Here is a 57,671-nt window from a genome sequence, read left to right on the forward strand (position 1 = left end):
CGATACGAACGAAAACAAAGAGATGGGATCGTTTCATTAGCTATCTGGGATCTCCTGCCAAAAACCCGATCGAACCAGCTGTTTCCACAACAAATCGTCTTCTTCTGGTAAAAACAGTTCCGCTCGTTGGTGCTGCCGTCCTTACTCTTCTACAGGTGCTCGTATTGATATAAGTTTTAAAATAAGTCTTCTTGCTCACTGTAATGGGAATGATCTATATTGAAGATACTTGAATTGAGAGGCAGGGAGTTCATATTAAAATGGGCTCATGCCTTTTCATTTTGCTTTCATCTGCTGCATCCAGAATGGCAAACAAAATAGATGGGATTAACTGGCATAATATGTAACGTTTTATTATGATAAATGAAAGGAGTGAACGCTGTGCGTGTTTTTGTCGTAGAAGATGACGAACGAATTGTTGATGAAATGCGGAACCGATTGGCTCAGTGGAAGTTCGAGGTTATCGTGCCGATGGATTTTCAGGATGTGATGGGTACGTTTCGCGAATCTGAGCCCGCCATTGTCCTGCTGGATATTCAGCTGCCGGCTTTTGACGGTTTCTACTGGTGCCGTGAGATTCGGAGTATATCAACTGTACCGATTATTTTCTTGTCTTCACGGGATCACCCTCTGGATATGGTAATGGCGATGCAGCTTGGCGGAGATGATTATATTCAAAAACCCTACAATATGGACGTGCTGATCGCTAAGCTTCAGGCCATTGCCCGGAGAACCTATGAATATCATGAACTGCAAAGTGATACGGTCCATTGGAATGGAACGGAGCTTGATAAAAATAAAGGATTGCTGATAAAAGAGGGACAATCCGTGGAACTGACAAAAAACGAACTCTACATACTGGCGGTGTTGCTTGAGCAGCGCGATCAGATCGTAAGCCGCGACACATTGATCAGGAAGCTGTGGGATGATGAGCGGTTTGTTAATGATAATACCCTGACCGTTAATATGGGGCGCCTTCGCCAAAAGGTCACGGATTTAGGACTCGAGGGAGCAATTGTGACAAAAAAAGGGCTTGGGTATATGGCGGTGACGCTTGAATGATGGGTTATATAAAAGAACGAAGAAGCTGGATTGCTGCGTTTTTTGTGTTTATGCTGCTTGCTAATATCTTATTTTGGCTGGATGGCGGGTTGACTTTGGCAGAGGAGCCGGTTGTTTATTTTAATGGTCTTTTCACATTTCTTTTTTTCTTCTTCTTTATTTGGCGATACAAGCGTGAAACGGTGTATTTGCGGGAGATTCAATTAATGGCAGAAGAACCATTTACTGCGTGGGAAGAAGTCCTGCCTGAAGCACATTCACCACATCAGGAGATCATGAATAACACAATCCTGCAGGCGATTGATTCTTCTAGAGAAGCTGCAGCTGATCTGCAGAAACGATATGTATTAAAAACCAGTGATATTGAATCCTGGGTTCATGAAATGAAAACCCCCTTGACTGCAATGAAGTTGCAGCTTGAGCCTTACACAGACGATGTACGCTTTCAAAAACTTGAAAGGGAATGGACCAGATTGTACTTTTTGCTTGAACAGCAATTGTATTTATCCCGTTTGCCTTCTATTGAACATGACACGGTGATGGAGAAAACAACGATAAGAAATCTTATCTATCCTGAAATTAAGTCGTTTTTATCCATATGCCGGGAGCGGGGCATCGGGTTTGAGATTGAGGGGCAGGATCTGGAAGTGACAACTGATGTAAAATGGGGGCGATTTATTTTCAGGCAGCTGTTATCGAATGCGATTAAATATAGTCCCAATGATGTTGAGGTTTATATAAAGGCAGGACATGATGGCCAGGGACTTGCCCTTGAAGTCACGGATACCGGATGCGGGATTGATGCTCATGATCTGCCGAGAGTGTTTGAAAAGGGCTATACCGGCCAGGCCGGCCGTCTTCAGCAGGCAGCTACCGGTCTTGGTTTGTATTTGGCAAAGAGCGCATCCGAGCAGCTTCAGATTACATTAACGCTTGACTCAGATCCTGGAAGCGGTACTACAGCAAGAATTCGATTTTCACAACCGGGTACCTATCAGGCACCTCTGCATTCAATATGACAAAAATGTCACATTCCACTTGTGCATTGTCAGCTTAATCGAACGATTATAACCTCTGCATTCCGTATGATACAGGTAAGGAAAAACAAATGGAGGGAAAAATCATGGCAGAAACAACATCAACAAATCATCCACTGCTTGTAGCAAAGGATGTCAGAAAGGTATTTGGTACACGCAAGCGTACCACTGAAGTATTAAAGGGTCTTGATTTAACAGTTGGTGCAGGGGAGTTTGTCGGAATCATGGGCGCATCAGGTGCCGGAAAAACCACTTTTATGAATGTACTGGCTACTATTGACAGACCAACATCAGGTTCGATTATGATCGATGGCCAGGATATTATCACGATGAAAGATAAGCCTTTGTCCGCATTCCGCCGAGAATCACTCGGGTTTATATTTCAGGATTATAATCTGCTTGACACACTTACCGCAAAGGAAAATATTTTACTGCCGCTGTCACTAGGAAATTCACCCAAAAAAGTGATTGAACAGACGTATAACCAGCTTGTGCAGACACTTGATATTCAAGAAATGGGTGACCAGTATCCACACGAGCTGTCGGGAGGACAAAAACAGCGTGTATCAGCTGCCAGAGCCCTGATTCACCAGCCCAAAATGCTGTTTGCAGACGAACCGACAGGCGCACTTGATTCAAAGTCTGCAGCCATGCTGCTCGGTAAAATGGAAGAGCTGAACCGTACCCAGGGTGTCACGATTATGATGGTCACACATGACCCATTGGCCTCAAGCTATTGCAACCGCGTTGTATTTTTAAAGGATGGCAAGCTGTATACAGAACTTTACCGCGGCAAACGTACACGCCAGGAATTTTTTAATGACATCCTGAATGTACAGGCTGTACTAGGGGGAGAAGCATATGCGGCTCACTGAGCTTGTTCGTCGTAATATGATTAAGAATATGAAGCAGTATTATTTGTACTTTTTCTCCCTCATTTTTAGTGTGATGCTTTATTTCATTTTCTCAACCATACAATATGATGATTCAATCGGACAGGCGATTCAATCTTCCAGTTCCGTCAGCACTGCTTTTTTGGTTGGGGTTATTTTTCTGGCAGTTATTATGCTGGTATTTGTCCTGTATGCCAAGGCGTTATTTTATAAAAGGCGCGGCCGCGAAATAGGACTGTATCAGCTGATCGGGCTGTCCAAGTGGCAGGTGGCTAAAATGCTTATTATTGAGAACTTGTTTTTGCTTGCAGGTGCCACTTTAATTGGAATAGCGCTTGGACTAGTTTTTGCCCGCATCTTCCTGCTGCTGTTTATGAAGGTGCTGCAGCTGAATGCTGAAATTTCCTTGGAGTTCTCAGGAGAAGCAATACTGCAGACCGGTGTGCTGTTTTTATCAATTCTGACTCTCACAACCATTCAGACCATTTTAGTCATCCAAAAGCATTCACTGGTGGAGCTTTTCAGGTCGAAGGAGCAGGGGGAAGGCATTCAGGAGGAACGTCCTAAAAGACAGGCGATTATGGCCGGTTTAGGTGTGCTGTTCATTGGATTTGGGTACTGGTTATCAGGAAATATGATGAATGCTTTTTTATTTTTTAATATGCTTGCTGTGTTATTCTTCACTATTTTTGGGACATTTTTATTGTTTCGTGTCACGATCAGCTGGCTGATGGAACGAATTCGCAAACGGGCTGACGGCCATCTGTCGTTTAAAAATGCGCTTTCCATCGCACCGATGATTCACCGCATGAAAAGCAACGCCAAGCTGTTTACCCTGATTACCACCCTTTCTGCCATTACGCTGACACTGACAACTGGTGCTTATTCCCTTTATTATTCCACAGCAGAAGAATCCCGCGGGATGTATCCTCATGACTTTATGTTTACGCAAAGTGATGCTGAGCAAGCGGAGAGCTTCACTGCACTGCTTGAGGATAAAGAAATCGGCTTTAAGGCTGCGGAAATAGAAACGGTAAATAAAGAGATCACGATGGAAGGCTTTGACCAGGGATTTGGAATTGAAACTGAGGCCCAGCCAACGACTTTTGCACCGTTCAGTCAGCTCCAAAAGGCAGGTATAAACGTCAAAGCGGAAGCTGGGGAAGGAATATACTACGGGACATTGGGTCCTGAGGTAAACGTAGAAAATGCTGTTATTACTGCTGATGATCAGAAAGTTTCACTGATCGACGCGAAAAATATGTATGCATTGAATATTGACACGAATTATTCGGTTACGGCCGTGGATGACCGCACGTTTCGTTCCCTGCAGGAGACGGCTGAAACAGAAACGTATACGACCGTGAACGTGTCAGATGAAGAGGAACGGGAACTGGCAAATGAACTGTATCATTCTGTTTTTTCAAATGTGGATGGAGACGACCTAGCCACTTACGTGGACCGTTTTAAACAATCGCTTGAATCCGCAGGAATGCTTATCTTTATTTCCGGTTTTCTCGGCACCGTCTTTCTAGCTGCAACTGGAAGTATTTTGTACTTTAAGCAAATGACTGAAGTGGAAGAGGAGAAATCCAGCTACCGCACACTTCGCCAGCTGGGTTTTACAGTGGAAAATATGGTAAGCGGAATTGGCCGCAAGCAGCTTTTGTTTTTCCTGCTGCCTCTCGCGATCGGACTGCTGCATTGCTACTTTGCTATTCAGTCAATCGATTTTCTGTTCCGCACCAGCATCGTCGTACCGGTTGTCATTTCAATATCGGTTTACACATTAATCTATGTATTTTTCTATGTGCTCAGCCTGACGAACTCTCGAAAAGAGGTCAGGGCAGTGCTGGGGAAATAAGAGGAGGCTGCACAGCTGTGCAGCCCTTTTTAATGAAATGTATTAAATAATGAAATGTATTAAATTTCGTTATGATCGCTGTATGGTTCTTTTTCAGCAGAAGGAAGATCACCAAAAATCGTCATGATTCCTTCTTCATCCAGCGCCTCTTCATACCGCTCATGCTGTTTGTTTGGATAGACCGTAATCATTTTCCCTTCAATATCGACACCGATAAAGTTCTCATAATCCTCCACATAGCCATGATTTTCATCCCACTCAGAGTAGTTGTTTTCAAATTCAGATGGCGGACTTTCATTATCCGATGGCGAATCGGAGCTGCCAAAACGTGCAACATCCTGCCAGGAGTCCTCGGCGTCATAACTGACATTTTCATTTTTGTTATCCAGATCAAATTGGCCAAAGGGCGGGGTGAGAGCTTGTTCCTCAATCGGCCTGCTTCGTGAGACGGATGTATCCGGCGTATGATCGATGCAGTAGCGGGCTGTTGGTAGCGCCTCCAGGCGTTCGAATGGGATATCTTCATCGCATTTTGCACATATTCCGTACATTCCAACCTTCATTGCTTCCAAGGCAACTTTTATGTCCTGAAGCTCAAAATTTTTGTGCTCATTTAAAGCAAGATCTTTTTCACGTTCATATAACTCCGATCCCATGTCTCCCGGATGATTATCGTAAGAAGATAGTTCACTTACCGCATCTTTGTGGCTTTGTTTCAGGTCGAAATGTTCATGATGTTCCAGTTGGTCTTCCAATTCCTTTTTTCGTGCCATTAACTGTGAACGAAATGATGCCAGTTGCTGGGTATTTAGCATATGAATCATCCTTTGCTGCTTAGTTGTTTCCTTTTTAGACTTTCCTAAAGGTGATTTTTTACAACAGGAATTTGTTTTGCGAGGGGAATTTGGGCTTGCTCAATAAAGCGTGAATTGTAGAACGATTAGCTTGAAATGTAGAATCTTTGCATTTGACTGTAGAACAATCCCTGCGAGATGTAGAATTTGAGCATTGAATGGTAGAAACTTCGATCTGAACTGTAAAAGTTCGCTTTTTACAGAACAAAAAACTGTGCCCCGTTTAAGGGACACAGTTAAATTAGTTTATTTCTGCACCGAGGTCGCTGCTTTTCTTATGCTTGATTACAAAATAAGCAGTTGTTAAAGCCATGAATACAGCTGTATACGTAAGCAGGATGGCAATATTGCTCCACATGAACTGCACATCACCGCTTGAGATAACCGATTTAAAAGCCTGAACCGTGTACGTCATCGGCAATAGGGCGTTGATCGGCTGCAGCAGATTAGGAATCAGTTCGACTGGGAATGTTCCTGCACTGGTTGTTAATTGTAAAATAAGAATAAGAATTGCAACGAAACGTCCTGGGTCACCAAAGACCGTTACTAAAAATTGAATAAGGGTCATAAACGTTATACTTGTGACGATCGATACCAGGATAAAATAAGGGACGCTGGTTACTTCCATTCCAAGGCCAAATAACAAAATAGCATCTGTCAAAAGAGCCTGGATAATGCCGACACTCGCTATAATGCCAAATTTTCCGGTAAACCAGGTGAAACCATTCCGCGGTTTTACAGCTGGTTTATTAATCGTGAATACAATGGTAACGAGTAATCCTCCTACAAATAATCCCAGTGAAATGAAGTAAGGAGCAAATCCTGTTCCATAATTCGCGACATGATTAATGGGTTCTTTTTCGACATTTACCGGATTTGCAAACATGTCATAGGTATCTGAAGTTCCTTTTACTCCGCTTGCCTGATCTCCCGCATCTGCGAGTTTATCATGCAAGGTTTTTGTGCCGTTTAACAGCTCTGTATTGCCGTTTGCAAGCGAAGCTGATCCGTCGGCCAGATCATGAACCCCGTTCGTAAGCTTTTGACCACCACCTGAAAGCTCATTCAGGCCGATGTTTAATTCATTGGATCCGCCGGCAAGTTTTCTGGCGCCAGAATCTGCGTCATTGACCCGCTGGTTAAACGTCTGCATGTTTTCAACATAACTGTTTTGACCGCTGGCAAGTTTGGCAGAACCGTTTTCCAGCTCTTCTGCTCCAACAGCAAGCTGATGAATGCCATTTTGCAAGCTCTTTTGACCTTCGTTCAGCTGGATCACTCCGTCATGAAGCTGATTAAAAGCTGGATCAATCGCTGTTTGAATTTGGGATTGAATTTGTTCTTCAATTCCTGCAGCCTCCTGTGAAAGAGTGGAGCCGAGGGAAGAAGTGCCTTCAGTCAGTCCCGAATCAACTGCTTCTGCAACCTGATTTTCTATTTCTTCCCTTGAAGGTGCATTTTGCTTTTGCTGCTGGATAACAGCATCGATCGTATCCTGATCGACTCCGTTTTCAGAAAGAACATCAGCTAACTGACCAAGCTGTGCCTCCTGACGGGCAGCTGCTTCTTCGGTAACTTTTTCTGCTAAGGGAGCGGTAAGCTGGGGCTGAAGCTCATCCAGGCCGGCACTTACCTCCTCAATTCCTGCTGTCAATTCCGCGCTTGCCTGACTTGCAATTTGCGCCGGTAATTCCTGTTGAAGCTGCTGTATACCGGCTGCAACCTGATCTGTGCTTTCTATTAAGGCCGGCGTTTTTTGATCCAGTTCAGTTAAACCAGCTCTTGTCTTCGATGCGCCATCTGCTACTTGTCCGCTTCCGCTTTGAACATCCATTGATGCATTTAACAGCTGATCACTTGCATCAGACAATTGAGTCATTCCTGTGGATAACTCATTCGCACCGTTCGCCAGCTCCTCTGTGCCGGAGCTTGCACCCTGGAGCCCTGCTTGAAAATCAACTGATTTTGATGCAAGTTCTTCTAAATGGTTCTTTAAGTCAGTGGATCCATCTGTTAATTTAGCTGCGCCGTCTTCCAGGTCACCTGCTCCATTACTTGCTTTTACCAAACCGTTCGCCATTTCATCGACCTTCCCAAACATGGTCTCTGCATAAGTGGAAGTGATCTCTTTAGAAATGGAACTTTTTATTTCATTAACTGCTGTTTCGCCTATCTGGGCAGATAGGAAGTTATAGCCTTCATTCGGAACATATTTCAACTCTAATTTATCAGGTTGTTCATCCATAAGGGTCGATGCATTTTGTGAAAAGTTTTCGGGAATTTCCACAACCATATAATATTTTTGATTTTCCAGATCCCGATAGGCTTCTTTTTGTGAAACAAAGTGAAAATTGAATGAGTCGTTGTCCTTTAAGTTTGATACAAGGTCATCTCCAAGAGTGAGCTGTTCATCTTCATAATTGTACCCGCTATCGCCATTGACAACAGCAACAGGCAGGTCACTTAATTTCTCATATGGGTCCCAAAAGGACCATAAAAACATGCCCGCATATAAGATCGGTACAAATAAAATAGCCAGTAGCGGGATAAATCGTTTTCTATTCGTAAAGATGTGTTTAAGTTCAGCGATAAATAGTGAATTTTTCAATTGCTATTCCTCCAGTTGTTTAAAATGACTATATTGTTCATTTAGTCATTTTTGTGTATAAAAGTGGATTATCCCAAGGATAATCCTTCAAAAAAATATAACTCAAACAAGCGTGAGATTTCCTCTTTATTTAGCGGCTGTCTGGTCTTTTCCCAATCGAAGATTAAAGAAATATACAACTTGAACATGGCAAAGGCCGTAACCTCAGGGTTGCAGGGTTTTATTTCTCCTTTGTCAATTGCCCGCTGTAATACTTCCTTAATATAGTTGATAATTGCCGCTTCAACACGATCCATAAAGTCGACGACTGCGCGTGTGCCAATGTCCCTGCCTTCCTGAAAAAGCTTAATCGTCAGCTGGTGATCCTTTCTGAATTCAAGCAGCTGGTAGAGAGCAAAGCTGACATTTTGGGATAAAGAGCGCTCAGGGTGGACGGACGATTCCGCAGCCTGTTTCATCTCTTTAATTAAATTTGAAACGATTTCATCAAATAATTCTTCCTTGTTTATAAAGAAAGTATAAATTGTGCCTTTTCCGACATTGGCTATTTTAGCTACCTGATCCATCGTCGTGGCCTTATAGCCAAAACGCGAAAACGATTCGGTAGCGGCATCTACAATCAGTTGTTTTCGATCCATGTACATCACTCCATAAAACTAATTGACTAAAATGGTTATTTGGTCATTTTCCTATCACTTATCTTAGCACAGAATTTTTTAATTACAATAAAATCACTCAAATAAATTTTAGCCAGTCTATGGAGAAAGGTTTTGAGGGGCATTTTCACCCTGCATCAATCAACTAAATATAATGAAAATAGTCAGTCGTAAAGCGGGGGTGGGCAATGCACAAAAGAAAAAGTCTTCAAAATGATTTCGAGGTCAACAAGAGTCTGGCTGAAGCTGAGAAAAAAGTGTTAATCGGAATATGGATTCAAACCGCTGCCACTTTTTTGACAGCTATAGGGGTAACCGAGGAGCTCCGTATCCTTCAAGCTGCGGCAAGAGGTGTTACGAATGACTTCAGTGCTGAAAAAAAGGCAGTGGCAGGGGTTTGGCTGCAATTTACTGGAACACTGTTTTCAGCAATTGGTTTTTCCCAGCAGCTTTCTCCGGAACGTTCCCAGCAGATTGCCGGTCGGAAAACAGCGATTATCGGAAATAGCATTAACGCCTATGGGTTGACATTAGAAGTAATTGGAGAAAGTATACTGCTCAGAGAAGAACTTGATGAAGGTATATTGTTTTAATTGATTTAAACATTTTATGTGAATTGAGCCTATTTTAAATCCAAATATGAGGTGAACGGAGCGGAAGGTGGCGACTCCAGCAGGATTTGACGGCAAGCTGAGACCCCGCAAGGCGAAGCCTGAGGAGGGCTAAAGCAGAGTCCCTGCGGAAAGCGTCCACCTGAAGCGCAGTGAACCGGTTAGAAGAGTTGAGAGAGATTTGTCCCAACCTCATTTAATCAAAATCCTTTAAGACAACCATTTACAACTAATGCAATGAATAAAAGAATAAACAAAAAAATCTCTTCTTTATGGGATTTTTTAGGTCTGGAAGGCTTGGTTTTATTTTGCTTTTGAGAAATTTTGTCTCTATATTGTTCCTGAATTCTTTTTTTCTTTTCCTTATCTATATTCAAAAGTTTTCCTCCTGAATAAATAACTTGAAGCTGGAACTAATTATATAAAACTAAGAAAGGTAATTCTACAAATAATTACATAATATTCAAAATACTTATTAATCTTTAGACTAAAGCCTTGCTTTTTTATCCACCTAATTTACGATTCTTATCTATTCTCATCAGCCGATTTTCCTGCTTAGTCAATAACATACACTGAGAATAGGAAATAGATGAAGGGGAGAGATAAGAGATGATAAAAGATAAAGTGATCATGATAACAGGCGCTTCTAAAGGACTTGGAAGGGCATTAGCCATTCAATTTGCAAAGGAAGGTGCCAAACTATCGATTTGTGCACGGAACATAGCTCCATTGAGGAAAGTGGAGGAGGAGATTAAGGCTATCGGGGCAGAAGTGATTGCGATAGAAGCAGATGTGTCAATTGCCAGCGATGTGGACCGGTTTGTTTCAATTACAGAAGAGATGGTTGGAAATGTGGATTGCTTGATCAATAACGCATCAATTTTCGGACCTGGCCCAACCTTGCTGGCAGATTATCCAGATGCTGATTTTGAAAAAGTACTGGCCGTAAATATTATTAATCCATTTCTCGTCACGAAGCGAGTGCTGCCGGGCATGCTTCAAAAAGGAAGCGGTGCAATTATCAATCTAACCTCAGAAGCTGGTAGGACAGGTTATTCAGAATGGGGTGCTTATGGTATTTCCAAATTTGCATTGGAGGGATTAACACAGACTTGGGCGGATGAACTGGATGGAACCGGAGTCAGAATGAATCTGGTAGACCCGGGAGAAATGGACACTGAAATGCATAAGGCCGCGTTGCCAGATTGTGATTATCCGCTTGCCCAACCCGGGGATCATATGGATGTTTTTATGTATCTTGCATCCCCATCCTCAGATGGCATCAACGGCAAGCGCTTTGAAGCGCAGGAGTTTAAGTGGAATAGTGGTGGGCACCATGCATAAAGTATCGGGTGAATTCCAAATCCCACCTCATTTACATGCTTCTGTTCCTCTGGAAATGAAAGGTTTGTCAAGGGATTCAGCAAGGATGATGGTGGTGAATCGAACTACAGGCAAAGCTGTTCATACGCTGTTTACCCGGCTGGGAGATTATCTGTATGCAGGAGACGTAGTGGTGTTAAACAACAGCCGCACGATTCCAGCTGTATTAAAAGGAAAGCAGGGGAAAAAACAGCTTGAAATTCGTCTCTCCAGAAAAGTGAAGGCTAACCAGTGGGATGTTTTAGTAATAGGAGAGTACTGTCATAAAGGTGGTCCTATTTCATTTATCAAAGGTATACAGGGGGAAATAGTCGGTTCAGGCAGTGAAAATCCACTGATGCGCATGCAATTTTCAGTGCACGGGGCAGAATTTTATGATTTTTTGTACAAAGCAGGAGAGCCGGTTCGCTATGAGTATATTGAAACATCCTGGGCGTTGGACATGTATCAAACCGTATACGGATCGGTACCGGGTTCGGTTGAAATGGCATCAGCAGGCCGTGCTTTTTCATGGAAGCTTCTTCAGTCGCTCAAGGAAATGGGTATAAGAATTGCCTTTGTTCAGCTGCATGCAGGCTTAAGCTACTATGGCGATGATCGCTGGCCGGCACCTATAAACCATCCTGAGGAATTCTTTGTGCCAGAAGAAACAGCCGCGATGATTCAGCAGGCAAAAAAGAAAGGAAATCGCGTTGTAGCTGTGGGGACTACAGTTGTAAGGGCGCTTGAATCAGCAGTAACCGCTAAGGGAGAGTTGCAGGCGAAGAGCGGGATTACCGACCTTTATATTACAAAGGAATCTTCATTAAAAGTTGTTGACTGCTTATTAACAGGATTGCATGAACCGGAAGCAAGCCATATGGATTTACTAACGGCATTCATTTCTGAAAATTTGCTGCTGGATTCTTATCAGCAAGCTCTTATGGAAAATTATCATTGGCATGAATTTGGAGATGTGAATCTGATCTTAAATTAAAGAAACGAACGCAGTGCAATGTGCTCCAACCTGTTCCTCTTTCTGCAAAAAGGGTATAGAAAGAACATAACGGATTGGAGCTGAGAAACATGACAAATCAAAAACGGCCAGTTGTAGCAGTTACAGGCGCCAGCGGTTATATAGGCAGTCATTTACTCGACCAGGTAACAAAGCAGGCAGATGTAATTGCCCTTTCAAGAAATGGCGATGATAAACAAAACAGTGAACATGTAACCTGGCGTTCATGTGATTTCTATTCCCTTGGAGACGCAGAAAAAGGTCTTGAGGGAGCAGATTATGCAATTTATCTTGTCCATTCAATGAAGCCCTCCGCCAAGCTGACTCAAGCAAAATTCGAAGATATGGATATTATACTGGCAGATAATTTCGCACAGGCAGCAAAAAAGCAGGGAATTAAACAAATTATTTATTTGAGCGGTATTGTTCCTAAGGATGATGGAAATCTTTCCCGGCATTTAAAGAGCCGTTTAGAGGTTCAAAAAGTGCTTAGTTCTTATGGTGTACCGGTCACGACTATCCGTGCCGGTTTAATCGTAGGTCCAAAAGGATCTTCTTTTCCGATCCTTGCAAAATTAGTGAAAAGGCTGCCGTACATGCTGCTGCCCAAATGGACGCGGACAAAAACGCATCCAATTGCATTGAAAGACGTGATTCAGTCACTTAGCAGCAGCCTGGGCAATAAAAGAGTAGAAGACCGGTCAGTTGATGTGGGGGGACCGGAAGTCATGACCTATAAAGAAATGATGAAGCAAACAGCAGAAGCAATGGGCAAAAAACCCAAAGTTGTGGACATTCCTCTTTTAACCGTTAATCTTTCAAGACTTTGGGTAACGCTTGTCACGGGAGCTCCTAAGGAAATGGTGTACCCGCTGATTGAAAGCCTGGAGCATCCGATGGTTGCAAAGGACACAGTTGAGGGAATCAGTCATGGGAAAACCACTTTTCAAGAAGCAGCAAAATCCGCACTTGATGCCACGGAGAAGGAAGAAAAGAAAAGTCAATCCTCCGGTTCAAGATCGGGATCAAAAGCAGGAAATGACGTGCGTTCCGTGCAGCGCATTCTATTGCCGGAAGGCAGAAATGCCGATTGGGCCGGCACTTCTTATATGAAGTGGCTTTCTAGTCTTGCCTCACCCATGTTGAAGGCTGATGTGGACGAGCAAAAAAATTGCCGTATCCGGCTGTTTTCTAAAACAAAAACAATTCTGGAACTGACCTATTCTAAAGAGCGAAGCAGTGAAACCCGTGCACTTTACTATATAACAGGAGGACTTTTTGCAAGTGTTGATGATAAAAGCAGGGGGAGAATTGAATTTAGGCAAATTCCCAATACGCAGGAGTGCATCGTGGCAATCCATGAATATCGGCCTTCACTTCCATGGGGCATCTACAAATACACGCAGGCGAAGTTTCATTTATGGGTAATGTATTTGTTTAAAAAGCACCTGCTTACTTTGATGAAAAGTGAAAAGAATAGTGAACGTTTTGGACAGGAAAAAAGAATAGCAGAAGCTTAAAAAGGGTGATTCAGCTCGTTTATAAAACCTGAATCTTGTATGAAACAAATCCTCGGTCTGTGCCGTTATGCCCTGGTGTGTGGTGGCAGAACGATATAAGTGTGAAGAGGATCGATATCCAGCAAAAGATGATCGATAAAAGAGAAAATAGGTATGATAAATCGCGTGAGAGGAGAGGAATGATCGATAAAAGTTGAAGAGTGATCGATATCCGGTCTTAAAGTGATCGATAAAAGTCAAAAAGTGATCGATAAACTCAAAAAGAAGAGCGATAAACCCGTGGTCTGTGCGGCTATGAGCCGATAAACCCGCGGCCTGTGGCGCACAGACTTTGCCATCAAATCAAATTTTTGTTATTGGCAGGCACCGATAATTAATAAATCATCTCCGTATTGGTTATATTATCATTTATGGAGGTGAGACAAAATGACAAACCAACAAAACAACAACAATGAAAACCAACAACAACGTGACAACAATAATGGAAATCAACAGCAACAACAACGTAATAACCAAAATAATAAAGAAAATTACCAAACTGAATTTGGTAAAGAAATGAAACAAGAAAAAAGAAACAACAAACAACAAGAAAAGAAATAATGACGTAAGAAAATCCCCGTTCTAATTTAGAACGGGGATTTTTTTGTGGAATCGGCCGAACCTTCGAGTTTTCTGAAGCCTTGTACCAGCCTTATCGATGTATTGTTTTCAGACTTCCATCACTATAGATTGTTGCAATTATGGTCATACTATCGACACCATATACTTGCGGGGTGCTGAAAATGAGCTTTTCATTTGAATTTTTTCTTAAACCGGTCCTTGTCTTTGTCGTTGCGTATTTGTCCATGAGAGCGATGGGGAAAAAGGCAGCTACTGAAATGTCAGGGATTGATTTAATGATGGTGATGGTCTTAGGCACAGTGGTTGCAGAGCCGATTACATCAAGTAAACTTGGAACGGCATTTGGATACGCGGCTATATTTGTCGCGCTGTATGTCATATACAGCTATATGGAGCTGACCAATTTATTTAAAAGGTGGATTACTCCGACTCAGACAATTTTAATCGATGAAGGAAAAATAATGGTAAAAAGTCTTCGGAAAGAACGTGTGGAAGTCGAACAGCTTCTTGCTCAAATGCGTGTTGCGGGGTATACAGATATTAGTGATATTGCCCGTGCTACGCTTGAGCAGACAGGGGAGATCAGTTTCATTCCAACAGAAAAAGCTAGACCGCTGCAAGCCGGTGATATGAATATAAGCTCCACGCCAACCTACATGCCCATCCCCATTATTATTGACGGGACGATTCAAAAAACGAATCTTGCCTATATTAACAGGGATCTTAACTGGCTTAAGGCTCAGTTGGAGACCTATCAGCTCCAAATTGAAGACGTTAACCGAATAATCCTCGCGACTTATAACATCAGAGGTTTATTGGACTTATACTGGAAAGAGCAGGACTGATAAAATGTGTTTAGGTTAGATCCTGCAATTGTCTCAGGACATCGGCAAAGGGCTGATCGTCTGCTTGCTGACGAAACGAAGAAAATGGATCTGACTGGCGTTTCATCCGTTCCAGCACAGCAGGCAGGGGGAAAAGGGCCGGAGTCAATGAGTCGTTAATTTCTTCCCAATTCAGCGGTACTGCAACTAAACCCTGCTCGTTTCCTCTCGGAGAATAAGGTGCAATGATGGTTTTTCCTTCATCATGCTGAATATAATCCAAATAAAGCTTGTTGCCGCGGTTCTTTTTCAAACGTTCAGTGGTGAACCACTGTGGCTCCTGCTCGCACAGGAAAGTGCAGACAAAAGAAGTAAACAGCCGGGTTTCTTCGTAAGTAAACGCATTTTTGGGCAAAGGCAGATAAACCTGCAGTCCTTTTCCTCCGGAGACTTTTACAAACGAATGAAGACCAAATTGATCAAAAATAGCTTTCATGCGAATAGCCGCTTCTATTGCCAGGGAAAATTCATTAACTGAAGGCGGATCCAAATCAAACACAATTTCGGTTGGACGAGCTGTATCAATGGTTTGAAAGGGAATATGAAACTCAAGTGCCAGTTGATTGCCCAGCCACAGCAGCGTTTCCATATCGTTGCATAAAATATAGCGGATATCCTCCACCTGTTTCGTCAAGACAAAACCAGGCGCGTAATCTGGACAGTTTTTTTGATAAAACCTTTCATCATTTGCCCCATGAGGATAACGAATTACGGTAAGCAGTCGATCTTTTAAAAAAGGCAGCAGCCGCGGCGCAATGAGCTGTAAATACAACAAATAGTCATCTTTATCAAGACCGACTGCCGGCCATACTGGTTTATCGGGGTGAGTGATGTCCACTTTTTCCGGCAGAGGATGCAGCTGGCGATTGAGTGATTTCCACGTGCAATCATCCGGACTTTTTTCGAAATTAAACGCATGAAACCGTGGTTCGCGCAGATGCTTGCCGTCAAAATCGATGCAGGCAATATCTACACAAATAGAAGGCGGCAGCTCCCAGACAGTAGAAGATTTTTTTTCACCTCTGGACTGAAAGAGCTCCATTAATGTTTTTTCCTCTTCGGCTGTCAGGCCATGCCGGAAATGAACAACTTCAAGTGCGGAATTCTGCGGATCATATACTGCTCCAAGAAAATAACCGTTGTTTTTATCCCACCTTGTTAAAAATACACTGACATACCGCCAGTTTTTCTGCTTTAACCAATGGCTGCTTCGTTTACCTATCTGCCACTTGCTGTTTTTCTTTTTGGCAATAATCCCTTCACCATTGGCGGAAACTGTTTTATTCCAAGCATCGTCTCTTTTTTTGAAGTGGTCGATTGCCTGTAACTTATTCGTATCCAGGTAGTCCACCTGCAGGGGAAGCGATAAAGCTTTAAAGAGTTTTTTTAATTGTTCTTTTCGCTTGGAAAGCGTTGATTCCATCAGGCTTTCACCATTGACCGTTAACAGGTCAAAGATTACAAAATGGCAGGGGAAATTATTCATATGGTCCTGGATAACCGATTTGCTGCTCATTCGTCCTCTTGTTTGAACAACGGAAAAATTACTTTGGTAGGAATTGATCAAATGCACAATTTCACCATCAAGCAGCAGCGGTAAATGCGGTATGATTTCGTCATACAGGTCTTCGCAAAACTGGACAATTTCAGGAAACATCTTGTTAAGCGGTTTTTCATTGCGGCTGATCAGCTTCGGAGTCCGTTCTTCCCATAGGATTAAGCAGCGGAAACCATCGTACTTTATTTCATATATCCATTCGTTTCCTTGTGGAAGATCTGACGCAGGGGTTAAAAGCATGGGTTTCACACTCATTCCACCTTTCTACTGACTATCCATTAGGTTTTGATGTTCTTTTGCTTCTCATACATAAATAACACCAAACTACTGCATAGTAAGATAAAAACAGGCAGGTGGATAAAATGCATACAGTTTGGAAGGGAAGCATTAGCTTTGGCCTGGTTAACATCCCGGTAAAGCTTCATACAGCAACAGAAAACAAGGATATTAAACTGCGTCAGCTGCATAAGGAATGTCACGCCCCAATCAATTATAAAAAGGTTTGTTCAGGGTGCGAAAAAGAAGTGGAAAATGATGATATTGTAAAAGCATATGAGTATTCAAAAAATAAATTTGTGGTGCTCGATGACGAAGAGCTTGAAAAGCTTAAAAAGGAAAATGAGGATAAGGCAGTTGAAATTATCGACTTTGTAAAACTTGAAGAAATTGATCCGATTTATTTTGAAAAAAGCTATTTTATGGCACCGGACACTGGCGGATCAAAAGCGTATTCTCTGCTGAAAAAGGCGCTTGAGGATTCCGGGAAAATTGGAGTGGCCAAGATTATTATCCGTTCAAAGGAGCAGCTTGCGGTCGTTCGGGTCTATAATGACACCCTGGTGATGGAAACCATTCATTTTCCGGATGAAGTGCGCAGTTCAAAGGATGTTCCAAACGTTCCTGAAGATGCTAATGTAGTCAAAAAAGAACTGGATACAGCTCTTTTGCTGATTGACCAATTAACGACTACGTTTGAACCGGAAAAATATACGGACGATTACCGTACAGCCCTAATGGAACTCATTGAACAGAAAAAAACAGGAAAGAAAACCGTTACAGCGGCCGAACGCAAACAGCCGACTACAGCTTCAAATGTTACAGAGCTTATGGCTGCACTTCAAGCCTCTGTGGATAAAACCAAAAAGAAAAAAACCGCTCCTAAAAAGCGTGCAGCTCCTGCAAAGGCGAAAAAGAACGCTTGAGTTTTGATTTTGATTCCATCTAGTCCTAACTCAAAAACAAAAGCCGCTGCCCATAATTCAGAAGGGCAGCGGCTTGCTTGTGTTAATTTTTAACGCTTGTATCTGTATCGATTGCCATGGCAGGGCCGAAAAATTCATATTGAATTTGTTCAGCGGGGATGCCCGTTTCTAAAAGTGATTGAATAATTGCTTCCATAAAACGAACAGGTCCGCATATAAAACAGAGGCTGTCATGATCAACAATTGAGTCCAGGATTTTTGTGTTTAAGTAACCGGTAAAATCGCTGCCCTCATTCCCATCTTCATAGATCAGGTAGCTTTTTCCGTTTTCAAGCTTTTTCATTATTTCTTTTACATCATTGGAAAAGGCATGAACCTCCTGGTTACGGGCTGCATGAATGAAGGTTACAGGCCGTGATGGGTTCTCTTTCGCGACAGATTCAAGCATGCTAAACATTGGCGTTACCCCCACGCCGCCACTGATAAGAGTAAGGGGCTTGCTGTCATGGACATCGCAATAGAAATCTCCAGCTGGCACACTTACTTCCAATGTATCGCCCTCAGCAAGAGAACGGTGAAGGTGAGTAGACACAGCCCCATTAGGCTCCTGGTCATTTTCCTGTTTTACAGAAATTCGATAATACTCTGGGGTGTAGGCAGATGACAGGCTGTATTGTCTGTTCAATATATATTTTTGACCGGGAACTTGCAGCCGGACCGTAATATATTGGCCTGGCAGGAAAGAAGGAACCTTGGAACCGTCTTTTGGCTGTAAGTAAAAAGAAGTAATAAGCGTGCTTTCTTCCACTTTTTTTACCACAATGAATTCCTTAAAGCCTTCCCAGCCGTCCACTTTTGTTTCAGCTTTCGTATACATATCTTTTTCTATTGAAATAAATACATTGGCGATCACACCGTAAGCTTCTTCCCATGCTTGCATAATTTCATCAGTTGCATCTTCTTTAAGAACATTCTTAATGGCTTTTAATAAATATTCTCCAACAATCGGATAGTGCTCAGGCTTCACTCCAAGGCTGCGATGCTTGTGGGCGATTTTCTCTACGGCAGGAAGAATCCTTTCAAGATGTTCGATATTTTGGGCAGCTGCATACACTGCATTGGCCAAAGCAGTTTGTTGTCTTCCTTGTGTCTGGTTTGTGTGATTAAAAATATTTAATAGTTCAGGGTGTGCTTCAAATAACATTTGATAAAATACAGTGGTTATTTCTGTTCCGGTTGTTTCCAAAACAGGCGCTGTGGATTTAATGATGTCAATCGTTTTTTGTGATAGCATTTCTTCCACTCCTTAGGGTTTTTTAAAGATATATTTTATTTACATCTTTACTATACACCCGTTTTCACTAAAAGCAATATATGAAATACATCTTTAAAGAAATCTTCACAATTGAACAGCACGCTAAAAGAAGAGTATAATTACAGCACGCTGTAAATGGGAATAATGAAGCAACAGCAGGCACTAAATGCTGAAATAATAAAGGTGAGTGAAATGAAACTAACACTATATACAGACTATTCGCTGCGGGTTCTCATCTACTTAGCCTCAAAAAAAGAGCAGGAACGCTCTAATATACAGGAAATAGCCAATGCCTATCAAATCTCAAAAAATCACTTGATGAAGGTTACACATGAGTTAGGGAAAATGGGCATAATTGAAACCGTCCGGGGAAGAAATGGGGGCATCCGATTGGCGAAGCGGCCGGAAGAAATCAATATCGGTGCCATCGTTCGCAAAACAGAAGAGGACTTTCATTTGGTGGAATGCTTTGATCCTGAAAATAACCAATGTGTGATTACGCCTGTTTGCGGCTTAAAACATGTCCTTCACAAAGCACTGGAAGCCTACTTTATTGTATTGGATGACTATACACTGAAGGATCTGGTGAAAAACCCGTTTGATCTGCAGTCATTGTTTGGAATGTCAACAAAGGATGAAAGATAGAGCTATGACAGTAGTCCGCTGCCCTTCTTATTGCATACTAGGACGTCAAATGAGAAGATAATAGTATAATATGGAAGAAAGGTTGAGTGGATGGGTGAAATTTTACTGGTCATCGGTACAGTCGGTTTTGTGATTGCGCTTATCTGGTCGATGGAGGCAAGAATTCGTCAAATGGACACCAGATTAATCGCTATGCAGCAACGTCTTGAACAGTTGGCAGAAGCCGCGGGGATCCCTGAGCCGGAAGAAAATGAGGAATTGCGGGCTTTAATTCAAAACGGTAAAAAGGTTGCTGCTGTCAAACGGGCCAGAGAATTATTTGGATTGTCATTGCTCGAAGCGAAGCAGTATATTGATGCATTGGAAATGAATAGTAAACCATCAGAAAAGGTTTGAACTACATGTTCAGACCTTTTTATATTGGCTTTGTTAAACCAGACTGTTGATTGCAGCACGAAGGCGCTCACCTCTCCCGCTTCCTTCCGCAGGAGCCTCACACCTTCAGCTCCAATCAACAGTGTGGAAATATCAATAATCGAATTTAACAAAGCTTCTATATTAAACAACACCTCTCTGACACAGATCAATCGAGCCGTGACCAAAAATCAATGCCTGATTTTTGGCGATGGTTTAATGAGGGATAGGGTACACTGATGACATAGAATTTCTTCAACAGCATGGGGGTTATCATATGATTACAGCAGAACTGCAAAGAGAGTATTATGAGGCATTAATTAATAAGAAAAGTGAATATGAGGGGATTTTTTATGCCGGGGTTAAAACAACAGGGGTTTTTTGCCGGCCAACCTGCCCTGCCCGTAAACCGAAGTACGAAAACTGCGAGTTTTTTGAAACTGCGCAAGAAGCACTTTTGGCCTCCTTTCGCCCGTGTAAACGGTGCCGGCCGCTTTCGCATCCAAATCATGTCTCAGATGTTGTGCGAACCCTGGTGGAGGCAGTGGAAGAAAACCCCGAAAAACGCTGGAGGGATGCAGATTTCAGGGAACTGTCAATTGACGCATCAACAGCACGCCGTCAGTTTAATAAAAGATTTGGGATGACGTTTGTGGAGTATGCACGAGCCAGAAGAATGGGAATTGCCATGAAACATATTCGTGAAGGCAAACCGGTTATTGATGCTCAGCTGTCCACAGGGTATGAATCCAGCAGCGGTTTCAGGGATGCATTTTCACGCATTATGGGCGCATCGCCAACACTCAGCGGCGAACACAAGGTGTTAAAAGCAGCCTGGATTGACACGAGGCTTGGTCCAATGCTGACAATTGCCGATGATGACGGGCTGTATCTTCTTGAATTTGTTGACCGGCGTGGATTGGAGAGGGAGGTGGAACGTCTGCGATTGAAGATGAAAGCGGCGATTATTCCAGGCATCACCCCGCCAATTGCACTGATTGAAGAAGAGCTGACCCGGTATTTTAACGGGGAGCTCACTCATTTTACAGCACCTGTTCACATGACAGGTTCTCCTTTCCAGCTGCGGGTATGGGGAGAGCTGCTGGACATTCCAGCGGGAGAAACACGTTCCTATGCGGACATCGCTGCAGCTTTGGGAAAGCCCACTGCCTTTCGTGCGGTAGCAAATGCAAATGGCTCCAACCAGCTGGCTATTATCATTCCCTGTCACCGTGTTATTCGGTTAAATGGAGACCTCGGGGGTTATGCAGGCGGCTTAACAAGGAAAAAATGGCTGCTGAATCATGAGAGAAAAATCAATAGCGGCGTTTTAAATGAGTAAGTACTTTAGATGAAATGAAAAAAATATTAACAGATTTTTGACGAATAATCGTTGAATGAAGCTTTCCCTTTATTGTGCTGAAGAATTAGCATAGTAAAGGGGGAGCTTCATTTTTGTCAAAAAAGATAGTGAATGATTATTCAGTGTAACTAATTGTCATGAGCTATGAGGGAAAAGGAGTGTATTTACCTGTATAGACAGCACCTTGAGTAATGCTTTTTTTTGTGCAATGATAAAAATGATTTAAATATTCAAAAATTTTTCCGGGGGTAAAGCGATGAATAAGAAAAAAAGAGAATGGAAGGTTCCTCATACCTTTGTAATTGTTTTTGGGGTTGTTGTATTAGCGGCAATACTTACATATTTAGTGCCGGTCGGGCAGTTTGAAACAGAGGAAGTTACATATAACCAGGGAAGTGAAGAATCAACACGAACAGTTTTAATTCCTGACAGTTTCTCCATTGTCACTGATGATGATGGAAATGAAGTTCGTGAAGGAACAAAGCTGTTTGAATCGGGAGGAGAAGCGGGATTTTTAAACTATGTCTTTGAAGGTCTTGTATCAGGAGATAAATGGGGATCAGCTGTCGGGGTCGTAGCCTTTATCCTGATTATTGGGGGAGCCTTCGGTATTATCCTTAAAACACAAGCCATTGAGCAGGGGATTTTAAGCGTAATCAATAAAACAAAAGGCAGGGAAATTCTGATCATTCCTGTACTGTTCTTTTTGTTTTCTTTAGGCGGAGCGGTATTCGGAATGGGAGAGGAAGCCATTGCTTTTGCTATTATTCTTGTTCCGCTGATGGTGGCACTTGGTTATGACGCCATCACAGGCGTCATGATTACATATGTAGCCACTCAGGTCGGTTTCGCCACCTCCTGGATGAATCCTTTTAGTGTAGCTATTGCACAGGGGGTATCTGATGTACCGGTACTGTCGGGTGCGCCATTCCGTATTATTATGTGGGCAGTTTTTACCCTTGTTGGGATTATCTTTACTTGGCGCTATGCAGCGAGTGTAAAAAAGAACCCTGCCAAGTCATTATCCTATGAAACGGATTCTTATTTTAGAAAAGAATCGGAAATACAGGATCTTCAATCAAAATTCACCCTGGGTCACAGTCTGGTGGTTCTCACTTTAATTGTTGGTCTTGGCTGGATTATCTGGGGAGTAATCGAGAATGCCTATTATATTCCTGAAATTGCTTCTCAATTTTTCACCATTGGACTAGTGTCAGGTCTGATTGCGGTTGTATTCAAATTAAATAATATGACAGTTAATGATATCGCTGACGGCTTTATCGAAGGAGCAAAGGATCTTTTGCCTGCAGCTCTGATTGTCGGGATGGCAAAAGGAATTGTTATTATTTTGGGCGGCGACAGCCCGGATGCACCTTCCGTTCTAAATACGATGCTGTATGGTGCTGGACAAGTCATTGGTGATTACCCTGAGATGCTGTCCGCCTGGTTTATGTACGCATTCCAGTCAGTTTTTAACTTTTTTGTTGTATCAGGTTCAGGACAAGCTGCTTTAACGATGCCGCTGATGGCGCCACTAGCGGATATTGCTGGTGTTACCCGTCAGACAGCCGTGCTTGCGTTTCAACTGGGAGACGGCCTGACGAATATTTTTGTTCCTACCTCTGCTGCTCTGCTTGGAACACTTGGAGCAGCCCGCATTGAATGGGGAACATGGGCCCGTTTTATTACAAAGTTTATGCTGCTGCTTATTGCGCTGGCAACAGCTTTTATGATTATTGCGACACTGATTAATTTTTAGATATGACCTGGGAAGAGGCGTGGCCCTGCTTCCTTTTATTAATCGACAGCAAGGGAGAGGAATTCGGCTATGTTAACACTAATCCAAAATGGAGAGATTTATGCTCCTCATCCATTGGGAAAGAAAGATATTTTAATCGTGGATTCTAAGATTGGTTTTATCGCTGACTCAATTGAGCAGCCCAAAGGATTTGTGGATATCCATGTGATTGATGCGACAGGAAAGCTTGTAGTTCCAGGATTTATCGATTCGCATGTTCATATTATGGGCGGCGGCGGAGAAGGAAGCTATAAAACAAGGACACCGGAACTACAGCTGACAGATGCTACACTTGGAGGCGTTACTACCCTGGTGGGGGTTATTGGAACTGACGGTACGACAAGAACAATGGCCAGTCTGGTGGCAAAAGCCCGGGGACTTGAGGAGGAGGGCATTACCTGTTATGTACAGACCGGTTCTTATCAAGTACCTGTGAAAACCCTGACAGGTGCGATTGAAGATGACATTATTTTAATCGATCGCATTATCGGCGCAGGAGAAATTGCTATCGCCGACCATCGCTCCTCGCAACCGACAGTTGAAGAACTGGCGAAAATAGCCTCTGCTGCCCGGATTGGCGGGATGCTGTCAGGAAAAGCCGGCATTGTCAACGTCCATGTCGGCGACAGCTGGGATCATTTGCAAGTGATTGAAAAAGTAGTTGAAACAACGGATATTCCTATCAAACAATTTTATCCCACCCATATAAACCGCAATCCCCATTTATTTAAAGAAGGGATCCGTTATGCGAAAAACGGTGGATACGTGGATTTTACCACGAGTTCTATTCCGAAGTTTTTTGAGCAGGGAGAGGTTAAATGCAGCACGGCATTAAAAAGAATGCTGAAAGAAGGTGTAGATCCATCATTGATCACTTTTACCTCAGACGGACAGGCGAGCTTACCTGACTTTAATGATGAAGGGGAGTTTTTGGGGCTGCAGCTCGGAAAAGTTACCTCTCTTTATCCTGAGGTAAGGGATGCTATTGTAGAAGAAGGGGTGGACATTGAAGATGCGATCCGTGTCATTACCAAAAACCCGGCAGCTATATTAAAGCTGAATCAAAAAGGTGTAATTGAGGAAGGAAAGGACGCAGATTTGGTTTTGCTTCACAAGGATACGTATGAAATTGATACGGTTATTGCGCTTGGTCAGGTGATGGTGAAAAACGGGGAAGCAGTGGTAAAAGGAACGTTTGAATAATAAAACAAAGGAGCGGCCAGATGGCAGCTCCCGGGGAATTTTAAATGCTTGCTGGTATCCAGGCTGTTCATGAGCTATCTTACCTTTTCAGACAGTCCGTGGATGGATTGAATGACGGCTTCAAGCTTGGCTTCGATCCGATGCAGCAGGTAGAGTGTAACGATGATCGGAAATCCCACTTCGCTAATAAGTTTTATCCATTGCTCCATGCTGTTCTGCTCCTTTCAAAAAAAGCGGCCAGCTATTGGCTGGCCGCTCCATATTGGCATACTATTACTGAGCTAATTCGATCTCTTCAATGCCGCGTTCCACCACACGAGCTCCTTTTATGCTGACCAGACCGCCAGTTGGTGTAACAAAGGCATCTTGTGCAAGGATGTTTTCCATGGCAGCCTTCACCTCTGCCGGGTCCAAAGGCTCCTTAGGGGACTCAATGGAAAGGGTTGAGGTTGCTCCCTCTTCTGTGATGAATTGAAGTTCCAATGTCTTGTTCATTTTCTCACTTCCTTTCTCCTGTTAATGAATTAAAATGGCTGGATGTCTGCTGTTTCCACACGATTTGCCTCCAGGAAGGTGTAGCTTGTTAATGAAGCAAAGGCTTGTGCTGTGTTGTATAGCTGATCAGCGGATGCTGCAAGACGAATACGGCTCAGGGTTTTTCTTTTTACGATTGGAGAGCCTTCATTGTCCAGGCCGTCCTGAAACACAAGGCGCAATTTAACATCGGTTGCGTGTACTTCTGCCATGGTTGTTCACCCCCTTTCACCTCCTATATCGCATCTTGAAAGGTAAAAGGGCACCCAGTCTATGAAAATATCAGTATTCATTGATGCAGCATGCTTCAGGGGGAGTGAGAGGAATTTCTTGTCATTGGTCCGGACCGGCTATTTTCTATATAATGAAACCAAACTCTATTTAATCGATTGACTAACCAAAAGGAGATGTTATTATGCAAACCCCTCACGCACAACGCCAAATCTATCGGGAAAATCTGGACAGCGCTACAACATCGGGAGTCTGCGATGGCTACCTGCAAGCAAATATGATTACTCTGCCTTCCCGATATGCGTTTGATTTCCTGTTATTTTGCCAGCGTAACCCAAAGCCTTGCCCGGTTGTGGATGTGCTTGAAGCGGGTCAGGTGAATCCAAGCATTGCAGATGCTGATATTCGTACCGACCTGCCTAAGTACCGAATCTATAAGGATGGAATATTAGAGCAGGAAGCACTTGATCTAAAAGGATACTGGCAGGATGATTTTGTTACATTTCTGCTCGGCTGCAGCTTTACTTTTGAAAGAGCGCTTGTAGAAGCTGGAGTCAGCTTGCTGCATCAGGAAATGGACAAGGTTGTGCCTATGTATCAGACGAATATTGCCTGTGAGCGTGCAGGCGGCTTTGAAGGTGAGATGGTAGTGAGCATGAGAGCTATTAGAAAAGAAGAGCTTGATGAAACGATAGCGATCACATCGCAATTCCCGCTTGCACACGGGGCGCCCATCCATATTGGGGATCCTGCTGAAATTGGCATTCAGAATATCAATCATCCGGATTATGGCGAATTTACGCCTTTTGACAATGAGGAGCGAATACCCGTTTTCTGGGCATGCGGAGTCACTCCGCAGTTTGTAGGTCTAAAGGTAAAGCCTGAGATTATGATTACTCACGCTCCTGGCCATATGCTTATTACCGATCAAAAAGAATAATGAATGAACCCCGTTATAGGATGGCTATAGCGGGGTTTTTGGTGCACAACATATTTATCAAGCTATTAAACGAACGTTTAATTAAATGATTAAATTGGAACATGCAGTAAAAGGTAGGTAAAGAGGCTTATTAGAATGATTATAATTTAATAGGTCAATAGGATTTATTTTTCCCAATATTTTAATAGAATGATTTGCCTTTGCCGATCTTTTTATGATTTAATGGATAGGGAAATGTAAATATTATGTAATGGAGGGTTTAAATGAAAAGAAGTAAGGTTAGTAGTTTAATCGCTGTCGTCCTTGTTTTTGCGCTGTTTTTCAGCCAGTTACCCGCTCAAGCCGCCAACGCAGCTGTCATGGTGCCTGAAGATGAAAAAACTTTAACAGGGGCAGAGCCTGTTGAAGGACTTTTTGAATCATCTGAACAGGTTCACTGGTATAAAATTGATCCAACTGATAGTGAAGTAGAAGATTTTACGCATATTCGCATCAATCTGCAATCTGAACAGGAGTTGAATATTACGGTTTACTCCAGTTTGGAAAACGCAGTCGATAATCTTGCATTTGAACGGTACATGAACTATTCATATGCGAATGAACCTGCTGTTATTGATTTTCCGGTAGCATGGGTCGGTCCTTATTACATAAAGGTTGAATTCTTGGGTGGAGAGTACGTGGAAGAAGCGCCGGAGCTTGAACTCGATACATCTTATACCATCGGCTATGAAGGCGTTACATTGCCTCCATCAGAGCAGGCTTTGGGAGAAGAGTGTCCGGTTGAACTGAGCACTGAGCAAAGAGAACATGGAAAAAACATTCTAGCAGATCTGCGCACTGTTCGTGAGGATGTTCTGGCAAAATCAGATAATGGTAAAGAATTGTCAGCCATGTACTACAAAGCTGCTCCATTCATCAGCACAAAAATGATTTTCAGCAAATCATTAAGAGATAATGTTTATAATGATCTTGTTCAGTTAAAAAGTCTATTTGCTGATATTGCAGCAAAAGGAAGTTCAAGTTCATATAAAGTGACAAAAGAAGATCAAAAAGCCATCAACAATTTGTATGCAGCAGCTAAAGATTCTGTTCCTGAATTTTTAAAGCAGCAAATTGAAAAGACAGGTAAAAGCATCGACATTTCCAACTTAACAAATCAAACCGTTTCTTCTATTCTTGCAAAAGGCGGATATGGTGCGCCAAAAGCAAGTAACGAAAACCGGGTGATTGTTAAATTAAAAGACGGTGAGAAATTAAGCTCTATCCAATCAAAAACAAAAACATACGGCGTTCAATCAGTTGAACCAATGGAAGAAAGCGAAGCTATTTTCCCTAATATGTTTGTAATGGAAGTTGAGGGTTCTTCTGATTTTTCAGCCACTGCTAAATCGTTAAAGGCTGCAACAAATCAGCTGGCTAAGCTTCCGGAAGTTGAATTTGTTGAACCAGTTCAGCAGTATCAGGCTTTTTCAGATGATTCTCAGTACCCATATCAATGGTCTTTAGAAAATAAAGGCGATAATCATGGTACTGCTGATGCGGATATTCAATATACAGAGCTTAAAGATTTAATAAAAGATAAAAAGTTAGATGATACGGTTATTGCTGTCCTGGACACGGGTGTTGACCATACACTCGCTGATCTGAACGGCAATGTAGATGTTGAGGCAGGATACAATTTTATTGGCAGAAACACAGATGCTATGGATGATCACGGTCATGGGACACATGTTTCCGGTATCATTGCAGCTGCAGCAAATAATAATTATTCCATGACCGGAATCAACGAACACGCAACCATTCTACCGGTTAAAGTACTTGATTCTGCTGGTGGCGGCGATACAGAACAGATTGCTTACGGTATCAAATACGCCGTGGACAATGGTGCCGAGGTGATTAACCTCAGCCTTGGCGGACCATACAGCCGCGTTCTTGAAGTGGCAATGAAATATGCTCACGATCACAATGTTACGGTAGTAGCGGCGTCAGGTAATGATGGTTTTGAAGAAGTATCTTATCCGGGGTCTTCTAAATATGCGATTGCTGTCGGCTCAACGAACCGTCTTGATATCGTGGCTGATTATTCCAACTACGGCAAAGGTCTGGACCTTGTTGCACCAGGTTCCGATATTCCGAGCTTAATGCCGGATGGCAATGTCACATATATGTCCGGGACATCTATGGCGACCCCTCATGTGGCGGCTGTAGCTGGACTTCTTTTATCACATAATAAAAATTTAAAGCCAGCACAAATTGAAAGTATCTTAACGAAAACAGCTTACGATGTTGCGTTTGATGAGCAGGATAACCCTTATGATGATTATAATGAAGACTTTCCTGAGGAAGAATATCCTTATCCAGTTGAAGAGCTAGCACCGGGCTACGATCAAGTCTCCGGCTGGGGCAGACTGGATGCGTTCAGTGCTGTAAGCTACCTTGATCAAAAAGGAGCTTTATTAGAGCGTATAAGTGGTACTGACCGTTATGAAACAGCAGTAAATGTTTCAAAAGAGGGCTGGGATAAGTCCGATACAATTGTTTTGGCAACCGGACGAAATTACCCGGATGCATTGAGTGCAACACCGCTCGCTTCTAAACATAATGCACCGCTCTTACTGACAAGCAGCAGCTCACTGCCAAAAGCAGTTAAAGATGAGATTAAAAGATTAAAAGCTAAAAAGGTAGTTGTGATTGGCGGTAACTCTGTTATTTCAACTAATGTTGAAAAGGAAATTAAAGCATTGGGAATAACTGATATATCAAGAATCAGCGGCAAGGATCGTTATGAAACATCTGTAAATATTGCAAAACAGCTTGGTGCTTCTGATAAAGTTGTCGTAGCTACCGGTGAAAGCTTTGCAGATGCACTTTCTATTGCTCCTGTAGCAGCAAGTCTTGATATGCCAATTCTTTTAACAAAGAAAAGCTCTGCACCGGCTTCAGTTATTCAATATGTTAAATCAGCAAAATTCAAACAATCATTTGTAATTGGCGGATCGTCCGTTATTACAAATCAGACGGCAAAGAATTTCCCGAATAACAAACGACTCAGCGGAGCAACCCGTTACGAAACAAACAGCAGCATTATAAATTATTTTGCTAAGGACCTGAATATGGAAACGCCATTCCTTGCTACTGGATCAAATTATCCAGATGCATTATCAGGGTCAGCTTTAGCAGCGGCTGAAGGGAATCCGATGGTCTTAACACATCCGAAAACGGCTCAAAAAACGACTAAAGATGTGATTGCCAAATACGGAGATAAAGCTCAGTCATATTATATTATTGGTGGTAAAAATGCACTTCCAGACGCTTCTGTAGAAGCATTATTTCAATAATATTTATTGGAAAAGCCCGGTTCTTACTCCGGGCTTTTTGCTGTTTGATAATGGCTCCATGGATATGAGAAAAGCAAACTTGGTTAGAGACACAAAATCCATAGCGGTAAAGGAATATTAAAATAATTTATAGATCAGCAGGAGTTTACAAGCGGGCAGAGAATCTTTAGTGGTGGTTAAAAACTTGAAAAGGGTGATTTATATGGCGCTTCTAGTAGATAATATTTTTGTCAATCTGCCGGTCAAGAACCTGGATAAATCAATTGAATTTTTTAGGGAAGTCGGATTTGATTTTAACCCTCAGTTTACGAATGAAAACGCAACTTGTATGATCGTTGGCAAGAATATTTATGTGATGCTGTTAGTGGAAGATTATTTTAAAACGTTTACGAAAAAGGAATTGGCAAATGCTCAATCGAATACAGAAGCAATCATTGCGATCTCTGCTGAAAGCCGCGAGCAGGTTGATGAGCTTGTTAATAAAGCCTTGAACGCTGGCGGGGCTTATTCTAATGAAAAGCTGGATCACGGTTTTATGTATGGCTGGAGCTTTCAGGATCTGGACGGCCATCTGTGGGAAGTCATGTATATGGATCCAAATGTTATAGAACAGGCATAGAACGTAATTTAATGATTTGGTAAAACAAGCAGCCATCGAAAGCAAAGGGCTGCTTATTTTGTGGGTAATAGTACTCATTTTTTCTGATTACTCACGATGTGGATTGCCTGTATATAACTTCCACTATTAAACTAAAAAGATAGAATTCAAAAATCGGGAGAGTCTGTTGATAAGGAGGAATTTCTTATGAGTTTGTCCGGCGAGTTATCTTCATTAACGGCTGGTTTATCTTCTCAAAGCGCAAATGTCGCTCAGGATATAGAAAGGCTGAAAACAGCGAAACAGCGCATTTTAACGGAGCAGGAAATGGGCCTTCAAGAGAGCCGGTCTATTTTGGAACCGGAACTCGGGGCTTCATGGAGAGGGACCAGAGGTGAGGCGTTTGAGGAAGATCGATCCACTGCAAATGAAAAGTTAAAAACCATTTTTCTCTATGAGTTTGAAGGATATATTAATTTAATTGATTCAAAGATTACAGCGCTTGAAATTAGAAAGGGTTTTTTATCAGGCCTCAGCTCCATTGCTGACGAGGCTGGCGATCTTATCAGCAGAGGGGAAGATGCGCTCGATGCTGCGCAGGATAAGTTAAGCGATCTCAGGAAGGGGATTTCATCATGGTTGTAATCAAACTTCAGCATACCGCTGTGATCCAGGCCCTTAATAATGTGGAGAGCGCTCTGGCTGATGTGACATTGACTGTCCCCCCGGTATCATCCCTGGGTGATAATCAGCTTGCATTCACAAAAGCATGGGAAACAAGGGAGCAAGAGATTCAGGAGCTGGTAAATGTATACCGGCAAATTGTCCAAAAAACAATCGTGGATACAAAAGCAAACGTTGATTTATTAAAAAAGCAGGATGAATCAATTGTCCGTAATTAAAAGTTAAAAGAATAGAAGATTAAAATGAAGAGCATGCCATCTCTCAGGTATGTTCTTTTTGTTTGCCATTTACACGACTACTTCTGCAGATGCTGAATATATTCTATAGGTACACTCAAATGTGAGGTGATAGGAATGACACAGGAAAGCAATCCGTTTAGAAGATCTTTTGTGCCCTTCAGGGGAAGGTTTGATCCATGTCCGCCTTTGGGGAAGAGAACCTTTGTGACACCTCCTAACTTATTTATCGGATTTCAACCACCTGATTTCCCTCAATTTTCACCCATTGAAGCGCTGAAAAAAGGAACGCTCTGGAAACCTTTCTATGATTTTTATGAGAGTCCTTATAAAAAATAAGAGGGAGGTTATGGCGCTGATGAAGTCGCTTCCTAAAGAATACTATCAGCAGCTTGAAGAAATTCAGGCGGTGGATTTTGTTGTTTATGAGTTGGTCTTGTATCTGGATACCCATCCGAACGATTCCCAGGCAATTCAGCAATACAATCAATATGCACAGTACAGTAAACAGTTAAAAACCCAGTTTGAGGCTTTATTTGGACCTTTGCAGTTTGGCACTGCCGTTAAAAACAAGCAGGAGTGGGAATGGAGCACTCAGCCCTGGCCCTGGCAAGTATAAATTAACAGGAGGTGATGCTTGAATGTGGGCTTATGAAAAAAAGCTGATGTATCCGGTTAAAGTAAGTACATGCAACCCGACATTGGCAAAATATCTGATGGAACAATATGGCGGAGCTGACGGTGAGCTGGCTGCTGCACTTCGGTATTTAAATCAACGGTATACAATACCTGATAAAGTGATTGGCCTGCTAACGGACATCGGTACAGAGGAGTTTGCTCATTTAGAGATGATAGCTACCATGATTTATAAACTGACAAAAGATGCGACCCCGCAGCAGCTGCGAGATGCAGGGCTTGCTGAGCATTACGTAAGCCATGACAGTGCGCTGTTTTATAATAATGCTGCAGGTGTTCCGTTTACCGCGACGTATATCCAGGCAAAGGGTGACCCTATTGCTGATTTGTATGAGGACATTGCTGCCGAAGAAAAAGCCCGTGCGACCTATCAATGGATTATCGATCAATCCGATGATCCCGATCTCAATGATGGGCTGCGCTTTCTGCGTGAAAGAGAAATCATCCATTCCCAGCGATTCAGAGAAGCTGTGCAAATGATCACGGATGATCAAAATCAACAGAAGATTTTCTAAAAAAAGCCCTGCGCTCTCTCCGAAAACACGGAGGGCGCAGGGCTTTATGATATTCTTATTTTTTTTCAGCGTGTTCGCGGACAGGGAACCAGCCAGGCGTATTGATGATGGCCTGCCAAAGCTGTTCGGGAACTACAAGCTCTTCGCGGTCATTTACAGACAGGTCTGTACGGATGTTTTTCGCCTCGCCATTTGCTGCTTTTTCAACCCATTGCGGCTCCATAATAAGTTCGCGGCCAAGGGAGATGAGAGGAACGCCGCCTTCCATCGCTTTTTCCACGTCTTCTGGTGTGTGCAATGATCCGACGCCGACTACAGGGATTATATCCCCGACACGATCCTGAATGATTTGAACACGAGATGCTTTATCTTCTTTGTCACGCATCGATCCTGCGTGAAAGTCCATAACCGATACATGAAGATAGTCCAGCTCTTCATTTACCAGTTTATCAACTAACGCAAGTGTATCTTCCATTGTAATGCCAGGATTCTCTACCTCTTCTGGAGAAATCCGATAACCAACGATGAAGGATGGATCCGCTTTTTCATCTGCTGTCTTCAATACTTCCTTTAAAACCGCCATTGGAAAAGCCATTCTTTTTTCCAGTGTGCCGCCCCATTTATCATCCCGGCGATTGGAATGAGGTGAGAAAAATTGCTGCAGTAGATAAGTGTTTGCCCCATGTATTTCTACTCCGTCAAAGCCGGCATCAATTGCACGGCGTGTAGCTTCGCCAAATGCTGCAATAATGTCTTCAACCTCTTGGGAGGTCAGCGCACGCGGTGTCGCAGCTCCATCCCGAACTGGAGCAACAGCACTTGCACTTACTGTTTGATTATCCGGTACGAGTTCAGGAGGTGCCATTCGTCCGCCATGATAGATTTGTAAAATTGCTTTCGCCCCTTTACCCTGGATGGTTTTGGCAAGAGTGGCCAGCCCGTCAATCAGTTCATCACGCTCAACACCGATCTCACCATGAAAACCTTTACCGTCTTCAGTTACATTGGCGCATGCAGTAATAACGGCGCCGGCACCGCCGGAACGCTCCTTGTAGTACATAAGCTCTTCTGGTGACACTTCTCCGTTATCTTTTGAAGCAAAGTTTGTCATTGGAGCCATCATAATACGATTTTTAAGAGTAGCTCCATTTTTAAATGTATAGGGTTCTAAAAATGTTGTCATTTATAAATTCCTCCTTATGATCTTACTTAAAACGGGTACAGGAAACATTATACGATTGATTAGTAAGTTACAAAAGGAAACTGCTCAGGACAGATGTAGGATGGATAAAAAAGAGAGAATGAAAGGGGGGGTGATCCAATTTACTCAGCTATAAAAATAAGTCAATGACAGGAATTATTAGGATATTTTATATGGTACTATTAAGAGAACAATAGAATCGTTTCTCAAGGGTGGTCAGCACATCCCGCTAAAAAAGGGGGGTGATGCTGTTTGACAACTTTCGAAGGTATAATGATGATGATTGCTTTTTCGAGTCTAGTCGTGTCGATTTTGTCATTTAACAAAAAAGAATAATCCACCTTTGAGTTTAGCGGCTCGGGTGGATTATTTTTGTCTGCCAGGCTGTCCCCTTTGAGGGAACGTTCTATTGCCGGCGTTTGGTGTGTCGAGCACCAAACGTCTTTTTATTATCCAAATATATGTCTATATTATACCACAGGTACCGAAATTATTAACACATTAAGGAAAAGAATTCAGGGGATACTAAACCAGCTTAACTACTCATTATGGAATTTGTTGTTAATTAAACTTGTTTTTGCTATACTTTTTCCACATTCTACTACGTGATGACGTTAAAGAAGGAGGTTATTATGAAAATTAAGGCTTCGTTTCTTTTTTTTCTTGCTGGCATACTAATCTGGGTTCCAAAGCTGCTTATGCAATTGGAGAGCCCTATATGGCTGACTTTTGTTTTAGGAGCCGCGGGACTCGCTTTTGCCATAGCCAGCCGTCATTTTTTACTTATGGCTGCTAATTTTTTATTAATGATCAGTGTTTTTATTTTAATGGGCATTGAAAATTATATGTAAGTACTGCACATTTTGTATGCTAAATCCTGACTTGAGGTCAGGATTTTCTTTATTTTAATCACGGCAGTTTTTATTAGTACATCTCACATATTGTTTGCTGCAATTGCTTTGCAGAAAGCGAACTTCTTCAGCGAAAATTAACAGATTGACTGATATGGTAATGTAATATGCTTTCAATAGTACTGATAGCTATCGCGTTCATTTTTACTTGCCAAAAGAAAAAGAGTATGATTTACTAATGATTAAAACGTAATGATTACGATTTGATAAGGAGAGAATGACAATGGCAAAAAAATCAAAAGTAGCAAAAGAGAAGAAACGGCAGGAAATGGTGTTAAGATATGCCGAATTAAGAAGAGAGCTCAAGGAGAAGGGGGATTATGAAGCGTTGAAAAAATTGCCTCGTGATTCTTCTGCGACCCGTTTGAAAAACCGCTGTGAAGTAACTGGACGCCCACGCGGTTATTTGCGTAAATTTAAAATGTCCCGCATTGCGTTCAGAGATTATGCGCATAAAGGACAGATTCCCGGTGTGAAAAAAGCGAGCTGGTAAATTTCTCAATTCAGTAAGCTTATAGTGAAATCTCTTCACTATAAGCTGCCTTTAATAAGTCTGCTGTAAAAGGGGGGATTTTAAATGAATGGCCATTTAATGGAGATTTTAGCGCGCGAGATCATTGCTGCATTGCCTGATGACAAAAGGATGCTGTATCGATATATAGAAAGCATGGAAGATTCTTTAGCTGAGCAATCCCAAACCTCAGAGCAGTTTATGTCTATGCTGGTTAAGCATGCACCTCATCAAAAAGCGGCTGAACACTTTAATCTTCCCTATGAAAAAGTTTTATTTAAGATGAGAAAAATTGAAAAAGAAATTGATGATAAGCTAAATGAACGCTTAAAAAAAGCCCAATGGATTGACCGGACAGAAGAAGTACTGGTGAAAAGAGGCAGTGTCCAGGGACAGTCAGCGCATTTTTTATTTATTATCTAGTGATTAAGGGATTAAGGGGTGTGCGTGATTTCTACAGTTGAAGTAATTATTTTAAGCGGTTTTCTGGGTAGCGGTAAAACGACCCTTCTCCAGAATTTATTAACTGAAGAAAAACGAAGTGGAAGGAAAACAGCTGTCTTGATGAATGAAATAGGAGACATTTCAATCGATTCCGCTCTCCTCGAAAGCAGCACGCCCTTGATGGAATTGTTGGATGGCTGTATCTGCTGCACCTTAAAAGATGAATTGGAAATAACTCTATTGTCTTTATATAAAGAGCATGAACCTGAGGTAATTTATATCGAAGCGACGGGGGTGGCTCATCCGGTAGATGTGCTGGAAGGATGCCTTTCTCCCTTGCTTGCGCCGGATATGAATGTGCGTTCTGTCATCAGTACAATTGATGCCGTCCGTTTTCTGGCAAGGGAAACATTTAGTCCTCATGTTAGAAGACTTTTAGAAGAGCAGGTTAAGCATGCTGATGATCTTATACTAAACAAAACCGATCTGATTTCAGCAGAGCTGATCAAAAAAGTCCAAAAAGAAATCCGCTCTTTCAATTCATTTGCAACGATCCATACAACTAGATTTTCACAAGTACCACTGGCTTTCATCGGGTATTCACAGCGGTATGCTCAAACGAATGAAGATCCTGTGCATGTTAAAGATCACCTGCAAATTCAGTCGTTTACCTATCAATTTAAAGGATCTGTTTCCAGACAGGCGTTTGATGAATGGCTGTTGGCCATGCCAAACGATATTCTGAGAATGAAAGGCTTCATTCGATTTTTTGAAGATAAGGGCACAACTACTTTATTTCAATACAGCTATGGAATCTCTCAGTTTTTTGAAGAAGCGATAAGACTTCCTGCTAATCTTGTTATAATTGGAGAAAATTTGGACAAGGCAAAAATACACAATCAATTGCTTCAGCTTGAACAACAGTAAGAGATCAGTATACAGCGGATGCGTGGTTCTATTTTTACTGATTAAATCGTAATAATTTCGTTTTGTAAGGAGGAGTCAATTTGTATGAATGGATCATTATAGGCGGGGGAATACACGGTTGTACAATTGCAGCTCATTTGCTTAAAACGAAAAAAACATCCATTGATCGCGTCGGCATCATTGATCCGAATTCATCGCCTCTTTATGAATGGAAAAGCCGTACGAATTTTATCGGGATGCCGTATCTCAGATCCCCTGCTGTTCACCATTTGGATCTGAATCCTTTTAGTTTAAAGGCTTTTGGCAAAGGAAAAGGCGATAAGCGGGTTTTCTTTGGACCATATAAAAGACCGTCCCTAAACCTTTTTAATGAACACAGCAATTCAATATTTAGAGAAATTGAGCTTCAAAAGGCATGGATACAGGATATAGTTTCTGGTGTGGAAAAGCACAAAGGGATTTGGGCAGTTAAAACAGAGAATGGCAAGCGATTCGTTTGCCGCAACCTCGTAGTGGCGACTGGTGCCAACCAAAAGTTTTCTTATCCTGAATGGGGCCGTGAACTTGCACAACAATATCCTGAGCGTGCAGGGCATATTTTTGAAAAAGAGAAACCAGTGATGAAGCCGCCATTTCTTGTCGTCGGCGGAGGAATTTCGGCAGCTCATCTTGTGATTAAGTTGTCTAAAGAGTATCCGGGTGAGGTCATCCAGATCGCGAGGCATCAAAACCGTATCCATCATTTTGATAGTGATCCGGGCTGGCTTGGACCTAAGTACATGTCCTCGTTTGAAAAAATTAATGCTTATGAACAGAGGAGAGAGATCATTACAAAGGTCCGAAATAAAGGGTCCGTTCCGCATGAACTCGCAAACCGCATTTCCAGGCTGCAAAAGGAAGGGCAGTGTTCATTTTATCAAGATGAGGTGGAATCATGGGAAGGAAACTCTTCTGCAATTGAATTGACCTTGAAACATACCCGGCAAAAAACGAAAGCCAAAACCGTTTTGTTTGCTACCGGTTTTTCTTCCACAATTATGGAGGTGGAGTGGCTGCAGTCATTAATTTACCATCAAAAACTTAGCTGCGCACAATGCGGGTTTCCAATTGTTAATCAGGATCTTTCCTGGTGTCCCCATCTATTCGTAGCTGGACCGCTGGCAGAGCTTGAAATGGGACCAACAGCGAGGAATATATCCGGAGCACGGAAAGCGGCAGAACGAATAGCAGGGTTTTAAAGGGAGCATCCAAAAAACGGATGCTTTTTTTATATTTGGCCGGCTTTGACCGAATGGGAGTATTTTCGAATTAAAAAAGCCTATGGAGGAACTCAGCTCAGCCTGTATCCCCCTTTAAAAACGTATACTTCTTCCTTACTAAGGAAATGAATAAAGGAATAAAGATACATTAAAGGGCAAGGGGTGTGGGGCTGGATGGGTGTTGTAAAATTACTAAGCAAATTTCTTCAGAAAAAAGCACCATCTGATAAAAGCACTTCTAAACCAAAGCTAAAAAACAAGCGGGTTTCAATTGAATCAATTAAGCAGGAATTGGCAGACGTTGATGATGTAATCTATAAAAATATTCGTACTCCGAAAGGTCCTGTAACAGTTATTTACTATAGCTCATTTGTCGACAATCAGGTGCTGCATCAAACGGTAATCGCACCGATTTTGCGTCAGGATGAAACAGTCATTCATGCTTCAGAAAAGATTGATTTAAATGATCTGCCCCATGTGCTGTCGCTAATTACTACAGGACACACGATCCTGTTTCTTCACACACAGCATGTGTTTTATTCGATAAACACTTTTAGTGCAGAAAGCCGTTCGATTCAGCAGACAGAGACGGAATCAACGGTTATTGGTCCTCAGGACGCCTTTACCGAATCACTGGATACAAATTTATCTTTAATAAAACGCCGAATTAATAATCCTGAGTTGAAAAATAAAACGTATATGGTCGGAACAGAGACCAACACCAAAGTATCCGTTCTCTATCTAAGTAATCTTGTGAATCAGGACAATCTTAAGCGAATAATAAACAAACTTGAGGAGTTGGAGTATGACGGGTTCACAGATATTACTGTGATGAAGCAGTTTATCGAAGATCATCCTATGTCGCCTTTTCCACAATATAATTCCACAGTCAGACCGGATATGACAATGAAATATTTACTCGATGGACGAATAGCCGTCATGATGGATAACAGCCAATCTGTGATCATTTGTCCTACTTCATTTTTAGAGCTTTTTGAGCCAATGGAAGATTATTACAATCGTTGGATGACTGCAACATTGCTGCGCAGTTTACGCTTTTTTGGTTTTTTTGTCACGATTATTTTAACGCCGACCTATATATCAGCTCTTACTTATCACCCTGAAATCCTCCCCTTTGAACTGCTGATTAATCTGCAGGAATCAAGAAACCGTGTGCCTTTCCCGCCGGTTATGGAAGTGCTGTTCATTGAACTCGTTATTGAAATTCTTCGGGAAGCGGGTTCACGGATGCCGACCAAAATTGGTCAGACGCTGGGTATCGTAGGCGGTATCGTAATTGGAACAGCTGCAGTGGAAGCGGGACTTATCAGTAATATGCTGGTTGTGCTCGTGGCGATTTCGGCATTGCTGTCATTTCTTCCATCAAGCTTTTTAATGAGCAATACGAGCCGATTCATCCGCTATGCATTCATTTTAGCTGCAGGATTTTTTGGCCTGTATGGGCAAATGATTGCACTTGCCTGGCTGTTTATCCATCTGCTGAATTTAACTTCTTTGGGAACGCCATATTTAACCCCTGGTATTCCTCGGAATTGGACAGACCTTCTGGATAGTGTGCTTCGGGCACCGAGTGGGTTATTGAAGTATCGAAAAGGAATTGCACGATCAAAAGAAAAACAGGTTGGACCGCTGAACGAGGAGTGACAATAATTGGATAACAATAAACTAAAAAAATTAAACGGTTATCATGTTGTTTTTCTCGTTCAAAATTCCATGATTGGCTTGGGTTTATTATCGCTTCCCCAGCAAATGAGTTCCATGGGCTACAGCCAGTGGTGGCTTCCGATTATGTTCGGGGTTATTGCAAATTTGTCATTGATTCCCATGATATGGATTGTGAAGCGATATCCAAAGGATAATATATTTACGATTAATGAAAAATTGGTTGGGAAATGGCTGGGGAAGCTTTTAAACATTGTTCTTATCTTGTACCTTATTTTATTCATTTCCTCCATTTTAGAAGGGTATTTGGATTTAATACAGATCGTTGCATTGCCTGACAGAACGATCATCACTCCTCTGGTGTTTTTTTTTAGTGTGCTTCTTTATGTTGTTCATGGAGGAATAAAATCAATTGCACGCTTTTGTATTATCAGCTTTTTTTTAACCGGGTGGATGGCGTTGTTTCTATATTGGCCGATTTCACATGGTGATATAAGCCACCTTATTCCAGTCTCAAACTTTACGTGGAAGGAATTTCTTACGGCAAGCCGCAACGGCTACTACTCAATGGTAGGATATGAATTAATTCTTGTCTTTTTTCCCTACATTATTAATCAGCAAAAGGCTTTCAGGCAGGCTTCCATCGGCGTATGGATAACAGTCTTTTTTTATCTGGCTGTCACCATTGTTAGTGTGATGTATTTCTCAGAATGGCAGATGACAGAAGTGCTGTATCCAATTTTAAAATTATTTCAGGAAGTGGAATTATCCTTTGCCGAACGAATCGATGTGATGGGTATATCTTTGTGGGTAATGCTGCTGCTTTCAACGTCTGCGGCCTATTTATGGGCTTCTAAAAAAGGGATGGATTCTTTGAGAGCGAACAATAAAACCTACCATATGTACATCATGGCTATTTTAATCTTTATCTTCATTAATATCCCATTTTCCAAAGAATTTCAGGAAATGCTTTATGACCGGGTGTTTTATGTTAAATTCGCCATCATATTATGGCCGAACATTTTGATCCTTCTCCATCTTATCCGTTCTGGAAGAAAGCGGGCGAAATCATGAGACGCTTCGTCTTTTTAACTGTTTTTCTTTGTCTCGTCTTTGTGTCAGGCTGTTCGGGCGAACTGAAACCAAGCTCAGTAGAGGATGTGGCACTCGTAAATGTATTAGGTATTGATTATATTGATGATAACAGGATGCAACTGACGCTTGCAGTGCCTCAGCCCTCTGTGGTGGGACCTACTCAAACCTACAGCACAGAGTCCAGTTTGATTAAAGAAGGGATCGTTGCAATCTCGTCTCAAGCGGACAAGGAAATTAAACTAAATGGATTACGGATTGTATTAATTGATGAGGAGTTTGCACAAAGCGGAAAGCTGTGGGACGTCGTAGAACACTTATACCGCAATCCGGTAATTGGCGGAAAGGTTCTGATTGTTGTGGTAAAAGAAAGCGCCAAAGACATGCTCGAGCAGGAATACCCGGGTAAGGCAGGGATTGTAACTTATTTAAATGATTTGTTAAAGCCTAAGCCACATAATATGTTCAATCCGTATACAAGTATTCATGATTTTATCTACACACAAACAAACCCTGTAATGGACACCGTTACACCTTATCTGGAACTCAAGGAGGAAAAAGTTGAAATAACGGGTGTTGCGCTTTTTAAAGAAAAACGAGCGATCGGAGTTTTGAATCGTGAGCAGGGACAGCTAATAAAAATACTTCAGGGGGCGAAGAGGCTTCCTGCAACCACTATTACTGTCAATGAGGAGATACAGACGCGTGAACAGGTGGTAGTCGATTTTGTCGACAGTGATGTTCACTTCAAATCAAATAAAGACATTAATAACCCCGTTTTGGATATTACCTTAAAGTTAAAAGGAACCCTTTACGAATATCAGGGTGATAAAGATCTGTCTAATTCAGATGACTTTGCCCAGCTGGAAAAAGAGATAAGGGATTTTATGCACAGCGAAGTCACGGCATTATTAGCTGATTTGAAAGAAAAGAATACAGATCCGGTGGGACTGAGTGAAAATTTCAGAAAGTATCATCATGGGCGCTGGTCAGAGGAACTGACAGACAAAGTCACTCAAAATGCAGAGTACAGGGTTCATGTGAAGATGCAGGTATTGGCTACAGGCACCATTAGATAATGGGAATCTTAAACCGATAATGGTTCATACTAACCGGTAAGGCCGCATTTATCTAGAGGTGAGAGCATGAAATATGCAGTGCTGTTCGTACTGATGATGACCTGGGTTGCACCGTCTCATCAGGAGGAAGAAATTGAAGCTTATGCGTGGACAAAACATAAACTCATTGCTCATGCAGCAGGAGGCATCAAGGGGAAAGATTATACAAATAGCGAGGAAGCCTTTCGAAACAGCTATAATAATGGGTATAAATTGATTGAGCTGGACCTTTCACTGACCAGTGACGGCGAGCTCGTGGCGCGGCATGGGTGGGACGAGACATACGGCCAGGAATTTAAGCCGGGTTCTAAGGCGCTTACCTACAGGAAATTCATTAAGCTGCCTTATTATCTCCAATATACACCGATGGATTTTGAGCGGATTTTAGCTCTAATGAAAAAGCACCCGGAGATTTATGTGCTTCTTGATGGAAAAGTGTCCTCCCATGAAGATACAAGGAGACTTTATAAAAAGGTAGGGGAACAAATTCAAGATGTAGACCCCTCTGTGTTGGACCGGCTCATCCCTCAGATGTACTACCAGAAAGATCTGAAAACAATTAAGAAGTACGGGTTTCAGGATATATTGTACATTGTTGGACGTGAAAAATGGACGACTAAGGATATCATTTCATTCTGTAAAAAGCATGATATACGTGCAATCGGGATAGCAAAAACAAGAGTCAACGATGAATTTGTCGGTGAACTGTTTAAGCAGGGAATCGTTACGTACATTTACACCATTAATGATTTAGATGAGATGTACTCTTATTTTGAAATCGATGTTCATGGTTTTTACACAGATTATGTTATACCTGAAGAAATTGAAGATACCCACAACTAAAAAGACCGCGAATCCATCTTACGATTCGCGGTTTGTTTTTTGCTGTCTTTCCCAAATAGCTAAAGAAGGATATGGGTCAAATGCCCACTCGGTCCGGCCATTGTCCAAATACATGCCATAATGCAAATGAGGAGGGAATTTACCGCTTGTTCCTTTTTTCCCATAACCGGAACTTCCGACATATCCTATAATGGTTCCCGGTTTAACAATATCGCCTTTTTTCAAATCCTTACTAAAGCTTCCTAGATGAGCAAAATAATGATAAACATTATGGATATCCCGCAGCCCAATCCGCCAGCCTCCATATTCATTCCAGCCCATTACTTCAATTACACCATGAGTTGTTGCTAATACGGGAACTCCATAGGAGGCAAAAAGATCGGTTCCTTCATGAATTCTTCTGCCCCCCCAGCCCCGATTATCTCCCCACGTACTGCGGTAACTGTAGTTTTGATTTAATGGGAGGGGAAATGCATGATCATACAAATCCAGCGTCCCGTTAGATTGATAAATCTTAGAAATGGTTAAAATTTGCCGCACAGATTCTTCACGCTTGTAGTAATCCCATAAAGCCAGTTTAAAATCTTCTTCCGATTGTCCATACTCGCTTAAATAGCGCCCCATTGTATATAAAACATCTTCTACATCATTGCGGTCAGCTTTGCCATCATTGTTCCCATCCTGTCCCTTGCCGCCAAACATATCAATTGTGGCGGTTGAGGTATCATTCTTATTTGGGTTTAGCGGTCCTGCCCAGAAGTCTTCGTGGAATTGAAGGGCGATTGAACCTTCCCTTTTCGGTATATCCTCCCGCACCAGTTGAATGTTCCGTTCAAACTGATCCATCGCAGCTAGATAATACCAGGGGATAAAATGTTCGGTGCCATATTGAATGTAATAGCTCATTCTTTCGCTCAATAAATCTTCACGGGAAGGCTTGGCATTCGTTTCAGCTGACACCGTGGAAGAAAAGAAAAGAAAAAAAGTAATGATCACGATAAATTGTCGCACATAACCAACCTCCAAAAGTCTAAGTGCATTTATTTTTCCCTTAAAAGATCATTTCATGAGTCCCATTTTTCGGGTATTAATGGCTTTGCTAAAGCATTCCCCGCAATATCACTTTATTAAGCCTTCCTGAGGGGATATGACACTTGTCATGAATAAGAGTTGACAGTCATGACTTATGGAAAGTTTGGCAATGATTTATGATGAGGTCATAAGATCAACAAAAATAAAAAAGAATGGGGAGGAAGACATGAGTAAACAAAAAACAGCTGAGCTGAGAAAAAGTGTCTCACCTTTTGAAAAATCGGATTTTAAAGCGAGTGTTCGCCAAATAATAAATACAATACCGCCATTTTTCCTGCTATGGTTTCTGGCCTATCAAAGTTTATCCGTTTCAATCTTTTTGTCATTAGCCCTATCGATTGCAGCTGCAGGTTTTGTGGTTAGAATTTTTATCATCTTCCATGATTGCTGTCACGGTTCTTTCTTTAAAAATAAAAAAATTAATAGCATTTTAGGCACAATAACGGGTGTCATCACAATGTTCCCATTCGAAAAATGGAAACGTGAGCATTCAATTCACCATGCTACCAGCAGTAATTTAGATAAGCGCGGAGTTGGTGATGTATGGATTATGACCGTTGAGGAATATGCAAAAGCAACACCTAAAGAACGATTCGCCTACCGCTTATACCGGAACCCGATTGTTATGTTTGGATTGGGACCATTATATTTGTATTTCGTAACCAATCGTATGAACCGCAAGGATGCTCGTAAAAAAGAACGCAATAACACATATTTTACAAATATCGCACTTGTTGCTTTATATGCATTCATGATCTGGGCTGTTGGCTGGCAGGCATTTCTTCTTGTACACGGACCTATTATGTTTGTTGCAGGATCGCTTGGAATCTGGCTGTTCTATGTACAGCATCAATTCGAGGATTCGTATTTTGAAGACGAGTCGGATTGGGATTATGTAAAAGCTGCAGTGGATGGAAGCTCGTTTTACAAGCTGCCAAAGGTACTGCAGTGGGTAACAGGCAATATCGGGTATCACCATGTTCATCATTTAAGCCCGAGAGTGCCAAACTATAACCTGGAAAAAGCCCATGAATCAACACCGCCCCTTCACCAGGCGACTACCATCACAATGGGTTCAAGCTTACAGTCGATCCGTTTTCGCTTATATGACGAAAGCCGAAAGACATTTGTCAGCTTTAAGGAAGTAAAGAATCAAATTAAAAAAGGTGAACTTAATGTTCCATTGAACAGAAAAGTAAGCAGTGTGCACGGAAAATAAACAGATACCTGAGCACTCGTCCAGATCACGGACGGGTGCTTTCCTATTGCAGTTGGGACTACATTCCACTGGAGATCAACAATTTGTTATAATATAGAAATAGGAAAGAAAGGACGGTACGGGATGCGCAATTGGTATAATATTTTTCCGCGAAATACAGGGTTAAACATCTACATATGGATTATCTTTTGTATGCTGCCATTTTATTTTATTTTCAGATCTTCCGGTTTAACTGACATTTTAATCGGAGTGACCATGATTTTCTTGTTTTTTATTTCTTACCGATTAACTTTTTTAACGAAAGGCTGGTTAAATTATCTTTGGGTTGGCATAGCCATTGCGATAAGTATTGCAATGACCGTCCTTTTTGGTTTTGTTTATTTTGCCCTGTTTTTAGCGTTTATGGTGGGGAATGTTCAAAATAAAGCAGGCTTTTTTACCTTATATGGTGTTCTTGTTCTCACAACCATCGCCACAGTCAATATAGCCTTTTTCACACAGGACGAATTGTTTTTTTCTCAATTTCCATTTGTGTTAATTAGCGTGATCGGTGTCATTCTGCTGCCATTTAACTCTTATAATCGAAATAAACGTGAAAAACTTGAAGGACAGCTTGATGATGCGAATAAAAGGATCTCGCAATTGATTGTAATAGAAGAGAGGCAGCGGATTGCACGTGATCTTCATGACACACTCGGACAAAAGCTCTCGCTTATTGGTTTAAAAAGTGATCTTGCCGGTAAGTTAGTATCCGTTAATCCTGAGACTGCGAAACATGAGATCCAGGATATTAATCAAACAGCAAGAACGGCTTTAAAAGAAGTGCGTGAACTCGTCTCTGATATGAGGGGAACGAAACTTGAGGATGAGCTTGTCCGGGTGAAGCAGATCCTTGCTGCTGCTCAAATAAAATTTAGTTTAGAGGGAAGTCCCGCTTTACAGAACACACCCATACTCGTTGAAAATGTGCTGAGCATGTGCTTAAAAGAAGCTGTGACAAACGTAGTAAAACACAGCCAGGCTGAAGCCTGCTCTGTCGTCATCGAACAAACAAGCAAAGAGTTAATTTTAAAGGTGACAGATGACGGTGTCGGGATTAAAAATATTAGTTATCCTTATACAGGCAATGGACTGATTGGAATGGAAGAACGGCTGGAATTTGTTAATGGAAGCATGGAAATAGAATCCTCAATCGGTACGTCGCTTATTATTCGTGTACCGTCTGTCATTAAGCAAACGAAGCAGGAGGGATTGGAATGATCCGAATTGTCTTAGCTGAAGACCAGGGAATGCTGCTGGGTGCGCTTGGTTCACTCCTTGATTTGGAAGAAGATATGCAGGTAGTCGGTAAAGCCCGCAATGGTGAGGAAGCCATTGAGCTTGTGAAGCAGGAAAATCCCGATATCTGCATTATGGATATTGAAATGCCGTTAAAAAGCGGATTAGATGCAGCAGCGGAGCTTAAAGAGCATGCATGTAAAATCATTATTTTAACTACTTTTGCCCGTTCAGGTTATTTTGAAAGGGCAAGAAATGCTGGAGTAAGCGGTTATTTATTAAAGGACAGTCCAAGCGAGGAGCTGGCTAAATCCATTCGGACTATTATGGAAGGGCGGAGGATTTATGCGCCTGAGCTGGTGGACATCGCTTTTACTGATGTTAACCCTTTAACTGAGCGGGAAAAACAGGTAATCGAACTCATAGCAGAAGGAAAAAACACGAAAGAGATTGCAAGCGAGCTTTTTATTACAAACGGCACTGTCCGCAATTATATCTCCGTCATACTCGACAAGCTGGAAGTGAGCAACCGCATTGAAGCAATCTCCCGTTTCAAAGAAAAAGGATGGTTTAAGTAATGACGACATGGCAGCCGGTGAGCATAAAAGCTTGCCGGCTTTTTTTATTGGCACAGTGGCGCGGGGTTGATATTAGTCCAGGTGAAAGGTCCCCCAACCAGCAGATAAGAGTGCTCTCAGCTTCGATTGCCGGTTCTGAGGCTTCGATATAAATCATGAAAGCTTCAATTGAATTCCAGCACCCTTCGATAACACGGTTTAAGGCTTCGAATCACCGAATTCTTATGCAGCTGTGAGCAAATGATATTAGTAAATAAAACATTCCAGCACATCCTAAGCCTGAAAGGTGAAATTAACTCAGTAATTCGTTATAATAATAATACCGATATGTGAATTGATTCACAAAGCATTCACATTCTTACTGATGACTCTCCAAGATAGGAGCTCCTTACAATGAATGAATTAAAACATATTGCAAAAAAATACAAAGGAACAAAACTGGTGCTTATCATTCTGGCTGTGCTGACGGGGATTTCAATCATTGCACAGGCCTATTTAATTGTAACGGTGGTTGACCGGGTTTTCCTTCAGGGGCAGTCATTTTCCCAAATTGCTCCGTATTTGGCATGTCTTGCTCTTGCACTGATTGTGCGTGCGGGGTTAACTTATGCCAGTGGGCGTGCTGGTGTTAGGATGGCCGCGAAGGTAAAAAGTGAGTTTCGCAGCAGGCTGCTGGCGAAGTTTACTAACAACCCTGTACAGTCCTCTCTTCAAGGGCAGTCGGGACAAAAAGTCAGCGTCATGATGGATGCTGTAGATGAGATTGACAGCTATTTCAGCCAGTATATTCCACAGGTCATTCAAACTTCTGTAGTGCCGCTGATGATCATCATTGTCGCGTTTAACCAGCATCTGTACACAGGTCTGTTAATGATGATTACAGCGCCATTTATTCCATTGTTTTTTATCATTATCGGCATCAAGACGCAGAAAAAGTCTGAGGAACAGATGGATAAAATGGCGGCTTTTTCAGGTAAATTTTTAGATACACTTCAGGGATTGACGACACTGAAATTATTTGGGCGCTCTCAAAAACAGAAAGATTCCATACGGGAAAGCAGCCTTGGTTTCAGAGAAGCAACGATGGAAGTGCTGAAGGTTGCCTTTGTGTCATCTTTGATGCTTGAATACATTTCCATGCTGAGCATTGGATTAATCGCACTTGAACTGGGTCTTCGATTAGTAGTATTTGAAAGTGTGACCTTTTTTACAGCCTTTTTCCTTTTGGTGCTGGCTCCGGAATTTTACCTGGCATTAAAGGAACTGGGGAGCGCTTTCCATACAGGCCGGGGGAGTATGGGTGCAGCAAGAAAAATTATGAATGAGCTGGAAAAAAAGGATCACCCTGTTTCATGGGGAGAACATGAACTGAATGCATCAACACCGCCTGCTATTTCTCTTAAAAGTGCAGGATTTCATTATAATGAAGGATTTGAATTGAAAAATGTAACAGTGGATATTAAACCCTATGCGAAGGTAGCGATTGTTGGCCAAAGTGGAGCAGGGAAATCTACGCTTCTTAATTTATTGGCTGGTCTCGTCTCCCCATCAAAGGGTCAGGTGCTTATAGAAGGCAGGCCATTATCGGACTACAGGGAGCGGGCCTGGTATTACGAACTAAGCTATATCTCCCAGCAGCCCTATATTTTTTCCGGCACAATTGAGGATAATATTGTGATTGGCTCATCAAAAGAAGTGAGCAAAGAGGCGATTAAAGAAGCGGCACAGCAGGCAGGGATCATGGAATTAATTGATTCGCTTGATCAAGGTCTCGATACCCAGGTTGGAGAAGCCGGAAGGGGGCTGTCTGGAGGAGAAAAGCAACGTTTAGCCATTGCTCGCGCATTTTTGAAAAATCCTTCAGTCGTTTTGTTTGATGAACCGACTACAGGCCTTGATCTGAAAACGGAACAAATTCTTCAGGCGTCGATCCGGGAGCTGTCCAGGCGATCCACTGTGATTACTGTTGCGCACAGGCTGCATACGATTCAGCATGCAGACATAATTTTATTTTTGAAAAAGGGAGAACTTGCAGCCAAAGGAACCCATGCAGAGCTGATGGATTCCGTCCCTGAATATCGGAATATGGTGGCAGTGCAGCAAGGAGGCGAGGCGGAATGAAGGAATTATCGATCGTAATAAGGGAAGTTGGACGGGAAAAGAAAGATATCCTGTATTCCATCTTGTTTGGGTTTTTAGCGGGAATTACAGCTGTCGGTTTATTTGCTTCGAGCGGTTATCTGATATCAAAGGCAGCCTTGATGCCCCCTTTATACGCATTGACCGTTATGATTGCCCTGTTAAAGCTTTTTGGACTTGCAAGGGCAGTGAGCCGGTATGGGGAACGCTATTTTTCCCACCGGGCAACATTTACGATTTTAAGCAACCTGCGCGTGAATTTTTTTGAAAGGCTGGAGCCGCTCGCACCGGGCATCTTTCAAAAATACCGCAGCGGTGATTTGCTTGCACGAATTGTGGGAGATGTAGAAAGTCTGCAGAACTTTTTCCTGCGCGTCTATTATCCTCCGATCGTATTAATCATTGTATTTTTGAGCACGATCGTGTTTACATCCTTTTTCTCAATTTATATTGCGCTGGTGCTGGTTTTGGGTCTTCTTTTAACTGCGCTGGTTATTCCTGCGGTATTTGCCTACAGTCAGCGCAGGATTGATCATACAGTACGGGAACGCCGCGGTGAGCTGTCAACTGAAGTAACCGAATTATTGTACGGTTTTCGTGAATTGAAGCTGTATCAGCGGCTGGAAGAAAAAGAACGCATGCTGATTTCATCCTCGGAGGATTATATCCAGGAGCAGGAGCGTGACGGTGTCCAATCCATGTTTAACCAGTCCATCAATACCGCTGCTTCTCTTATGATTTCATGGGTAGTGCTGGCTCTCGGTGCTTATTTAGTGATTGGCGGTCAGTTAAACGGATTGTTTTTAGCCATGCTGGTTATGATTTCGTTAACTGTGTTTGAAAATGCTACGCCTATGGCTGCTTTTCCGGGGCATCTGGAAGAAAGCAGAAGGGCCTCGAATCGGCTGTACTCCGTTGTTAAGGAAGAACCGGTTATAACTCAGGAACCAAAAATTGACCTTCCTCAAACCGAAGCACTTTCCGTGGACTTTCGTGAGGCCGCCTACCGGTTTGAGAACGAAGGAAGAAACGTAATAGACGGGGTTACGCTTCATCTTCCGGCCGGATCAAAAACGGCGATCGTCGGGCCAAGCGGCTCAGGGAAATCAACACTTCTCATGCTGATGTTAAAGGTTTTGCATGCTAAATCCGGAAAAGTCCTGTTGGCAAATCATTCAATTCAAAATATTGAAGCTGAAGCCATCTGGCAAAAATCAAATGTTGTTTTGCAGGAAAATCACTTTTTTTACGGCACCATCCGAGACAATCTTGAAATGGCAAGGGATGGACTGAGCGACGAAGACCTTAAAAGCGTACTTGTGAAGGTGCGTATGAGCCACTTTAGTTTAGAGGATGAAGTGTTTGAAAAAGGCGAGAACCTTTCCGGAGGGGAAAAGCAGCGGCTTGCCATTGCAAGGGCCCTGCTGAAAGGCGAACGACTGTGGGTGCTGGATGAACCAACCTCCTCAATCGACGCGTTAACCGAACGCTTCATTTATGACGAATTGTTTAAGCAGGCAGTGGATGATACGGTTATTTTGGTCAGCCATCGCTTGACCGGACTTGAAGCCATGGATCAGATCGTGGTTATGGAAGATGGGAGAATCGTTGAGAATGGCTCCTTTAACGAACTAATGGCGAAAAAAGGGTACTTCTTTGAAATGAAGCAGATCGAAAAAAGCGTCTTTGGATAAGATTTGAAGCAGAGTCGATGGAGGCTCTGCTTTTTTGTGTGGAGCTTTGGGACAACCATTTAAAATAGTATTCATGGATCAATAAGCTATTTGGCAAAATCATTGACTGAAATGATACAATCAAACCAACTATATCTTATCGTGTCAGGAGTTCTACTTATGATTGTAAAAGAAGATTTTTTTCTTCGTAAATATAACGAGCTAAACGTATCGCTTAATAAAGTTCAAAAGCAGGCAGTGCAGCATACAAAAGGAGCGCTTCTTTTACTTGCTTCACCGGGATCGGGGAAAACCACTACGATCATTATGAGGATTGGTTACTTAGTGGAGGTGAAGGGGATACTGCCGGAACGCATCAAAGGGGTAACCTTCAGCAAAGCGTCTGCTGAAGATATGAAGAGTCGTTTTGCACGATTTTTCCCTGATCTGCCGCCAGTCGATTTTTCCACGATTCACAGCCTGGCATTTTCGATCGTTCGGGATTACTGTTATCAGCAGGGGATCACCTATACGCTGATTGAAGGAAGTATTGATCCGTCATCTGACCTCGATCCTGCTTATGCCAATAAAAAAATGCTTCTGCGCACCCTTTTTCAAAAACACAATAAAGAGGCGATTACAGACGACCAGCTAGAGGAGCTTACAGGCTACATCAGCTTCATAAAAAACAAACTTTTAAAGAGATCCAATTGGTCCTCTGTTCCCTGTGATGTTCCAAATGCAGAAGAAATTTTTGCGGATTATGAAGACTCAAAAGCGAAAAATCCGAATAGGCTGCTGCTTGATTATGACGATATGCTGACACTGGCCAATGAAGCATTAACTGTTAATGAGCGTCTGCTTAAAAAATACCAGCAAAAATATGATTACATGCTGACAGACGAAAGTCAGGATACATCGCTCGTTCAGCATGCCATCATTGAAAAGCTGGTAAAGGAGCACGGGAATTTATGTGTAGTTGCGGATGATGATCAGTCAATTTATACATGGAGGGCGGCCGAACCGCAATACCTGATCGATTTTAAAAAGGTATACCCAAAAGCTGAAATTCTCATGATGGAACAAAATTACCGGTCAACGCCCCAAATAGTCGATGCAGCCAATCAATTTATTAAACGGAATAAAAACCGATATGATAAAAACATGTACACTGAAAATAAAAACGGCGAAAAAATTGTTATAAAAGTATTTCCGGATTATGAGGATCAGTCTCGTTACATCGGCCAGCAGCTTGCTGCCCTGACAAATTACAGCGATGCAGCTGTTCTTTACCGCACCAACAGCTCGGCTATTTTACTGATGAATGAACTGGACCGGGCGGATATCCCATTTTACATGAAGGATTCAGATCACCGCTTTTTCTCACACTGGATTGTTGAGGATATTTTGAATTTTATGCGCTTAAGCTTCAATGATAAGAGAGCAGATATTTTTGAGCAGATTCACATGAAATGCAAGGGTTACATTACAAAGCAGCAGATGATTCAGGCAAAGCAGGTTCCGGGAAAGGATTCGATATTTGATAAGCTGATTAATCATGTCCAGCTGAAAGACTACCAGATAAAGCAGGTGAAATCGCTTAAACAAACGTTTAATTTAATGAAAAACGAGGCGCCTTATCCTGTGATAAAGCTGATTCGGGAGCGGGGAGGGTATGATAAAGCACTTGAAAATATGAGTCAGCGGCTTGGTTTTTCCATGGATTATTTAAAGGATGTTCTGATGACGCTTGAAGAGATCGCCCGAAAAGAAGAAACCATGAAAGGATTCGCAGCTCGTCTTAAGCATCTGGAGTCTCTTTTAAAAACATCAAAGTTTAATAAAAATAAACAAGCCGTAACTCTTTCCACCCTTCACAGCTCAAAGGGCCTTGAGTTTAAAAAGGTATACCTGATGGACTTGATTGCGGATGTGATTCCATCTAAAAGTGATCTAAAAGAAAGCGATGAAGGAAACAGGGAACCTCTTGAGGAAGCGGCAAGATTATTTTATGTAGGAATGACGAGAGCAGAGGAGCATTTAGAACTTCTGTCGTACCGGATGCGAAACGGAAAAGCAACAAAACCCTCGATGTTTTTGTTAAATGTGAACCATATCATCAATCCGCCGGAGGAAATGCAAAAGGACACTTCCATTGATGCAAGAGCGGTTCCCCATAACCCGAATGCGTTAACAAAAGTATCTGAGCTAGAAGTAGGCAAAATTGTGAAGCACCGTGTTTTTGGCACAGGAGAAATCCTTGGCTTTGCGGAAGAAGGCCTGGAGATCCGCTTTTCAAAAGGAACAAAAAAACTTTCGATTGAAATGTGTCTGACGATGGGGCTGTTGGAGCCGGAAAACTAAATAAAAGTGTAATCTGTAATAGATAGAACCCGGTGCTAACCAGCTCTGGGTTTCTTGAGTTTGAAGGCTGCAAAAGGATTTAAATGGCAGATAAAGAGATATACGTGCAATTTCATATATGATGATTTGGTAGAATGGATGAAAAGGGTTTTAAAGAAGGAGCGTTTTCATATGAAAGAAGTCGTAGCACATTGCACGGGGTGTGGGAAGATTCTATATTGCAAGGATGGATTTTTTGAGGGGGAACTTGATAGACAAAAGTCCTTTTGTTTTACATGCTTTGAACAGCTTCACGAGGATTTTACAGAGGAAGAGACCGGTGAATTTATTTCGAGATTAAATCGTAAGCCCGATCAGCATATTGGCTACTGCGGAACGAATGCCAAGGAAGTGGCGGATGTACTGATGCAGGATTTTTCGGATCTTTCATTCAATAACTCCTTTGCTGTATTGAAAGAAAACGGAAAGATTATAGCTGCATTGGGTGCTGATTGGGATTCAAAAGAAAAAACCGGCGAGCTGTGGGGGCCATTTAGTCTCGCTGAGGACGAAAAATGGCAGGAGCAGGCAGATATCCTTTGGAGGCTTTTGCAGCACAAAATCAATCAAAAGGGAATGTGGTACGGGTTTTATAATGAACAGAACCAGCAGGCTGAAAAGTGGATAAGCCGAATGGGTGGGGTTAAACAAAGCAGTGAAGTCATTCTCCATGCAAGTACATATAGATCCAGCTCAATTTATTCGGGGAAAGCTGCCGTGTTTACAGCAGCATTTAAAGTTGAATTTAAGCGATTGCATAACACCGTTTTTCCAGCTGCCTATTTTTCTGCAGATGATATACTGACACGTATTAATGATTCTAAACGACTTTTTATAATGGCCGACGGCGAAGACCTGTTAGGTTATGTTTATGTGGAAGCGGTCCCTGATCATGGGGAAGGCGCGATCGAATTTATTGCAGTGGATTCAAAAAGCCGGGGCAGGGGAGTGGGCACAGCACTTCTGCAAAAAGCTGCATCATTTCTTTTTGATGAAATGAACATAAAGGACATCTCGATTTGTGTGAGTGCTGAAAACAAGGCAGCCATTCAAATGTACAAAAATAATGCTTTTTTAGAGAAACACCGAATGGATTTTTATAAGCTTAAAGATGATTCTAATTAAGATCAATCGCTTGTTCCTTTGCACAGGGTTTTCAATAAAGCTTTTTTCACCTAAGAAAAAAGGAGCTGGCGCCAGTTTGCGTCAGCTCCTTATTTTCTATAGTCCTACAGAAATATATTTTGTCTCCAGGTACTCTTCAATGCCCTGATGCCCGCCTTCGCGTCCCAGGCCGCTTTGTTTGAATCCGCCAAATGGAGCTTGCGGGGCAGATGGCAGACCATCATTTAAACCCACAATACCATATTCCAGCCCTTCGGATATTCTAATGCCAGTTAAAATGTTTTCAGTGAAAACATAAGCTGCCAGTCCGTAAATAGAATCATTGGCCCGTTTAATTGCTTCTTCTTCAGTCGAGAATGAAGCAATTGGAGCCAGCGGTCCAAATGTTTCTTCATTCATACACAGCATGTCATCCGTTGCACCGGATAAGACTGTCGGCTCGAAAAATAATCCATCTCGTGATGAGCCGCCAAGTTCAATTTTTGCCCCCTTGTTTTCAGCATCTTTTATATGCTCCTGCATTTTTTCCACTGCATCCTCGTTAATGAGCGGACCAAGGTCTACATTGTCTTCGAATCCGTCTCCCAGCTTCAGCTTGTTAACCTTTGAAGAGAATTTTTTTGTAAATTCTTCTACAATCGATTCATGCACATATATGCGATTGGCGCAAACGCAGGTTTGCCCGGCATTTCTGAATTTAGTGGCAATTACTCCATCTACAGCCTTATCAAGATCACAGTCATCCATTACGATCGCAGGTGCATGTCCGCCAAGCTCCAGAGAAATCTTTTTAACCGTGTCAGCGGCACCTTTCATAAGTGTCTTACCCACCTCGGTTGAACCGGTAAAGGTTAATTTGCTGACGCGTTTATCCTCAAGCCATTGTTCACTGATTTTTGAAGATTGGCCAGTAACTAAATTGATTACGCCTTTTGGAATACCGGCCTGTTCAGCTAGCTGCACGAGCTTGATTGCCGTTAATGGAGTCAGGCTGGCAGGCTTGATGACCACTGTGCATCCCGCTGCTAATGCTGGTCCTACTTTTCGTGTAATCATCGCCGCTGGAAAGTTCCATGGAGTAATGACTGCTGTAACGCCAACCGGCTGTTTGTGAATAAAAATCCGTTTATTTTCCTGGCTGGCAGGCACCGTCTCTCCGTAAACCCGTTTGCCTTCTTCTGCATACCATTTAATGAACCCGTTAGCATAAGCAATTTCACCTTCAGCTTCTTTCAGCGGTTTGCCCTGCTCAAGGGTCATGATTTTACCAAGCTCCTTTGTCTGCTCATCGATGAGCTCTGCCCATTTCATGAGGGAGGTGCTTCTTTCATAAGCTGAAAGCTTTGACCATGCAGGAAAAGCTGCATGTGCAGCATCGACAGCCTGCTTCGCTTCATTCGTTCCGCCTTTAGGAACAGTAGCGATGACTTCCTTTGTGGCCGGGTTTGTAACCTCTATTTTTGGCAAGTCCTGCCCCGTATCTTTTCCATCAATAATTAATGAATAGTGTTCCACTGCTATCACTCCCAAGTTATAGTTTTGCTTTATCCATATCTTTTACAGATACCCTTATTAAATGACCGGTAATCATTGAGATTTGAGATTTTTAAATAGTATGAATAGTTGTTCATTCTCTCCTGAACTTAAGATATACTAATAACTACCAATAGTGTAAAAGGGGGAATGGATAGATGACAGTAAACAGTGGGGATACGTTTCATTGGGAGCGGACATTCACCGAAGATGAGGTTCTTAATTTTGGTCAAATTACAGGCGATCAGGGTATACATCATGTAGAGCATGATGATCAGGGCAGATTAATGGTACATGGACTGTTAACGGCCAGTATCGGAACAAAAATCGGCGGAGATTTAAATTATATTGCACGTAAGATGACATCTGAATTTATCCGCCCTGTTTTTACCGGTGACACCGTCCGATGTGAAATGAACATTTTAAATGTGACCCAGCATGATAAATTCAGTATGGTTGAAGTGAAATCCATCTATCGAAATCAGCATGGAAAAGAAGTATTATTAGCAGCGAGTCAAGGGATAATCCGGGACTAGAAAGGAAGTGTCTTGAAATGATTCGAAAAGCGGTACAAGAGGATGCAATGGCAATCAGCAAGGTAAGAATTGATAGCTGGCGTACTACATACGAAGGAATTGTGGATCAATCTTACCTTGAAAAAATGAGACCCGAAAAATGGGCAGACCGCTGGAGTGCAGGATTAAACCGGGAGGACTTCATTACATATGTTGCGGAAACGGAAGGCGATATTCTTGGTTTTGCCATTGCTGGAAGAGAAAGAGAAAAGAAGTACAAGGATTATCAATACGAAATTTGGGCTATTTATGTACTTAAGGAGCATCAACGCAAAGGAATTGGACAGCTCCTTGTTTCAAAAATGATCGAAATTCTCTCAGTGGAAGGAGACAGTGGTTTAATTATCTGGGCATTAGATGAAAATCCGTATACATCATTTTATAAAAAACTCGGAGGAGTCCCTATCAATAATCAATTCTTTGAAATAGAAGGCAAAAAACATAGGGAATCTGCCTACGCATGGGATAGTTTAAGAGATATTCAGCTGTAGAAAGAGAAAGGAGGATTGCGGAGGGGTGACAACCTATCAAGTACAATCGATCAATATGGGTAAAATCGAAACAATTACATATGGCAATAAAACATTTGATTCAGCAATTAGAAAAAAAGCGATCATGCAGCCTGCATGGCTTGGCAAAACCGGTTTTGCTGAGGACGAGCAGGCATATGAACACCATGGAGGAACTGAAAAAGCAGTTTGCCTCTATCCGTATGACTATTTCGAGTACTGGCAGGATTTGCTGGGCCATCTCGATCATGACGCGCTATTTGGCGAAAACTTATCAACTCTTGGATTAACTGAAAACAACACGCACGCAGGAGACATCTTTCAACTGGGTGATGCCATTATTCAAGTAACAGAGCCGAGACAGCCCTGCTACAAGCTTGCTGCAAAATACAGCGTGCCTGATATGGTTGCGCGTATGCAGCATTCCGGTTATACGGGGTGGATGTACAGAGTCATCAAAGAGGGGTTCGTTTCTCCAGGGGATAATCTATTTTTACTTAAACAGGACCCACAACGTATTTCAATCGCTTATATTAATGAAGTAAAGTTTAATAAGCAGGCGTCTGTGGAACAGATAAACAGTATTTTAGCTGTAGATGCTCTTTCAGCCACTTTAAGAGACAGCTTGTTAAAGAGAAAAGATAAAAAGAAAACCTGATACACAGAACAGCCCTGAATTTCCGCGTACGGGAAACAGGGTTTTTTTGTGCATTTCAACAGATATCTCACCCTATTAGCTTAGTATTTTTCATTAACATAATTTAGATTTTATATGGTAGGATATACAAATGGATTATTTTCGGAAAACGAAAGAAAACGGGTGAGTATAGATGAAAGCTTCTAATGTATATATATGGCTGGTAGCGCTGATGGTGGTATGGGGATTGAATGTGGTCGCATTGAAGCTGCTGGTCGAAGCGTTTGACCCGATTGCTATGACCTCCCTGAGAATTTTATTTGCCGGTGCCAGTGTACTCGTCATTTTATCATTTATGAGGAAATTCAGGCTGCCTACAGGAAAAGAGATGGGGGTTATTACAGTAATTGGGCTATTTAATGTTGTTGGCCACCATTATTTTTTATCTGTAGGCTTAACCAAAACGTCAGCGGTTAATGCAGGTCTTATTTTGGGATTGATTCCTATATTTACGGCCATTGCAGCAATGATTTTCTTAAAGGCGAAACTGACTCCATTAAAGCTGTTGGGAATTATTATTGGATTTATCGGCGTTACGCTTGTTGTACTCGCTGGAAGTCAAGGAGCATTTCACGTAGCGATGGGGGACATATACATTTTTCTC

Annotated in this window: 58 protein-coding genes (2 of these 58 cut by a window edge); 46 read left to right on the forward strand and 12 right to left on the reverse strand. The window is 42.1% G+C overall.

Translation table 11 applies throughout. The annotated features are described in order from the left end of the window. The 5 genes from E2R51_RS13085 to E2R51_RS13105 all read left to right on the forward strand — a co-directional run. Positions 1-173, forward strand: partial view of a hypothetical protein gene (locus tag E2R51_RS13085; protein ID WP_133377534.1) — the 3' portion only. It extends 79 nt beyond the left edge of the window; only the last 173 of its 252 coding nucleotides appear in the window; the start codon falls outside the window, past its left edge; its stop codon occupies positions 171-173. Between the two features lie 208 nt (positions 174-381). Further along, a complete protein-coding gene (locus E2R51_RS13090) occupies positions 382-1,062 on the forward strand; it encodes a response regulator transcription factor (RefSeq protein ID WP_133377535.1) in 681 nt (226 codons plus the stop codon). Beyond that, positions 1,059-2,081, forward strand: coding sequence for a sensor histidine kinase (locus E2R51_RS13095; RefSeq protein ID WP_133377536.1), 1,023 nt, complete (start codon positions 1,059-1,061; stop codon positions 2,079-2,081). The genes E2R51_RS13090 and E2R51_RS13095 overlap by 4 nt, the downstream gene beginning before the upstream one ends. Positions 2,082-2,185: 104 nt before the next feature. Next, a complete protein-coding gene (locus tag E2R51_RS13100; RefSeq protein ID WP_133377537.1) occupies positions 2,186-2,974 on the forward strand; it encodes an ABC transporter ATP-binding protein in 789 nt (262 codons plus the stop codon). Further along, positions 2,961-4,856, forward strand: coding sequence for an ABC transporter permease (locus E2R51_RS13105; protein ID WP_133377538.1), 1,896 nt, complete (start codon positions 2,961-2,963; stop codon positions 4,854-4,856). Before E2R51_RS13100 ends, E2R51_RS13105 begins: the two co-directional genes overlap by 14 nt. Before the next feature lie 59 nt (positions 4,857-4,915). On the opposite strand, the gene E2R51_RS13110 is transcribed toward E2R51_RS13105, so the two are convergent. The 3 genes from E2R51_RS13110 to E2R51_RS13120 all read right to left on the reverse strand — a co-directional run bounded on the left by E2R51_RS13110 (position 4,916) and on the right by E2R51_RS13120 (position 8,962). Beyond that, positions 4,916-5,671 (reverse strand): TraR/DksA C4-type zinc finger protein, encoded by a 756-nt coding sequence (locus tag E2R51_RS13110; RefSeq protein WP_133377539.1) that lies wholly within the window; start codon positions 5,669-5,671, stop codon positions 4,916-4,918. A gap of 280 nt (positions 5,672-5,951) precedes the next feature. Then, a complete protein-coding gene (locus tag E2R51_RS13115) occupies positions 5,952-8,318 on the reverse strand; it encodes a YhgE/Pip domain-containing protein (protein WP_133377540.1) in 2,367 nt (788 codons plus the stop codon). Positions 8,319-8,386: 68 nt separating this feature from the next. Continuing rightward, entirely contained in the window at positions 8,387-8,962 is a 576-nt protein-coding gene (locus E2R51_RS13120; protein WP_205703335.1) for a TetR/AcrR family transcriptional regulator, read from the reverse strand. A gap of 200 nt (positions 8,963-9,162) precedes the next feature. Here E2R51_RS13120 and E2R51_RS13125 point away from each other — a divergent pair, with 200 nt between their 5' ends. Continuing rightward, on the forward strand, positions 9,163-9,567 hold the full coding sequence (locus tag E2R51_RS13125; RefSeq protein ID WP_133377542.1) for a hypothetical protein: 405 nt from the start codon (positions 9,163-9,165) through the stop codon (positions 9,565-9,567). 218 nt (positions 9,568-9,785) lie between these two features. Here E2R51_RS13125 and E2R51_RS19845 read toward each other — a convergent pair whose 3' ends face one another. Continuing rightward, positions 9,786-9,962 carry a hypothetical protein gene (locus E2R51_RS19845; protein ID WP_165967222.1) on the reverse strand — a complete coding sequence of 59 codons (177 nt, stop codon included), beginning with the start codon at positions 9,960-9,962 and terminating at the stop codon, positions 9,786-9,788. Between the two features lie 232 nt (positions 9,963-10,194). Between E2R51_RS19845 and E2R51_RS13130 the strand changes: the two genes are divergently transcribed. The 5 genes from E2R51_RS13130 to E2R51_RS13145 all read left to right on the forward strand — a co-directional run bounded on the left by E2R51_RS13130 (position 10,195) and on the right by E2R51_RS13145 (position 14,948). Continuing rightward, the gene (locus tag E2R51_RS13130) at positions 10,195-10,929 is read left to right on the forward strand and encodes an SDR family NAD(P)-dependent oxidoreductase (RefSeq protein ID WP_133377543.1); all 735 of its coding nucleotides are present in this window, start codon (positions 10,195-10,197) and stop codon (positions 10,927-10,929) included. Next, a complete protein-coding gene (locus tag E2R51_RS13135) occupies positions 10,922-11,944 on the forward strand; it encodes an S-adenosylmethionine:tRNA ribosyltransferase-isomerase (RefSeq protein WP_133377544.1) in 1,023 nt (340 codons plus the stop codon). Before E2R51_RS13130 ends, E2R51_RS13135 begins: the two co-directional genes overlap by 8 nt. Positions 11,945-12,033: 89 nt before the next feature. Further along, positions 12,034-13,482 (forward strand): NAD(P)H-binding protein, encoded by a 1,449-nt coding sequence (locus tag E2R51_RS13140; protein WP_133377545.1) that lies wholly within the window; start codon positions 12,034-12,036, stop codon positions 13,480-13,482. A gap of 426 nt (positions 13,483-13,908) precedes the next feature. Then, positions 13,909-14,082, forward strand: a complete 174-nt coding sequence (locus tag E2R51_RS19850) for a hypothetical protein (protein WP_165967223.1) — start codon at positions 13,909-13,911, stop codon at positions 14,080-14,082. 182 nt (positions 14,083-14,264) lie between these two features. Continuing rightward, positions 14,265-14,948, forward strand: a complete 684-nt coding sequence (locus E2R51_RS13145; protein WP_165967224.1) for a DUF421 domain-containing protein — start codon at positions 14,265-14,267, stop codon at positions 14,946-14,948. Between the two features lie 10 nt (positions 14,949-14,958). On the opposite strand, the gene E2R51_RS13150 is transcribed toward E2R51_RS13145, so the two are convergent. Next, positions 14,959-16,794, reverse strand: a complete 1,836-nt coding sequence (locus E2R51_RS13150) for a DNA ligase D (RefSeq protein WP_133377547.1) — start codon at positions 16,792-16,794, stop codon at positions 14,959-14,961. A gap of 113 nt (positions 16,795-16,907) precedes the next feature. On the opposite strand from E2R51_RS13150, the gene ku reads away from it, so the two are divergent. Beyond that, entirely contained in the window at positions 16,908-17,747 is an 840-nt protein-coding gene (ku, locus tag E2R51_RS13155) for a non-homologous end joining protein Ku (RefSeq protein WP_133377548.1), read from the forward strand. A gap of 82 nt (positions 17,748-17,829) precedes the next feature. On the opposite strand, the gene hmpA is transcribed toward ku, so the two are convergent. After that, positions 17,830-19,041 (reverse strand): NO-inducible flavohemoprotein, encoded by a 1,212-nt coding sequence (gene hmpA, locus E2R51_RS13160; RefSeq protein ID WP_133377549.1) that lies wholly within the window; start codon positions 19,039-19,041, stop codon positions 17,830-17,832. Between the two features lie 213 nt (positions 19,042-19,254). Here hmpA and E2R51_RS13165 point away from each other — a divergent pair, with 213 nt between their 5' ends. From E2R51_RS13165 to iadA, 5 genes are all read left to right on the forward strand, one after another. Next, complete coding sequence (locus E2R51_RS13165) at positions 19,255-19,707, forward strand: RrF2 family transcriptional regulator (RefSeq protein ID WP_133377550.1); 453 nt, start codon at positions 19,255-19,257, stop codon at positions 19,705-19,707. Positions 19,708-19,797: 90 nt separating this feature from the next. Then, positions 19,798-20,103: a hypothetical protein gene (locus tag E2R51_RS13170; protein ID WP_133377551.1), complete on the forward strand. Its 306-nt coding sequence runs from the start codon at positions 19,798-19,800 to the stop codon at positions 20,101-20,103. A 295-nt stretch (positions 20,104-20,398) separates the two neighbouring features. Continuing rightward, positions 20,399-21,463 (forward strand): bifunctional transcriptional activator/DNA repair enzyme AdaA, encoded by a 1,065-nt coding sequence (locus E2R51_RS13175; protein ID WP_133377552.1) that lies wholly within the window; start codon positions 20,399-20,401, stop codon positions 21,461-21,463. Positions 21,464-21,740: 277 nt separating this feature from the next. Further along, the gene (yfcC, locus tag E2R51_RS13180) at positions 21,741-23,243 is read left to right on the forward strand and encodes a putative basic amino acid antiporter YfcC (RefSeq protein ID WP_133377553.1); all 1,503 of its coding nucleotides are present in this window, start codon (positions 21,741-21,743) and stop codon (positions 23,241-23,243) included. A 69-nt stretch (positions 23,244-23,312) separates the two neighbouring features. After that, positions 23,313-24,485, forward strand: a complete 1,173-nt coding sequence (gene iadA, locus E2R51_RS13185) for a beta-aspartyl-peptidase (protein WP_133377554.1) — start codon at positions 23,313-23,315, stop codon at positions 24,483-24,485. A 74-nt stretch (positions 24,486-24,559) separates the two neighbouring features. On the opposite strand, the gene E2R51_RS13190 is transcribed toward iadA, so the two are convergent. From E2R51_RS13190 to E2R51_RS13200, 3 genes are all read right to left on the reverse strand, one after another. Next, the gene (locus E2R51_RS13190) at positions 24,560-24,694 is read right to left on the reverse strand and encodes a YvrJ family protein (protein ID WP_133377555.1); all 135 of its coding nucleotides are present in this window, start codon (positions 24,692-24,694) and stop codon (positions 24,560-24,562) included. A 64-nt stretch (positions 24,695-24,758) separates the two neighbouring features. Continuing rightward, positions 24,759-24,980 carry a DUF2922 domain-containing protein gene (locus E2R51_RS13195; RefSeq protein ID WP_133377556.1) on the reverse strand — a complete coding sequence of 74 codons (222 nt, stop codon included), beginning with the start codon at positions 24,978-24,980 and terminating at the stop codon, positions 24,759-24,761. A 29-nt stretch (positions 24,981-25,009) separates the two neighbouring features. Next, a complete protein-coding gene (locus tag E2R51_RS13200) occupies positions 25,010-25,231 on the reverse strand; it encodes a DUF1659 domain-containing protein (RefSeq protein ID WP_133377557.1) in 222 nt (73 codons plus the stop codon). A gap of 203 nt (positions 25,232-25,434) precedes the next feature. Between E2R51_RS13200 and E2R51_RS13205 the strand changes: the two genes are divergently transcribed. From E2R51_RS13205 to E2R51_RS13240, 8 genes are all read left to right on the forward strand, one after another. Further along, the gene (locus tag E2R51_RS13205) at positions 25,435-26,190 is read left to right on the forward strand and encodes a putative hydro-lyase (protein ID WP_133377558.1); all 756 of its coding nucleotides are present in this window, start codon (positions 25,435-25,437) and stop codon (positions 26,188-26,190) included. A gap of 263 nt (positions 26,191-26,453) precedes the next feature. Continuing rightward, positions 26,454-29,528 (forward strand): cell wall-binding repeat-containing protein, encoded by a 3,075-nt coding sequence (locus E2R51_RS13210; RefSeq protein WP_133377559.1) that lies wholly within the window; start codon positions 26,454-26,456, stop codon positions 29,526-29,528. Positions 29,529-29,730: 202 nt separating this feature from the next. Further along, a complete protein-coding gene (locus E2R51_RS13215; protein WP_133377560.1) occupies positions 29,731-30,147 on the forward strand; it encodes a VOC family protein in 417 nt (138 codons plus the stop codon). A 186-nt stretch (positions 30,148-30,333) separates the two neighbouring features. Then, entirely contained in the window at positions 30,334-30,771 is a 438-nt protein-coding gene (locus E2R51_RS13220) for a YwqH-like family protein (RefSeq protein WP_133377561.1), read from the forward strand. After that, positions 30,762-31,028 (forward strand): DUF5344 family protein, encoded by a 267-nt coding sequence (locus E2R51_RS13225; protein WP_240733078.1) that lies wholly within the window; start codon positions 30,762-30,764, stop codon positions 31,026-31,028. The genes E2R51_RS13220 and E2R51_RS13225 overlap by 10 nt, the downstream gene beginning before the upstream one ends. Positions 31,029-31,163: 135 nt before the next feature. Then, positions 31,164-31,385 carry a spore coat associated protein CotJA gene (locus tag E2R51_RS13230; protein ID WP_133377563.1) on the forward strand — a complete coding sequence of 74 codons (222 nt, stop codon included), beginning with the start codon at positions 31,164-31,166 and terminating at the stop codon, positions 31,383-31,385. Positions 31,386-31,404: 19 nt separating this feature from the next. Continuing rightward, the gene (locus E2R51_RS13235) at positions 31,405-31,665 is read left to right on the forward strand and encodes a spore coat protein CotJB (protein WP_133377774.1); all 261 of its coding nucleotides are present in this window, start codon (positions 31,405-31,407) and stop codon (positions 31,663-31,665) included. Positions 31,666-31,687: 22 nt separating this feature from the next. Then, positions 31,688-32,257 carry a manganese catalase family protein gene (locus E2R51_RS13240; protein WP_133377564.1) on the forward strand — a complete coding sequence of 190 codons (570 nt, stop codon included), beginning with the start codon at positions 31,688-31,690 and terminating at the stop codon, positions 32,255-32,257. A gap of 55 nt (positions 32,258-32,312) precedes the next feature. Here the strand turns inward: E2R51_RS13240 and E2R51_RS13245 are convergent, their stop codons facing one another. Continuing rightward, positions 32,313-33,440 (reverse strand): NADH-dependent flavin oxidoreductase, encoded by a 1,128-nt coding sequence (locus E2R51_RS13245; protein WP_133377565.1) that lies wholly within the window; start codon positions 33,438-33,440, stop codon positions 32,313-32,315. A gap of 270 nt (positions 33,441-33,710) precedes the next feature. Between E2R51_RS13245 and E2R51_RS20135 the strand changes: the two genes are divergently transcribed. From E2R51_RS20135 to E2R51_RS13290, 10 genes are all read left to right on the forward strand, one after another. Next, on the forward strand, positions 33,711-33,794 hold the full coding sequence (locus tag E2R51_RS20135) for a putative holin-like toxin (protein ID WP_368773685.1): 84 nt from the start codon (positions 33,711-33,713) through the stop codon (positions 33,792-33,794). Positions 33,795-34,090: 296 nt separating this feature from the next. Continuing rightward, positions 34,091-34,309 carry a hypothetical protein gene (locus E2R51_RS13250; protein ID WP_133377566.1) on the forward strand — a complete coding sequence of 73 codons (219 nt, stop codon included), beginning with the start codon at positions 34,091-34,093 and terminating at the stop codon, positions 34,307-34,309. Positions 34,310-34,592: 283 nt separating this feature from the next. Continuing rightward, the gene (gene rpsN / locus E2R51_RS13255; protein WP_133377567.1) at positions 34,593-34,862 is read left to right on the forward strand and encodes a 30S ribosomal protein S14; all 270 of its coding nucleotides are present in this window, start codon (positions 34,593-34,595) and stop codon (positions 34,860-34,862) included. 84 nt (positions 34,863-34,946) lie between these two features. Further along, positions 34,947-35,303 carry a hypothetical protein gene (locus E2R51_RS13260; RefSeq protein WP_133377568.1) on the forward strand — a complete coding sequence of 119 codons (357 nt, stop codon included), beginning with the start codon at positions 34,947-34,949 and terminating at the stop codon, positions 35,301-35,303. 24 nt (positions 35,304-35,327) lie between these two features. Beyond that, on the forward strand, positions 35,328-36,251 hold the full coding sequence (locus tag E2R51_RS13265; protein ID WP_165967225.1) for a CobW family GTP-binding protein: 924 nt from the start codon (positions 35,328-35,330) through the stop codon (positions 36,249-36,251). An 80-nt stretch (positions 36,252-36,331) separates the two neighbouring features. Next, the gene (locus tag E2R51_RS13270; RefSeq protein WP_133377570.1) at positions 36,332-37,489 is read left to right on the forward strand and encodes an NAD(P)-binding domain-containing protein; all 1,158 of its coding nucleotides are present in this window, start codon (positions 36,332-36,334) and stop codon (positions 37,487-37,489) included. 195 nt (positions 37,490-37,684) lie between these two features. Next, positions 37,685-39,175 carry a spore germination protein gene (locus tag E2R51_RS13275; protein WP_133377571.1) on the forward strand — a complete coding sequence of 497 codons (1,491 nt, stop codon included), beginning with the start codon at positions 37,685-37,687 and terminating at the stop codon, positions 39,173-39,175. A gap of 6 nt (positions 39,176-39,181) precedes the next feature. Continuing rightward, positions 39,182-40,267: a GerAB/ArcD/ProY family transporter gene (locus E2R51_RS13280; protein WP_133377572.1), complete on the forward strand. Its 1,086-nt coding sequence runs from the start codon at positions 39,182-39,184 to the stop codon at positions 40,265-40,267. Next, on the forward strand, positions 40,264-41,364 hold the full coding sequence (locus E2R51_RS13285) for a Ger(x)C family spore germination protein (protein ID WP_165967226.1): 1,101 nt from the start codon (positions 40,264-40,266) through the stop codon (positions 41,362-41,364). Before E2R51_RS13280 ends, E2R51_RS13285 begins: the two co-directional genes overlap by 4 nt. Before the next feature lie 66 nt (positions 41,365-41,430). Further along, positions 41,431-42,246, forward strand: coding sequence for a phosphatidylinositol-specific phospholipase C/glycerophosphodiester phosphodiesterase family protein (locus tag E2R51_RS13290; RefSeq protein ID WP_133377574.1), 816 nt, complete (start codon positions 41,431-41,433; stop codon positions 42,244-42,246). Positions 42,247-42,264: 18 nt separating this feature from the next. On the opposite strand, the gene E2R51_RS13295 is transcribed toward E2R51_RS13290, so the two are convergent. Beyond that, positions 42,265-43,257 carry a M23 family metallopeptidase gene (locus E2R51_RS13295; protein ID WP_240733079.1) on the reverse strand — a complete coding sequence of 331 codons (993 nt, stop codon included), beginning with the start codon at positions 43,255-43,257 and terminating at the stop codon, positions 42,265-42,267. Between the two features lie 247 nt (positions 43,258-43,504). Here E2R51_RS13295 and desA point away from each other — a divergent pair, with 247 nt between their 5' ends. From desA to E2R51_RS13330, 7 genes are all read left to right on the forward strand, one after another. Next, positions 43,505-44,557, forward strand: coding sequence for a Delta(5) desaturase DesA (gene desA, locus E2R51_RS13300; RefSeq protein WP_133377575.1), 1,053 nt, complete (start codon positions 43,505-43,507; stop codon positions 44,555-44,557). A 123-nt stretch (positions 44,558-44,680) separates the two neighbouring features. Beyond that, positions 44,681-45,817, forward strand: a complete 1,137-nt coding sequence (locus E2R51_RS13305) for a sensor histidine kinase (protein WP_133377576.1) — start codon at positions 44,681-44,683, stop codon at positions 45,815-45,817. Beyond that, positions 45,814-46,413, forward strand: a complete 600-nt coding sequence (locus E2R51_RS13310; RefSeq protein ID WP_133377577.1) for a response regulator transcription factor — start codon at positions 45,814-45,816, stop codon at positions 46,411-46,413. Before E2R51_RS13305 ends, E2R51_RS13310 begins: the two co-directional genes overlap by 4 nt. A gap of 393 nt (positions 46,414-46,806) precedes the next feature. Then, the gene (gene cydD, locus E2R51_RS13315) at positions 46,807-48,534 is read left to right on the forward strand and encodes a thiol reductant ABC exporter subunit CydD (RefSeq protein WP_133377578.1); all 1,728 of its coding nucleotides are present in this window, start codon (positions 46,807-46,809) and stop codon (positions 48,532-48,534) included. Beyond that, positions 48,531-50,246 (forward strand): thiol reductant ABC exporter subunit CydC, encoded by a 1,716-nt coding sequence (gene cydC / locus E2R51_RS13320; protein ID WP_133377579.1) that lies wholly within the window; start codon positions 48,531-48,533, stop codon positions 50,244-50,246. Before cydD ends, cydC begins: the two co-directional genes overlap by 4 nt. Before the next feature lie 159 nt (positions 50,247-50,405). Then, positions 50,406-52,589, forward strand: a complete 2,184-nt coding sequence (locus tag E2R51_RS13325; RefSeq protein WP_133377580.1) for an ATP-dependent helicase — start codon at positions 50,406-50,408, stop codon at positions 52,587-52,589. 171 nt (positions 52,590-52,760) lie between these two features. Beyond that, a complete protein-coding gene (locus E2R51_RS13330; protein ID WP_133377776.1) occupies positions 52,761-53,753 on the forward strand; it encodes a GNAT family N-acetyltransferase in 993 nt (330 codons plus the stop codon). A 96-nt stretch (positions 53,754-53,849) separates the two neighbouring features. Here the strand turns inward: E2R51_RS13330 and E2R51_RS13335 are convergent, their stop codons facing one another. After that, on the reverse strand, positions 53,850-55,268 hold the full coding sequence (locus tag E2R51_RS13335; protein ID WP_133377581.1) for an NAD-dependent succinate-semialdehyde dehydrogenase: 1,419 nt from the start codon (positions 55,266-55,268) through the stop codon (positions 53,850-53,852). A 176-nt stretch (positions 55,269-55,444) separates the two neighbouring features. Here E2R51_RS13335 and E2R51_RS13340 point away from each other — a divergent pair, with 176 nt between their 5' ends. The 4 genes from E2R51_RS13340 to E2R51_RS13355 form a co-directional block, all read left to right on the forward strand. Then, positions 55,445-55,822 carry a MaoC/PaaZ C-terminal domain-containing protein gene (locus E2R51_RS13340; RefSeq protein WP_133377582.1) on the forward strand — a complete coding sequence of 126 codons (378 nt, stop codon included), beginning with the start codon at positions 55,445-55,447 and terminating at the stop codon, positions 55,820-55,822. 17 nt (positions 55,823-55,839) lie between these two features. After that, positions 55,840-56,352, forward strand: a complete 513-nt coding sequence (locus E2R51_RS13345; RefSeq protein ID WP_133377583.1) for a GNAT family N-acetyltransferase — start codon at positions 55,840-55,842, stop codon at positions 56,350-56,352. A gap of 25 nt (positions 56,353-56,377) precedes the next feature. Next, complete coding sequence (locus E2R51_RS13350) at positions 56,378-57,028, forward strand: MOSC domain-containing protein (RefSeq protein ID WP_240733080.1); 651 nt, start codon at positions 56,378-56,380, stop codon at positions 57,026-57,028. A gap of 172 nt (positions 57,029-57,200) precedes the next feature. Further along, a protein-coding gene (locus E2R51_RS13355; protein ID WP_133377584.1) for a DMT family transporter crosses the window boundary here: on the forward strand, positions 57,201-57,671 show its 5' portion. It continues 504 nt past the right edge of the window; 471 of the gene's 975 nt are visible here — the first part of the coding sequence; the start codon lies at positions 57,201-57,203; its stop codon lies beyond the right edge, outside the window.

Source organism: Jeotgalibacillus sp. S-D1 (genome assembly GCF_004358665.1).
GTDB lineage: Bacteria > Bacillota > Bacilli > Bacillales > Jeotgalibacillaceae > Jeotgalibacillus.

What these genes read in the sequence shown, in the direction of transcription:
- E2R51_RS13290 (WP_133377574.1), top strand. Translation starts at nt 41,431, where the DNA reads ATGAAATATGCAGTGCTGTTCGTACTGATGATGACCTGGGTTGCACCG.
- E2R51_RS13345 (WP_133377583.1), top strand. Translation starts at nt 55,840, where the DNA reads ATGATTCGAAAAGCGGTACAAGAGGATGCAATGGCAATCAGCAAGGTA.
- E2R51_RS13175 (WP_133377552.1), top strand. Translation starts at nt 20,399, where the DNA reads ATGATTACAGCAGAACTGCAAAGAGAGTATTATGAGGCATTAATTAAT.
- hmpA (WP_133377549.1), bottom strand. Translation starts at nt 19,041, where the DNA reads ATGCTATCACAAAAAACGATTGACATCATTAAATCCACAGCGCCTGTT.
- E2R51_RS13245 (WP_133377565.1), bottom strand. Translation starts at nt 33,440, where the DNA reads ATGACAACATTTTTAGAACCCTATACATTTAAAAATGGAGCTACTCTT.
- E2R51_RS13340 (WP_133377582.1), top strand. Translation starts at nt 55,445, where the DNA reads ATGACAGTAAACAGTGGGGATACGTTTCATTGGGAGCGGACATTCACC.
- E2R51_RS13170 (WP_133377551.1), top strand. Translation starts at nt 19,798, where the DNA reads ATGGGTGAAATTTTACTGGTCATCGGTACAGTCGGTTTTGTGATTGCG.
- E2R51_RS13205 (WP_133377558.1), top strand. Translation starts at nt 25,435, where the DNA reads ATGCAAACCCCTCACGCACAACGCCAAATCTATCGGGAAAATCTGGAC.
- E2R51_RS13190 (WP_133377555.1), bottom strand. Translation starts at nt 24,694, where the DNA reads ATGGAGCAATGGATAAAACTTATTAGCGAAGTGGGATTTCCGATCATC.
- yfcC (WP_133377553.1), top strand. Translation starts at nt 21,741, where the DNA reads ATGAATAAGAAAAAAAGAGAATGGAAGGTTCCTCATACCTTTGTAATT.
- E2R51_RS19850 (WP_165967223.1), top strand. Translation starts at nt 13,909, where the DNA reads ATGACAAACCAACAAAACAACAACAATGAAAACCAACAACAACGTGAC.
- iadA (WP_133377554.1), top strand. Translation starts at nt 23,313, where the DNA reads ATGTTAACACTAATCCAAAATGGAGAGATTTATGCTCCTCATCCATTG.
- cydD (WP_133377578.1), top strand. Translation starts at nt 46,807, where the DNA reads ATGAATGAATTAAAACATATTGCAAAAAAATACAAAGGAACAAAACTG.
- E2R51_RS13285 (WP_165967226.1), top strand. Translation starts at nt 40,264, where the DNA reads ATGAGACGCTTCGTCTTTTTAACTGTTTTTCTTTGTCTCGTCTTTGTG.
- E2R51_RS13220 (WP_133377561.1), top strand. Translation starts at nt 30,334, where the DNA reads ATGAGTTTGTCCGGCGAGTTATCTTCATTAACGGCTGGTTTATCTTCT.
- E2R51_RS13200 (WP_133377557.1), bottom strand. Translation starts at nt 25,231, where the DNA reads ATGGCAGAAGTACACGCAACCGATGTTAAATTGCGCCTTGTGTTTCAG.
- E2R51_RS13130 (WP_133377543.1), top strand. Translation starts at nt 10,195, where the DNA reads ATGATAAAAGATAAAGTGATCATGATAACAGGCGCTTCTAAAGGACTT.
- ku (WP_133377548.1), top strand. Translation starts at nt 16,908, where the DNA reads ATGCATACAGTTTGGAAGGGAAGCATTAGCTTTGGCCTGGTTAACATC.
- cydC (WP_133377579.1), top strand. Translation starts at nt 48,531, where the DNA reads ATGAAGGAATTATCGATCGTAATAAGGGAAGTTGGACGGGAAAAGAAA.
- E2R51_RS13235 (WP_133377774.1), top strand. Translation starts at nt 31,405, where the DNA reads ATGAAGTCGCTTCCTAAAGAATACTATCAGCAGCTTGAAGAAATTCAG.
- E2R51_RS13305 (WP_133377576.1), top strand. Translation starts at nt 44,681, where the DNA reads ATGCGCAATTGGTATAATATTTTTCCGCGAAATACAGGGTTAAACATC.
- E2R51_RS13195 (WP_133377556.1), bottom strand. Translation starts at nt 24,980, where the DNA reads ATGAACAAGACATTGGAACTTCAATTCATCACAGAAGAGGGAGCAACC.
- E2R51_RS13215 (WP_133377560.1), top strand. Translation starts at nt 29,731, where the DNA reads ATGGCGCTTCTAGTAGATAATATTTTTGTCAATCTGCCGGTCAAGAAC.
- E2R51_RS13325 (WP_133377580.1), top strand. Translation starts at nt 50,406, where the DNA reads ATGATTGTAAAAGAAGATTTTTTTCTTCGTAAATATAACGAGCTAAAC.
- rpsN (WP_133377567.1), top strand. Translation starts at nt 34,593, where the DNA reads ATGGCAAAAAAATCAAAAGTAGCAAAAGAGAAGAAACGGCAGGAAATG.
- E2R51_RS13330 (WP_133377776.1), top strand. Translation starts at nt 52,761, where the DNA reads ATGAAAGAAGTCGTAGCACATTGCACGGGGTGTGGGAAGATTCTATAT.
- E2R51_RS13110 (WP_133377539.1), bottom strand. Translation starts at nt 5,671, where the DNA reads ATGCTAAATACCCAGCAACTGGCATCATTTCGTTCACAGTTAATGGCA.
- E2R51_RS13120 (WP_205703335.1), bottom strand. Translation starts at nt 8,962, where the DNA reads ATGTACATGGATCGAAAACAACTGATTGTAGATGCCGCTACCGAATCG.
- E2R51_RS13260 (WP_133377568.1), top strand. Translation starts at nt 34,947, where the DNA reads ATGAATGGCCATTTAATGGAGATTTTAGCGCGCGAGATCATTGCTGCA.
- desA (WP_133377575.1), top strand. Translation starts at nt 43,505, where the DNA reads ATGAGTAAACAAAAAACAGCTGAGCTGAGAAAAAGTGTCTCACCTTTT.
- E2R51_RS13275 (WP_133377571.1), top strand. Translation starts at nt 37,685, where the DNA reads ATGGGTGTTGTAAAATTACTAAGCAAATTTCTTCAGAAAAAAGCACCA.
- E2R51_RS13230 (WP_133377563.1), top strand. Translation starts at nt 31,164, where the DNA reads ATGACACAGGAAAGCAATCCGTTTAGAAGATCTTTTGTGCCCTTCAGG.
- E2R51_RS13250 (WP_133377566.1), top strand. Translation starts at nt 34,091, where the DNA reads ATGAAAATTAAGGCTTCGTTTCTTTTTTTTCTTGCTGGCATACTAATC.
- E2R51_RS13095 (WP_133377536.1), top strand. Translation starts at nt 1,059, where the DNA reads ATGATGGGTTATATAAAAGAACGAAGAAGCTGGATTGCTGCGTTTTTT.
- E2R51_RS13165 (WP_133377550.1), top strand. Translation starts at nt 19,255, where the DNA reads ATGAAACTAACACTATATACAGACTATTCGCTGCGGGTTCTCATCTAC.
- E2R51_RS13135 (WP_133377544.1), top strand. Translation starts at nt 10,922, where the DNA reads ATGCATAAAGTATCGGGTGAATTCCAAATCCCACCTCATTTACATGCT.
- E2R51_RS13140 (WP_133377545.1), top strand. Translation starts at nt 12,034, where the DNA reads ATGACAAATCAAAAACGGCCAGTTGTAGCAGTTACAGGCGCCAGCGGT.
- E2R51_RS13310 (WP_133377577.1), top strand. Translation starts at nt 45,814, where the DNA reads ATGATCCGAATTGTCTTAGCTGAAGACCAGGGAATGCTGCTGGGTGCG.
- E2R51_RS13125 (WP_133377542.1), top strand. Translation starts at nt 9,163, where the DNA reads ATGCACAAAAGAAAAAGTCTTCAAAATGATTTCGAGGTCAACAAGAGT.
- E2R51_RS13105 (WP_133377538.1), top strand. Translation starts at nt 2,961, where the DNA reads ATGCGGCTCACTGAGCTTGTTCGTCGTAATATGATTAAGAATATGAAG.
- E2R51_RS13225 (WP_240733078.1), top strand. Translation starts at nt 30,762, where the DNA reads ATGGTTGTAATCAAACTTCAGCATACCGCTGTGATCCAGGCCCTTAAT.
- E2R51_RS13145 (WP_165967224.1), top strand. Translation starts at nt 14,265, where the DNA reads ATGAGCTTTTCATTTGAATTTTTTCTTAAACCGGTCCTTGTCTTTGTC.
- E2R51_RS13240 (WP_133377564.1), top strand. Translation starts at nt 31,688, where the DNA reads ATGTGGGCTTATGAAAAAAAGCTGATGTATCCGGTTAAAGTAAGTACA.
- E2R51_RS13100 (WP_133377537.1), top strand. Translation starts at nt 2,186, where the DNA reads ATGGCAGAAACAACATCAACAAATCATCCACTGCTTGTAGCAAAGGAT.
- E2R51_RS13210 (WP_133377559.1), top strand. Translation starts at nt 26,454, where the DNA reads ATGAAAAGAAGTAAGGTTAGTAGTTTAATCGCTGTCGTCCTTGTTTTT.